This is a genomic window from Sporomusa acidovorans, assembly GCF_900101845.1.
Lineage (GTDB): Bacteria > Bacillota > Negativicutes > Sporomusales > Sporomusaceae > Sporomusa > Sporomusa acidovorans.
Genome location: NZ_FNAM01000028.1, coordinates 1 through 57,671 on the forward strand (window position 1 = coordinate 1; position 57,671 = coordinate 57,671).

Sequence of the window (57,671 nt, forward strand, 5' to 3'; positions counted from 1 at the left end):
GCGAATGCTTTGGGTGAAATCAGTTGCAGCACTCTGGCAAAGGTTAAACGGCTTGGTATACCGTTTTCCAAAGAAAGGATCGTATTAAGCCATTGCTTTCGGCTAACCGCGAAATCATAGATTTCTAGCGCACTGTTAGCATTACAGGTTACTGCAAATAAACAGATGAGTAATATGTCCGATAGCTTATGTTTAATCTTCCATGCCTGTCGTGGATCTGACACTTTTTCTAATATCGCAATGAGATTTTCCATCTTCTTCACCTCATTGCCTTATATTTTCTATTTCTCTCTTTTTTCCTCTTTTTTTATAACTTATTTTTCATGAACATCCCCTGGTTCATTGAAGTGCCTTTGGGCATCCATACCAAGGTGTTAGCCGAGCAAATCGGCGGTACCGGGGAAACGGCCATAAAAGCACTGCAAATTGGCGGTCCGTCCGGCGGAATCCTGCCGTACAGTGATTTTGCGTTAGATTATGAAACGGCGGCTTCAGCAGGGGCAATTATGGGATCAGGGGGACTGGTTGTGTTAGGGCATAACCGTTGTTTGGTAGATCTGGCCCGGCACTTAGTTGGTTTTATGGCTAAAGAATCCTGCGGTAAATGCACTGTCTGCCGTGACGGCCTGGCAGAATTGGAGAATAAGCTGCTGTCGCTTACGCTTGGCAAGGCGCAAGATAATATATTAAAAGAAATTAAAGAACTGAGCCAGGTCATCCAAGAATTGTCACTGTGCGGACTTGGACGGACGGCGGTCAATCCGGTGATAAGCACGTTACATCATTTCTTAAAAGAATACGCGGCCCACGTCAAAGGGCGGTGTCCTGCTGTTAGCTGCAAGCCCCTTATCGATTTTGAGATTATCCTGCCCTGCAGAATGTGCCGGGCTTGTTACACGGTTTGTCCGACGGGGGCAGTGAAAATGCGAGCAGGTAAAGAACGTATCCTGGTGGATCGTAAACTTTGTACGAAGTGCTGGGCTTGCTATGAAGTCTGTCCCTTCCACTATATCAGGATCACTTCGGAGGAATATCAATGGAAAGATTCGTAGAAATCGCAATTGACGGGCAGATAGCGAAGGTAAAAACCACAACTTCTTTACTGCAAGCACTACGGGAGCAAGGAAAGAACCTTCCGGCTTTGTGCTATCACCGGGAGCTTGAAGGGGGCGGTCATTGCGGTCTATGTGTGGTAGAAGTCAGCAAAAAAGGTGAATGTAAGCCACAGCTTGCCTGTTTAATGAAGCCGGAACAAGGGTTGCAGGTTAAAACGAAAACTCTACGGATCGACCAGTTGCGTTCTTGGTGTGCCCGACTATTGCTTCAATATCGACCGTTTGTAAATCCGGAAGTGGAGAAAATGCTTTTACAATTAATTCGGGATGGAGACGGCGACGGGGAATTGAATTACGATTACGAAGGCAGCAGAAAGACGGCAAAAGAAAAAGCATCTGGTTGTATTCTATGTGGCCTTTGTATAAGGATTTGCCGGAAGATTGGCAAAAACCGCCTTACCTTTTTAGGCAGGGGGAAGAGCCTTAGAGTGGGGTTTGTGCCGGCAAAAAATGAGGCAGACAATTGCGGGCGCTGTAAGGCATGTTTTCTGCTTTGCCCTACAGGCTTTATATCGACTGCCGTTCGGCAAGCTTTTATGTCCGGCTTGTATAAATAAGATCAGCTATGGAATTATTTGTGTTTGCTTTAATGGAAAAACAACTCGTTTTCCTAGCCATGAAGGCGTGAAACCGGTTGTTGTGTTTTGTTAAATGTTTGAAAATATTGAATATTGCTAAATATCAAGAATCTGATATTCCCGAATCTTTCTATAGAGCGTAGACTTGCTAATACCTAGCAGTTTGGCAGTTTCACGTATGTTATTTCCGGTTTGGAGAAGAGCGTCGCGGATCGAAACTTTTTCTATCTCTTGAATTGGAAGGATAACTCTATCTTTAACGACGGTTTTCGTGACGCTGTCGTCAGTTATTTCCATGGCTGTTGCTGAAATATCATCTGGCAGGTTCTCTGGCCAGATAATCCCATTTTTTGAGACATACACGGCATAAAGCATGGTATTTTCTAATTGTCTTACATTTCCGGGCCAAGTATAGTTAAGTAATTTAAACTTAGCCGTATCGCTTAAGTAAGGCGCAGGAACTTGATATTTTGTGGCTGCAGAATTGATGAAATGCTGAGCTAAATTTATAATATCATCGCCACGTTCCCGTAATGGTGGAATAGTAATTTTAAATATTGATATTCTGTAATATAAATCCAAGCGAAATTTGTTTTTACTTACTAATTCCCGCAGGTTTTTATTGGTAGCGGCTATTAATCTGAAATCAACGGGTGTATACTTGTTGCTTCCTAGACGCATTACTCTTTTTTCTTCAAGTATTCGTAAAAGTACAGGTTGTACATCCAGGGGCATATCTCCTATTTCATCTAAAAATAGTGTACCTCCGTTTGCAAGTTCAATTTTGCCTCGCTTTCCATTTCGCTCAGCACCGGTAAAGGTTCCACCTTCGTAGCCAAACAGCTCACTTTCAATTAAGTTATGCGGAATTGCAGCACAGTTAATAGCCATAAATGGCCCATTCGGCCGGCTGCTATTGTGAATTGCTTGGGCAAATACTTCTTTTCCTGTACCACTTTCCCCTTGAATAAGAATATTAACATCAGAAGTAGCGAAATGTTTTGCTAATGTAACCGTTTTTTCCATTTCTAAAGAAGAAGCTATTATTTTGTCAAATGAAAAACGTAGTCCAGAGTCGCTACTCTTATCAAAAGTCTTATTTACAATCTTTTTTAGTCTTAATACATAGCCATATTTGTTACCTATATGATCTTTTACGGGATGAACTGAATGCAAGTTTATCCTCAAATCAGTATGTCCAATTTGAATTTCAGTGTCATATATTGGTTTTCCCATTTCCAGTATCGAGTTTATGACTGGTTGGTTTCCAAAAACATTTTCTATAGGCATTCCAATTAGGTTATTATTTTTGTAATCCAGCAATTGATAGGCTTTTAAATTAGCTTGACTAATAATACCGTTATTATTGATCGTAATGAGGGCATCTTCCGATGTTTCAAGTGTGGCACTCAGGACCGCACTTTTCGATAATAACTGAAATTCATTTTGAATAATCCAGGCGATTGATACTACTAGTGCAAATGTATGAGCGGATTGATGAAAATCTTCGTCACTTACTATAGTCAGTGTTCCAGCTAGATTACCGAATACGTCAAAAATAGGTGATGACGACCCCGTAGATTGAAATAAAATCTGACTGTAGTGTTCAGGGCCCCAGGCCTGCATCGGAGTTTTCAGTAATAGACTTAATCCATGTGAACAGGTGCCGATTGTCTCTTCATTCCAAATCGCTCCTACCTCGAGCTGGTAAGATTGGATTGTTTTTTTATCGCGGCAAACAACTTGAAGAATGGTACCTTGAGCATCGGTCAGCATTACATAGCAATCGGTACTCTTAAAAATATTAGCTAATTTGTGTATGTAGGGGGCGGCTGCCTTTGTTAAATACTGATTTTTATTAAGTATCTGTTTAATAGTATGTGTATCTAAAAATGGAGTATTAAATTTAAAGGAATCTACACCATAATTTTTTGAGCGAATCCAAGATTCAGTTATTTCCGGGCGAATGAAGTCAAGCGGGTATGAAGGCTGGTGGTTCTTGATAATATCAATTTTCAGCTTGTTGATTTTATGTATGAAGTGTTCCTTTTGTTCATATACAGTATCCGCAAAACTATTACGGTTGATAATAGCTGGACTCAATACTTGTTCTAAGGGTTTCATGATGGCATTCTTCCTTTCAACCAAAATTGCAGACCCTTACCTTATATTATACAATAGTTTGGATAAATTTGTAATTGTGCAAATGTTTTAAATTTTAGACACGGCTATTGTCAGCCCTTGGCTTCTGCTAGGTATGTCCCAGATGGGCTTCACTTCAAAGGTGAAGGTACTGAATGGAGGATGGGATGGTGAGCGCCAACGTAGGGGAGAGCGAGAGCGTCTGGAACAATCCTAGAAAAATTTTTCTAGGAGTTAGTTTTTAGAATACAATTTCTCAAGTGCCAATGTCGCATAAATCTTATTAAGATGGCATTAAATCCAATACTAACTATTTAAGCAGATACTATCTTCGCACTTGATTTTACGGGATTTAACGAAAAGTTTACCAGATCATGATTTAAGAAATATTTGCGAGTATTATCAGTACACAGTATTATAGTGTGCAGGATTTATCCATATCATAGAGAAATTAGCGAATTATGGCTTATTTTGCTTATTAAGTAATAATGGCAATCAAAAGTTAAACTCATTTTTGTAACATGTATATACTATTTGGAAAAGAATTAGCAGTTCAAATTCTTTGATTCGACTAATTACTTATTACAAGATTCTTTGTCTTGTGAATAACAAATTATACAAAGTGTAAAATCAGATGTTAGAATGCTTCGGCGGTATAGGGAAGGGTGATAGCAGCATGATGGACGAAAATAATTCAACTGCATTATGCGGACTACAATTTGTAAATAAAGAACGATGGGAAGCTATGACACACAACAAAGAACGTTTTTTAAGAAATCAATTAAAAGATCCGCGTCATTTCCCTAATATGAATCAAGCTGTGGCCGAATCCTGGGTTCGATCGCGTAAATTAGGGGTAAATCCGCTTGATCCGCTTTGTTGTAAATACTTAGATAGTAAAGAACTAAAGATTGTTTTAGATAAAAATAAGCTTCTGATAGATATTACCGAAAATCTGTTTAACTCTTTTAAAAAACTGGTGGACTCTACAGGTTACTTATTGTATTTGTTTGATAAAGATGGCGTGTTATTGCTGGTAAGTAGTTTATTGTATCAAAATACAGAGTATGATTGGCTTGTAGGTAACCCCGGAAAAGTCTGCAACGAAAGTACAGTTGGGACTTGTGCTCATGTATTAAGTATGCGGTATAAACGTCCAGTACAAATTATTGGACCGGAACAGTATTGCGTTGCTTTAAAAAATATGATTGGCTCAGCGGCTCCCATACTGGATGAGAATGGAGAAGTAATTGCTACTTTAGTGTTAAATCAGGAGTTGGTCAATCCAATTTTAGACAGCAATTATCAAACTTTATGTATTCACACTTTGGGATTAATTATGGCAATGACTGAAGCCATTCAAGTTCAGATTGAGCTGGAGAAAAATAATCGTTATGTACGTTCTGTCAATAGTGATCTTAGGCTTGCGTATGATACACTTGAAGCCACCCTGGATTGCATTGATGAAGGCATTGTGAATGTTAATCAAACAGGACAGATTATCCGGATGAATCGGCACGGCCTGCGAATTTTTAATTTGGAATCAAATCAAATAGCGAATAGAAATATTAGAGAATTTCTCGATGAAAATTCTTGCCTCATAGATTTCCTTGTTAAAGGGGAAAAAACTAGCGTTGAGGAGATTATCCGCACAAACAGGGATGAGCAATCTTATATTATCGATATTCATCCGGTACTGAACCAAGTTACTTGCCAATTGACCGGGGCGATACTCCGGTTTAATCATGTTAAAAAAATCAATGCTATGGTAAACAGTAGGTCTGGCGCCATGGCGAGGTATAATTTTGCTGATATAATCGGTGAGAGTATGACCATGAAAAAAGCAATTGATTTGGGGCTGCGTTTTGCCGGTTTGCAGGAGACTATTTTGTTGTCGGGGGAAAGTGGCACAGGTAAGGAAATTTTTGCTCAGGCCATTCACAATAAGTGTTGTCCGCAAGGTCCGTTTATAGCGCTTAATTGCTCTGCATTGCCGCGAGACTTGATTGAGAGTGAATTATTTGGCTATGAAGCCGGTAGTTTTACTGGTGCCGATCGCAGCGGTAGGCCAGGGAAAATTGAATTGGCTAACGGAGGTACGCTTTTTTTAGATGAAATTGGTGATATGCCTTTGGAAATCCAACCTGTTTTATTAAGAGTAATCGAAAATAAGCAGGTTATGCGTATTGGTGGCCGGAGTTATAAAAAAGTCGATTTTAATATAATTGCTGCTACCAACAAAGATTTTGAGAGAGTAATGGCAGAGGGATTATTTCGCGAAGATCTTTTTTTTCGCCTGTCGGTTTTAACGATAAAGTTGCCACCTCTACGGGAGCGAGAAAATGATGTTGAAATCCTCAGTAATTATTTTATTGAGAAATATTGCCGAAAGATTGGCCGCCAAGTTCCCCGAGTACAAGCTGCTGCCAAGAAAAAAATACTACGCTATAGTTGGCCGGGAAACGTCCGGCAACTAGAAAACGCTATGATTTATGCGATAAATGTCAGCCAGGATAATATCATCACATTGGAGTGTCTGCCTGATGCCGTATTGAGGGAAAAATCGGGCGAACTTAATGGAAAAATTGCAACCGAAAGGGAACCCTCTCTCATTTCGATGGCTAGCTGGGAAAAAACGGCCATACAGATGGCGCTAATGCGGACGAATAATAATATTCCTTTAGCGGCTGATTTATTGGAAATATCTAAGCCGACATTATATAGAAAAATAAAAACTTACAATATAAAACTTTAAAGTAAGCATTGCTTCCTGTCGTATTTATCCTATGGTAGGTGGTCAGATCACTTCCGGTTTTACAAAAGACTGGAGGTGATTTTTTTATGTAGTTTAAAGAATTATCTTGGTTTCCAAATTGGTTTAGCTGAAATCGCAAATTTCATGTTTGTTACAATTTCTACGAAAACGGATTATGCAACCTTTAAACGCGTGTCTCAAAAGAATGGTTTTTTTAAAAATTAAAATTTGAAAATAAAAGTTAATTTTTTTAACTAATAACAAAACTGTCCTTCTCCTATAAGGCTGTTATATCTGGTGCTGTGGGTGAAAAAGGAGTTGGCATGAAACTTGCGTTTATTATTGTCCGACACGGGACGTGCCAATAGACCGCCTAAAAAAGCAACCCATGCAACAATACAAGCTTACAGAGAGAAAGTCGTCAGAGTCGGTCTATAAGGGCGTTCTCAACTGTATCCATTGTATTGCAATTCCGCTTGCGCTTGTAACAATGTTTAGGAATTTACTGAAAGGGGGAGTAAGTCAATTTATCTATGAAAGTTTTTATTCCTGATTATTCAGCGATAGAGGAGAGAACAGATGAAACAACTTGTACTTAACAGACGACAGTTTCTTAAAGCGACTGCCGTAACCGGGATTGCGGCGGCGTTTAGCGGCTCGTTTAAAACGGGGTTCACGCAAGGTGAAGCTGCGCAAGGCGCAACAGCATCTGAGACAAAGATTGTCAAAACGAACTGTAGGGCATGTGTTGCCAATTGTGGTGTTCTTGCACATGTTAAGAATGGACGTGTGGTCAAGCTTGAAGGCAATCCTGAGTATCCTATGAGCAAAGGGGCGCTGTGTGCCAAAGGGCTTGCTGGCATTCAGGCCCTTTATCATCCTAATCGCAATAAGTATCCGATGATACGGGTTGGTAAGCGCGGTGAAAACAAATGGAAACGTATTTCATGGGATGAAGCCCTTGATACGATTGCCAAAAAACTCATGGAGACTCGGGAAAAATATGGGGCGGAAGCGGTTTTTGCTTCTACCGGCGGCGGTGGAAATCCCCAATTTTGGAGCGTTCCCCGTTTTTGCAATGCCTTTGATACACCTAACTGGTTCGAGCCTGGCTGTGCACAGTGCTATTTGCCGCGGACTTTGGCCTTTGGCATGATGTATGGTGGTGCTGATACCAGCATTGCCGACTCAAACTGTCTGGAGATTTATGATGATGAAACACCAATCAAGACGCTGATTCTATGGGGAACTGATCCTTCCTATTCCTGTCCGGCAGGCGGTGGAGCCGCTGTGGCGGAACTACGTGCAAAAGGAGTAAAGACGGTCGTTATCGATCCGCGTCTAACGCCGGATGCCGCTAAAGCAGATGTTTGGCTGCCCATTAGGCCCGGAACCGACGTGGCGCTTATGTTGGCGTGGACTCGCTACATACTGGATAAGAAAATTTATGATCAAGAATTTGTTATGAAGTGGACAAATCTTCCTTATCTTGTAGACGTTAATACACATATGATGCTGCGCGTCGGCGAACATCATGACGGAACACCGGATACTTTTATGGTGTGGGATACCAAGACCAATTCGGCTCAGCCCGTGTCCTATCCATGGAATGACCGCCTTGCACCCGCACTTGAAGGCTCCTTCACAGTAAATGGCGTGGAGTGCAAGACCGGCTTTCAACTGCTCAAGGAACGGGCGGAAGCGTATACCCTTGAAAAAGCGGCCGAAATTTGCTGGCTGGATGTAAATAAGATCGAAGAGGCCATCAGAGTTTACACACAAAATGCGCCAGGCGGTATCAGTTTAGGAGTTGCCACAGACCAAAACCCAAATTCAATGCAGGCAGCTATGGGGGTGGTTATTCTTAATTCGCTGATGGGAAACGTAGAAAAACCTGGTACGCTGATGCAACGCTTCCCGATGAGCGGTGTTGCACCTCTTTTCGGCTACATTGTTCAACCCGGCATCAAACTGCTTTCAGAAGGACAGCTCAAAAAACGTCTGGGTACTATCGAACACAAGGGGCTTCTCCAGTGGTGGGCCGCTCAGCCATCAGCAGTCCTACAGGCTATTCTTACAGGCAAACCTTACAAACCGCGGGTATGGCTCGAACGTTCCGGCAACAAGTTCGTTACACTTGGAAACAGTTCTTCCTGGATTCCGGCAATCGAACAACTGGATTTCATCGTCCATATGTATATGTATCCTACCTCGTTCTCGGCTTACGCCGATATTCTGCTGCCTGCACAGGAATGGCTGGAGACAGAAATGCCAGTCGAGTCTTGCAATATGCTCTTTGCCCGCCAGGCTGTAACCCATCTATGGGAGACCATGGATGAAGGATTGTTCTGGTCCAAGCTGGCCAAACGCTGCGCAGATATGGGGCATGAGAATTGCAAGAAGGCATTTGATCCTGAATTTATGGGTAAAGACCTTCCATACTGGGACAAATGGGAAGACCTTCTCAATAAATGCACGTCGGCAGTCAATATGAAATGGGAAGAGTACACCCAAAAGATTCCCTTTGAATTCATGCCCAAGAAAAAATGGAAAAATTACTACCTCTATAAGCAAACAGATCTGAAGACCGGGATGCCTGTGGGATTCGGTACGCCCTCCAAAAAGCTCGAAATTTATTTGGAAAGCATAATCGAGCTTGGAAGGACAGGAAAGCCGTTCACCACCTATCCTTTACCTCCTGCTTCAAAGGACTATGACCCGTTGCCTTATTTCGCTGAACCACATGAAAGTCCGCTTGAAGGCAGTCAACTTGCTAAAGAGTTCCCACTAGTCATGACCAACGGCCGAATTCCGTTTTTCCACCATGGAACATTACGAAACGTTCCTTGGCTGAGGGAAATTTATCCTGTGCCCGAAATTTGGATTAACCCTAAGGATTCAGTTAAATATGGCGTATCCCACGGAGAATGGGTATTTGTTGAATCGCAGAGAGGCAAAATTCGGGCAAAAGCCAATATAACGGAAGGTATCAGACCTGGCGTTGTCTATATGGAGCGTTTCTGGACTCCTGAAACATTAGATACCGATACACATGGCTGGCAAGAAATGAATGTTAACATACTTTCTAAAAATGACGCTCCCTTCAATGATGTTATAGGCACTTATACACTGCGGGGCTATCTCGTCAAGATATCGAAAGCAGATGGGCCACCGAAAGGTATTTGGCTTAAACCGGAGGAGTTCAAGAAATGGCTGCCCGAGCCGTCCGATCCCACTCCTTTGGTGGATAAGGAGGTGTAATTATGTCACAAAGAACAATGGTAGTGGACCTAGATCGCTGCATCGGCTGTAAATCCTGCGAGGTAGCGTGCAAGCAGGAGAATGGTGTGGTTCTTGGGTGCACGTGGAATAAAGTGTTGACAGTAGGGCCGACAGGCACGTATCCCCAAGTAGAAATGTATTTTTTGTCGGCGATGTGCCAGGAATGCAAGGACGCACCGTGCGTCAAGGTCTGCCCGACAGGAGCGTCCTATAAAAATGCGGATGGAGTAATCCTCATCGATAAGGAAAAATGTATTGGCTGCCGGTACTGCATGATGGCCTGCCCTTATGGGGTACGTACGTTCAATGAAGAGACGAAAGTAGTGGAAAAATGCACGCTCTGTACCCAATTGCAGGCCATTGGCGAGCAACCAGCTTGTGTTAAGAACTGTCCGACTAAGGCACGATTTGTTGGGGACATCGACGATCCGAATAGTGATGTGGCGAAAGTAATTCAAAAAGCTGGCAGTGACAATGTACATGGATTGCCTGATGTGGGAAATCATCCTTCGGCACGATATATCCTGCACAGCAAGACGGCTACCTGGAAGGAGTGATCACATGAGTATTCAATGGCCTTTAGTTTTCTTTACACTATTTGTTGGACTAGGTTGCGGCACATTCGTCGGTTCGGTTATCCTGACCGAATGGTATGGCAAGGCAAAACAAATTAGAACAATAAGTTCGCTCATTGCCATTGTGGCATTAGGCATAGGCGGTTTGTCAAGCACTATGCACTTAGGCCATCCGGAGCGGATGTTTGGTGCGCTGGGCCATCCAACCTCTGGAATTTTTATGGAGTCGACAATGATTTTCTTGTTGGGTTTAACCATTATCATTTACTTGCTGGCCGTGCGGCGAAATGCTTCTGACGCGACGTGCAAACTGATCGGTACCATCGGCGTGGTACTTGCGGTCGCGTTGGCCTTTGTGAATGGTGATGCGTATGTGATGGCTGCCATACCTGCCTGGAATACCTGGATTCTGCCGCTGCTTTATGTGGCTTCGGCGGCGGTTATGGGATGCTTCAGTATCGGCGTGTTGCTTGCACATACAGCAAACTATGACACAGCAACGATAGCCGAAACGGCAGCGACAACCAGCATGATAAAACGTGCAGCATTGATCACAATTGCCATACAAGCGGTGGTACTTGTTGCGTACTTGGTACACATAGCCATAGCACCTTATCCGGATGTAACCCGATCGGTGTCACGGATTTTAGTCGGAAATTTGGCGCTGTTCTTCTGGGGTGGATTGGTGCTGCTTGGTTTAGTGGTTCCTGCAGTACTGATGATAAAATTTTATACGAAAAATGCTCAGGGAATTTCACCGCATACCTCTATTACACTCGGTCTGGCCTCCGTCCTGGTAGCGGGTATTGTATTTCGCATATTGATGTTCTCCCTCGGAAGTAGTATTAAACAGTTATTTTAAATAGTTTTTTGCGTTATGAAAGTTAGGAGAAGAAATGCAGTATTCTTCTCCGGCTTTCATAACAAAAAAGATGGAGGAGAAAAGTGGAAAAAACAACAGAGTATTCGGCGATTATGGAAAACCGGAAGAATCTTTACCTGTTTTTGGGTCGACTCTATAAAGTCGAAGTCGATCAAATATTACTGGAACAGATAAAAGGCATGCAATTTCCTGAAGAGTGCGGCGAAGACGAACTAACCGATGGATACCGGATGCTGAAGGAGTATCTTTGCGGTTTAGAAAACGATCCGTTGACTGACTTGGCCGTAGATTACGCGCGAGTATTTCTGGGTGCGGGGATAGCCGGTAACGAAGCAGCGTATCCCTATGAGTCGGTTTACACAAGCCCGAAAAGGCTGATAATGCAAGATGCCCGTGATCAAGTGGTGGCACTCTATCGGACAAAAGGACTGATCAAGTCAGGAGCGCTCGATTTTCCGGAAGATCATATCGCCCTTGAACTTGAATTCATGGTGCATCTGTGCCAGGAGACACAACAGGCTTTGGCTACGCGGGAGTGGTCGGCTGTCTCGGCCTGTCTTAAGGAGCAGCTGGATTTTCTTGCCCAACACCTGCAGAACTGGGTTCCTGCCTTCTGTTCCGACGTCGAAAAGTATGCTGAGACCGGGCTTTATCAAGCGGTAGCGAAAATCACGAATGGCTACTTGCGCTTGGAGTGCACCCTTCTGGAAGAACTCATCGCCGAAACTGTCGTGGAGGTAGGAGCATAAATGCCCTCACGGCGCAACTTTCTTAAGATGACCGGCGGAGCGTTTGCCCTGCTGTTTGGGCTGGGGCAAGCTGCCAAGTTTCTGCCGCGCAAGGCACTCCTTCGCCCGCCGGGGGGACAGGACGAGGCCGCTTTTATCGCGCGCTGTCTTCGCTGTGACCGCTGCAGAAGTATTTGTCCCACGTCTGTGATCGGTTTGGCGAATTTATCGGACGGCATCCTGGAAGCGCGGACGCCAGTAATGAAGTTCCATCTCGGATATTGCAGCTTTTGCAATCAATGTGTCGAGGTCTGCCCTACGCACGCGTTGCAACCTTTTGACAGTAAGACTGTAAAGATTGGTCTGGCAACAGTGCAGAAGGATATCTGCATCGCCTGGGATTCCGGCGGCTGTATGGTGTGTATGGACGCGTGCCCTTATCATGCAATCACGCTTGACGGACAGAGTCACCCCGTGGTTGATTCCCGGCAATGTAACGGCTGCGGCATTTGCGAGCAAATCTGTCCCGCGCTGGTAATGAGATCATACATTGGCGGCAGCATTCGCGGAATTGTCGTTACCCCCATTTCCGGAAAAGGGGATGGAAACATATGAACAGTAATAGAACAAGAATGCTAAGAATGGCAGCAATGGCGGTCGTGGCGATTACGATCGTAATAGGTGCGGTCAGGAATGACGGTACGGGATCTCTTTCCGTCTTCGGCGCAGGGAATATCACGGCGATTTGTCCTCTGGGCTACCTGGAAACCCTGCTTGCCGGCCGGGAGTTTATACCGCCTTTGTTCATTTCATTTTTGATAATTGCGGGGCTGACTGTCCTGTTGGGGCGCGTCTTCTGCGGTTGGGTCTGTCCCGTTCCCTTAGTGCGTAAATTACTTGTCAACAAGCTTGATGAAGGCCGGCAGGTTATTGCGGATAAAACCGTCAGCGATGCTTCGGCGCAGCCATTTTTTGAGGACAGGGAAACGGCAAACGCTTCTTGCTCCCCAAAGGGTTTCCGCGCAAAAAAAAATTCCGCCTCCGGGCTGGTGATTCTCGGCATAACCCTGGGGTCTTCCGCCATCTGCGGTTTTCCCGTATTTTGTCTCATCTGTCCGATTGGACTGGTGTTCGCGACTTTGTTTGCCCTAATCCGCCTTCTCCATTTCAATGAGCCGACACTTGACCTGATTGTTTTTCCCATAGTAATTATTATTGAGCTTGTTTTCTTAAAGAGATGGTGTAGCAAATTATGTCCAGTCGGAGCCTTGCTCAGTCTTTTTAGCAGGTTCAACCGCAGTCTTGTGCCTACCGTGGAGCGCTCTTTCTGCCTGGAAGAAAGCCGTAATACCAAATGTCAGCGCTGCCGCAGCGTTTGCAGCTTTGACGTGGATCTTAAGAACGGCAGGGGGACAGGTGACATCAGCGACTGCACTAAGTGTAGAGAATGTGCGGATAACTGTCCTGTTCAGGCGATTCGGTTTCCCTGGAGGTGAATGGCATAGATGTTGTCTAAACTTGAGCAGATTACAGAAGCCTGCGCCAAGCTTGACAAGCGGGGCATTGGCCTACAAGAAAAGCGGTGCCTGCGCAAGCGGCATCTACATAGTTCCTGCCGACGCTGTGCTGCGGTATGTCCCCATGGGGCTATTACCTGCGCGGAAGGCGTTGTCCTGCTGGCTGAAAAATGTACCGGCTGCGGTGCCTGCACTGCGGTGTGCCCCAGCGGTGCACTTGACGTTAAACTTCCTTCTAACAAAGAACTTCGTTCTCTTGTCGCACTCCATGTGCAAAACTCGGGAGCAGTTGCTTTCGCTTGTGAGGCCTATTTTAAAGCACATCCCGCTGAGCGTCGGCGCGCCATTGCCGTGCAGTGTATCGCACGGTGTGACGAATCGATTCTTGTTGATGCGGTTCTTCAAGGAGCAACTCATGTATCCCTACTCAACGTCGCCTGTGCAGACTGCATGCAGAACAAGCTTTGCGGCTTGGTTCAGACGATGGCTGACACGGCAAACCGGTTACTGGCATGCTGGAAGTATGCCAGCGTAATTGCACTTACCGAAAAGATACCGGAGAAAATTAAGCCGCTGCCAGTCTCTGAAGGCGAGGCAACGGGGATGTCACGCCGCGCTTTTCTCACCGTTTTTAAGAGAAAAAGCGCAAGCCTTATTACCCAGGTGCTTCCGGAGGTTATCGCCGGTACTGCCGACAGGAGGACGGAAAGTAGTAAAATACCACAGAATCCTATGGCGGAGACGAAATATGTACCGGATAAGTGGCGCTTGTTGGTTGACTCTCTAAAACAACTTCAGAACATGGCGGGGCCTACGGAATTCCCTAACAGTCTTTGGGGTGCTATCAGCATTGCTGGCAGCTGTAACGGCTGCGGAGCCTGTGCCGATGCCTGTCCGACTGCGGCCTTAGTTATCTGGAAACAGGATAGCCTTTGGAGCATTTCCGTAGATACATCGCGGTGTACACAGTGCGGTTTATGTCAGGATATTTGCTGCTGCGATAGTATTAACATTACACCAACTGTCGCTCTTGACGCAATGCTTAGCCAGACGCCGCAAGTACTCATCGAGAAAAGACAAGAAGAAGTCGATAAGTTGTTTGAGCCCTTAGAACAGCGTATGGCACGCTTATTAGGGTGTGTGGTTAAGAATTGAAAAAAGAAGTACAGTGTATTCGGTAATTTATTAAACCTATTACGAGAGTCTGTTGATCCTAATGTGATAAAAAACTTCACGACCGCGGAAATGATGAATTGACGTCGAGGTTAAAAGATAATAATCTATTCAGAAATTCAAAAAAAGTTAGGGGATAAATATATGAAAAAGTCTATGATTACTGCAGCGTTAATGACAACTTTTATGCTCGGTGTTGCACCTACTGCTTTTGCTGGCCCTTTTGCTGAAGTTCCTGCTAATAACTGGGCATATAGTTCAGTTAGCCAATTGGCTAAAGCCGGTCTTATTGACAATTATACTGATCGCGGTAATAAGACGATAACTCGTTACGAAATGGCTATTCTTGTTGGTAAGGCTTTAGAGCATGCAGATAAAGCAGATGCAGCAAACAAAGCACTGCTTGACAAATTGTCCATGGAATACGCACAAGAACTTAAGACACTTGGCGTTCGTATGCCAATGAAAGAAGCTGAAAAAAATAAAGGTGATAAAATACAAATCAGCGGGAGTGAACGACTTCGGATTCGGTCTGTTCATGATAGTGCCACCCCTAAAAATGGATTTGCCGATAAAGCCACATATGGTGACAATCGGTTTTTACTTAACATTAATATGAATGTCGAAAACAATATTTCAGCCTTTGCCCGATTCGGTGAACTCAGCTTTTTTGGAGCTAAAGCACATACTAACAATAAATTTAGTAATGGTGATGATGGTAACTCAACAGCCAATATTGACCACTTTGGACTTAAAGTGAAAGCTGGTGCCTGGGATCTATCTCTTGGCCGGCAGGCTGTAAAGCTTGGGCAAGGATCAATTATTAATACTGGTTCTGACTTTGGTTTTAATCCATATTTCGAAGGACTGGTGGCTAGTACTACATTTGATAATGTCACCGTCCATGCTATTGGTGGTCATACTAATCCTAATGCCAATACTAATATTCTAACCTCCAATGCCTATGAAGGGGCTAATTGGTTCGGTGCGGACGCTTCCTTTAAGATAGAGAAAAATATTACCTTAGGTATTGCGTTCGCTCATGAAAAATATCTTGATAACTACCTATCGGCAAATGATTGTACTGCACTCAATGCCACTATCAATTTTGGCGGCGGTCCATTTACATTGATTGCTGAAACCGTTAAGTCAAGTGCTTCTAGCCTAAATAAAGCTTGGCAATTGACAGGAGTCTACCATAAGGATAAAGATACCTTCGTCCTGATGCATGTCAATACCCAAAAGAACGCTATTGATCAGTTTACTAATATCCAACAGGGTGGTTATCAAATTGCGTTTGGGGCTAGCTTGCATAATGAATCGGAATGGAACGCCAATATATTTAATTGGATGCATGACATAACATCAGCTGTACAATCAACAGTTATGATAGAAACTAATGCTGTTAAAGGAGTTTCTGGACATAACGTTGAAGGGGTCGCAGGGCTTTTATACAAATTCTAATTGGATTTAAAAAATTTAGTATACACGAAACTCCAATTTCGTATATTAGTATTGTTTTTTCGACCAAAACACATGTTGAGTCAGTAGCGGTGACAGAGAGGAAATAGCCGATTTCAAAGAGAGTTGAAAAAATTATAAATGTGTTTACGTTCGCCTAGACGTGGTCTAGGCGATTTTTTATAAGGGGGCTCGAACCATCAATGTTTTTACATTTAATGGGATACGACCCGCTCCTCTGGAAATACTCATTATAAAATGAAAGTTAAAAAATTTGTGTTAATGTGAAAATTATTATGAAGGAGTTTTTAGCTTGATATTTAACTATTTTAATATAGTTATACGTTAAAAAAGATAGTGGCTTTTATGGCAAAAAGCGGGTAGCAAGCCTCAAGGTATGGTATTTCTGACCGATGACGTAATTCTGCCGCCGGCTAGCGAATAAATAGAAGAAAATTTTTCCGGTTATTGGGTGAAAGAATGCGGGAAAGTATCGATATAGATTTTGAACAGAGGTGAGGATGTGGAAACGTCTTGGACTTCAGAAGAGTTAACTCTGATATTGAAGAATGGGCATTTACGGAAGTTCCCCAAGAACCAGAGTGCTTTTGGGATTATTGCCGGGATTTTCTTTATATCTTATTTCTTTTGCGAAGTACCCAGTAATGTGCTCATGCATAAAGTGGGTGCCCGTGTCTGGATTACCCGGATACTGATCACCTGGGGCATCGTAACGATCGGTACTGCTTTTTCCGATACAGCAACTCATTTAGCGATTTGGCGATTTTTACTCGGTGTGGCGGAAGCAGGTTTTTATCCTTGTATGATTTTGTATTTGACATTATGGTTTCCGGCTAAACATTTGGGACGGACAATATCGCTATTTATGTGCGGCATGGCGATTTCTAACATCCTGACCGGACCACTTTCCACCTGGATCATGGATAATATTGCCTGGTATGGCATGTCAGGCTGGCGCTGGATGTTTATTATTGAGGGTATACCCGCAGTGGTTTTGGGAATAACTACTTTCTTCGTATTAACTGACAGACCTGAGCAAGCTAAATTTTTAACTCAGGAAGAAAAAGATTGGCTGATAGCAGAACTGCAACAGGAGCATCAAGCAAAAAGCAAGAAGCTGCAAGTTTCAAAATGGGCTGTGTTTTCTCAGCCGCGCGTCTGGTACATGTGCGTACCTTATCTTTGCTATATTATGGCATTATACGGTCTAGGAATGTGGATGCCGCAAATTCTCCGCGCTTTATCGCAGACCCTTACCAATTTCCAAATTGGTCCTATTTCGACTTTGCCGTATATCGTTGGCGTAATTGCTATGGTGCTTGTTGCCAGGCATTCGGATAAAACGGAAGAACGGCGCTATCACGTAGGTATTCCTATCCTTTTCAGTTTTTTCAGCTTGATCGCGTTGACGATGACGAAAGATCTATGGCTGTCAATGTTGTTTATTTGCATTAGCACGGCGGGCATATATAGTTTCGTAGGCACGTACTGGACGCTGCCCAGCTCGTTTTTAAGCGAGGGAACGGCGGCAGTAGGTATCGGTATTATTAATTCCGTCGGCAATCTCGGTGGCTTTTTCGGGCCTTATGCTGTAGGGTTTCTGAAAGATATGACCGGATCAACATCGGCCGGAATGTATGTGCTGGCAGGTTTTGCATTATTTGCAACCATATCAGTTTTAGCTATTCCGGCAAAAGAGGTTGCGATTAGAACGCAAAACAGTTAAAGGTTTGATATCTAAAAATGCTGTGAAAATAGCTTAATTTCGTAGGAACTGTGGGTTTGAGAAAAATATTTATGTGTGTGTTATGTTCGCCTAGACGTGGTCTAGGCGATTTTTCGTACGGGGGGTTCGAACCTCCCCTTTACACGAAACTTGTACGGCGAAATTGGTATAAACTCAAATTAATTATGAATTTATGTAATCTGTAAAGTACGACGTTTTTATAAGAAGGCTTCCAAATACCATGCCTTTATATTAAAGTACAAAAATAATGGCGATTTATAGTGGATTTTCTGTATGATGGTACATTGTTCGACTATTTTACATTGTGTTACTATTAAAAATTGTTAAAGGCTTTATTCAAATATTCTGGCAATATAAATATGAAAAGGAGGTTTACAAACGAACTAAACTTCATCTATATTGGCAAGCATTACGTATTACGTGAGGGGGAGAATTTATGAAAAAAAAGTTGTTAATATGTGTAGGGGCTATGTTTTTAGTAAGTATTGTCAATCAAGTTTTTGCCGCCGACAACGAAATCAAAGTTGAAGGTGTTTGGGGCAACAGGTATATTCACACCAAGGACAAGAGCCTTGAGGATGGCGGTACTATGGTAAATTTGACTATTACCAAAAAATTAAGCGATAAATATAAGATTGTTACCGAAAGCGAAGTTCATCGGCCGCTTAAAGATAGTTTACCCTTTGCCACTTCTCGAGACGGCAAGATGCATAGTTGGGCATGGCCTTTTTTGCAAGCTAATATTGAAGGCAATTTTGACGGAACTATAGTAAAACTCGGCCGTTTTACATATACGCCTGCCTATAAATTAGTACATGACAACAAACAGCAGGTTAGCGGTGGTTTGGTGTCTTTCGGAAAAATAGTTAGAACAACAATTGTGGTAGGGAAAAATGATCCTTTTTGGCCGGGGACAAGCAGTAATTCGACAATGCCTGGCGCTGACGGACTTATGCAGAGAAGCGCGTATCAGTCTATTGATGTCGTAATTCCTGCTTCTGAGATTACTAACATTAGAGCAGCATATCAAAAAGGCACTGTTCCTCTGCCTAAAGAGGCTCTGCCAACTGTTAATCCGCGAATTAACTTTAAAGAATTTGGTTTTGATACCAAAGTAGTAAAGAATCTGGGTTTGGAAGCTGCCCTCATAAGATCGAGCGCAGCTGCGGACGGACACGGTTCGTACGCCAAATTAATCTATAAGGGGGCCAATCCAGGGATAGCGCAATCGTTTGATATATATACAACTTATCACAAGTTAGAAGCTAATTCGATTATTGGAAATGATATCCCGATGTTGGCAGATTATAAAGGTGTTCGTGTCGGTACGCACTATGTTATTTGGAAGGGTTCGCTGCTCGAAGTATTTTACGACAAGCAAAAAACTGTGAAGACAAATGCTAAAGCAGATATGTTTATGGCAAAATTAGATTTCTTCTTTTAAAGGCTAACAAGTAAACCACAAACTTTTTAATATAATTATAAAATTCCCCTTTATCAAGGGGAATTTTACTTTGGATTCTTAGCCTAAAAGTGAAATAGTACCTACTTATTTATTTAATTATATGTGATAATTAGCACACGTAATTAAATATGAATTGCCAATTTACTTTTTTGCGAGGTGACAGGTATGCCAGCTAATATCCGCAGGATTGCATGCGAACTTAATAATTTTAGACCGCAATTATTTATTAACAGTAGGAAAAATGAAGATGTAGCGGCCGCCATTTCAGTAAGTAAATTGCCGTCAAAATACAGAAATGATGTATTGTATATTATAAAAGCTTCTATGCTTACAAGCCTGCCGAGCAGTATGCCTATTAATATTTTGTGTATATGTGATGTCGAGGTTTCAGATAAGTTGTTCTCCGATTCTATACACAACTTTATTTTATTTTCACATCCACTTGACGTTAAGATTATTCGCGAAGAGGTTCAAAATATTATTCGTACGTGCAGCGGTGAGGGATATATTCCGCAAAAGCTTTTAGATGCAGTATCCTCTGGTGGTCTTCAAAATATTGCGGATACAGCGTATTTGTTATTGGGAAATCCGATTATAATTTATGATTTAAGTTTCAAAATTTTGGCATTTTCACAAAATGTGTATCCTGAATGCAAACTTTTTAAGAAAGCCGCGAAAGATAAGCAAATGATAGAGCAGACCATGATTGCTTTTTTTCAGGAAAATGCTTTGAAGACAATGAGGGAGCAGGGATCATCGTATTTTTTTGAATGTTGTGACCGGCCTGTATTACCGGAAAAAACAATCATTATCAATTCCCCAGTGTTTATAAAGGGACTGCTTGTTGGCTATGCAGTAGCAATGAAAGGTTATGTCAATTGGGATAAAGGCGATCTTGGGCTGATGGATGAAATATGTAAAACCATATCAATTGAAATGCGAAATGATAGATTTTATAGAAATAGTAAAGGTGTTCTAAAAGAGCATTTTCTCATGGATACGCTTGAGGCTGAAACAGAACAAAAAGAGTTGGTGAAAGCTCGGGTTAATGCCCTTGATATGAAAATGCATAAAAATATGTTTATAGTTGTCATTCGCCTAACAGAACAAATGGAGGATAATTCACAGCTAAGGCTAATACTGAGGGAAATAGAAAATATTTTTGAAGATAGTATTTCAATTATATACAAAGAGAATATCGTTTCATTAATCCATTTTCATCAGGATAAACAAGTATTAATGGAGATCATACAGGAAAAATTCCATATTTGCAATAGTTCTGAGGATTTGGTAACCGGAGTTAGTATGTGTTTCCATGATATTTGTCAGATTAAAAAGCACTATTTTCAGGCGTTGGATGCATTGGATATAGGTTTAACTTTACAAAAACCGGGGAGAATTTATTTCTTCCAGCAACTTTCTATTTATCGATTATTTAAATTAAGCGGTAAGACTACTGAAATTAGGGATTATTTACATCCTGCCGTTTTCTGCTTGATAAATTACGATAATGAAAATCATTCCGAGCTTATGAAAACCCTGTATTATTATATTATCAATCTTAAGGCTTTGTTAAAAACTAAAGATATTCTTCGTATTCATAGAAATACACTGATATATCGGATTAACAAAATACAAGAACTAGCGAATATCGATCTGGAAGACGGTGAAACAGTTTTCCAATTGTATATTACTTTTAAAGGTCTTGAGTATATAGCGTGTCAGGAAAATAGGGAAGTGGATTTTTGGTAAATCATAAATACGACTATTAGCGCTATGTTTTTGGCAAAGGTACCTCCTGCAGTGAAAATGCAGGAGGTACCTTTGCAATTTGCCCTGAATGGGCGATAACTCGGTGATGAAAGTTCACTACAGGCTTTTGGCAGTAGGAACTGTTAGCAAAGGGCAAGGTTGTCTATCGTGAGGGGGTCTGGAGGTAAGCGGGCAGTCCCTACCCATTAGTATTAAAGTACAAAATCAGCAGTCAATTGCTACGAACATTTTGTATTATGGTACATTGTTTCAAAATTTTACAATGTGCTACCATTATTAAATAGATAGTAAGACAATTTTGCAAATGATGGAGATTTTATAAGGAGAGGTGTGTATGAAGGACAATGGAATGAATGAAACCAAAACTAAAAACCAATTGAACAGAAGAAACTTTTTAAAATGCACGGCTGCCGTTGCCGCAGGAGTTATGTCAGCTGGACTTATCACAGGCTGTTCTAAAAAAGCTGATGTCTTAAAGAATCCACCGGAACCAATCAAATTGGACGGATGGCTTGGTCAAGCCCCTGAGATTGCTGATTCGCAAATAAAGCAAACGATGGAAGCAGATGTTGTTATTGTCGGAGCAGGTGTGGCAGGATTACATGCCGCAAGAGCAGCATCTGAAGCGGGAGCTTCGGTAATCGTTGTGGAAAAGGCTAAGATATATCAAGTTCGCAGCGGGCAATATGGCGTTATTGACAGTAAAGTACAAAAATCGTTTGGTATCAAAATCGATAAAAATACCGTTATTCTCGAAAATATGAAACAGATGGGGTATCGTGCCGACCAGCGAATGTGGAAGTACTGGGCGGATCACAGCGGGGAAGCCTTTGACTGGCTGCTGGAACTGGCGCCTGATCTTGCAGTTTTGCCGGAAGATGCGCTTTCTTATGTTGACAACAAATTAAATTTGCTGATGATGCATTTTCCTGCACCGGCAGGCTATAACCAGGCAGAAGAAAATTCGCCAACCTGGCCGACCGTTATGTCATTTGTGCCTAATCAAAATATGATTATGGAACGGGTATATCAGAAATGCTTGGATCAGGGCTGTAAGTTCCTTTTTTCAACCAAGGGCGAAAAACTCATCCGTCCGGATAATCAAGGGCGGGTGCAAGGGGTTATCTGTCAGGATGTAAAGGGTACATATGGAAAAATCCTTGCCCGTAAAGCGGTTATTCTGGCGACAGGGGATTATGGCAATAACAAGGAAATGATGACTTATTTTGTGCCATGGGCAGCAGACTGTATGAATGTTTTCCCAAATAGGGATGCCAAAGGCAAGCCTACTAATACCGGTGACGGTCATAAAATGGGAGCTTGGATCGGAGGCAAAATCGAGGATGGTCCCCATGCACCAATGGTTCACACGCTAGGCGGGCCGCTCGGAGTCGATGCTTTCTTTTTAACGAATATTGAGGGAAAGCGTTTTGTTAATGAGGATCTCGGCGGGCAACAGCTTTCCTGTGCCTTGTACCGTCAGCCCGAAAATTTTGGCTGGCAGATATTTGATGATAAGTGGCCTGAACAGCTTGAACAGATGGGAGTTTCACACGGTGCCGTTAATCACTGTGTCGCAGCTGATAAAAATCCAAAGCTAAAAGATGCGCAGTGGAGTCTGGGAAGGACAGCATATACTTCCCGCGAAGATCTTCTAAAAACAGAAGGACTTGTGATTGCTGACAGCATAACTGAACTTATCGGTAAGCTCGGACTCGACGCTAAAGCCCAGGAAACACTGCTTCAGTCCATAAAACGGTATAATCAACTTTGCTATAAAGGCGTTGATGAAGATTTCGGCAAAACGTCGAAACGTCTCTTCCCGATTGAAACAGCACCATTTTACGCTGGACAGATGAGAGCCGGGGCTTTGCTTGTCAATATGGGTGGACTTACCTGCGATCCTGAAACAGGCAATGTGCTTGATAAAAAATACAAGAGGATTGAAGGCCTATATGCAATAGGAAATGTTAGCGGCGGACGTTTTCTCGGTGATTATCCAGTTGTTACAGCTGGTACAAGTCATGGATTTGCGTTAACTTACGGACGTTTGGTTGGATCATTAGTAGCAAAACTGTAAAGAGAAAAGATTTATTGAGGAGGCGGGAATATGACAGACGAGGAAGGAAAATGCAGAGTTCTAATCAAGAAAATAAAAGAATTAAATAAGCCTCAGTTAATTCTTTTGTTGTGCCTGGTGGCTATAATATTTATGGGAATTGGCTATGCGGGTATGGAAAAAGTCAGTGCTAACCCGGCATTTTGTGCCAGTTGCCATAATATGAGAAGCCACTATGATACCTATACTACAGGCAATTTACTGGCGAAAAAACATGCGGATGCCAAGGTAACCTGCCATGATTGCCATGAACCTTCATTAGAACAGCAAACAGATGAGGGAATCAAGTACATAACCGGCAATTATAAAGATCCCATGCCTAAAAAAGATTATTCCAAGGACTTATGCCTAAAGTGCCATGATTATGAAAAAGTAAAAAGTAAGACAGCATCATATGGTAAAGAAAACCCGCATGATTCGGAACATAACGATGCACAGGAATGTTCTACATGTCATAGTGTGCACCATGAATCAATTAATCAATGCAATACTTGCCACGGCGTTTCCTGGTCGGATAAATTAGATGATAGCTGGCAGAAAAGAAATAAATAAAGCATAACCTTTCAGATAAGATCCCGGACAATATGGGGTCTTATCTGAGCAACTCAAATAATAAAAAATGGGGGACTTGATATAAGGGATACGGAAGGACGTGAATTATTGGAGTTTTTTAACGTGTTCAAATCAATGAAGACCGGATTTATCTTATTGCTGTTGATTAGCTTGTTTGCGTCTTTTATTGACTTGTCTAATCCGTCAGTAGATTATTCTTTTATTGGATTTTATTTTTTGGTAATAATGTTTGTAATAAATTTGGCGATATACGTAGTAAATAAGCTTAAAAAAATAATACAATTATTAAAAATGCGTACTGAATCTAGGAGTTCTTTATATAGCGGGGTAGGTCTGCATCTAAGCCTGTTTGCCGTTCATGCAGGTATTGCCCTGCTTTTCCTTGGAAATATTTTGGATTTAGGCTTAGGATATAGCCAACGTGTTGAGTTGAGGCCGGGGGAATCCTTTACGCTGCCCGGTTCGAGAACTGTGCTAAGGTTAGAGGACTTTCGGATTGATTATTATCAAGATGGAAGCCCATCTCAATATACTTCTAAAGTTCTTGTAACGGAAAATGACCAAGAAGTCACCTATGACATAACAGTAAATCATCCGCTTGAAATATCCGGCAGTAAAATATACCAGGAAAGTTACGGATGGATCGTGAATATCGAAATTGGCGATGGAAATAATCTCAAAAAATATTTCGTAAAGCCGGGAGATGAGGTTGGACTAGAAAACAGGAAAATAGAGATTGTTCGATACTTTATGAACTTTGTTCCGGGGAAAATGCCTGAAAAGGGCGTAACTGGCGCCCCCGCGGTTATGTATTATATGTCGCAGAAAAACCTGACAGGAGTTGCTAAACTGGGGGAAAAGATAAAGATTAGTGATAATCAATTTCTGACTTTTGTTGATAAACAAGCGTTTACTGTGTTAAAAGTGAAAAATAGTCCGGGACTGACGATTGTTGAGGTAGGCGGCATCTTGTTGATGATAGGAATAGTCCTAGTATTTTCATTTATGCATAAAAAATCGATGCAATTTAATGATTTTTGTAAGGATGTGGCACAGTAATGATTAAGATGGCAATGTTAGCAGCTTTTTATTGTACGATAATTCTCTTTTTTTTAAGTTCTATATTTTACTATATACAAGTCCAAAGTTGTGGAAAAATTGCTACCTCATTGGCTTTTGCCGGTCTCATTACAAATACAATTGTGCTAATCTTTAGAGTTGTGCTAACTGGGCAAGGATCATTTTCTAACAGTGTGGAGTTTCTTGTTCTATTATCGTGGTTATGTGTACTGTTTTACCTAATTTTTGAATATAAGTTTAAAACACGATCAGCGGGATTTGTTATGTTGTCTTTGGCTGGGTTCTTGGTACTGTTCATTGCTGTTGTTATGCCGCGAGGCTTGATTATGGTTGAGTTCCAGCCGCCGGTTCTCAAGAGTATCTGGCTTTCTGCACATGTATTTACAGCAGTTTTAGCATATGGCGCTTTTGCTTTAGCAGCCGCTATATCAGCATCTTACTTATTTTACACAAGGCAAAGTTTCAAGGGGCTGGATGTAGAGAAAGCTGTTTACAGTATTATTGTCTTTGGCTTTTTAACGCTAACCATAACGATTATTTTGGGTGCAATTTGGGCGGAGCAGGCTTGGGGAAGCTACTGGTCATGGGATCCTAAAGAAATTTGGTCGTTGATTACTTGGGGGGTCTATGCACTATACTTTCACTTTCGCAACTCTAAGAACTGGAGTGAACCGCTGACGGCAAGATTTGCAATTATTGGATTTATCATCGTATTGTTTACGTTTTTCGGAGTCAATTTTTTAATGCGGGGCTTACATAGTTATGCATAAAGGCTCTCATATAATAATGGTACTTTAATTACTATAGATGCTGCCCCAAAAATTGGCATAGGTTATGTCGGTATATCATTGGATGGCCTCTTCGTAAAGTAAATGATAGCTTTCGCTGGTAAAAAGGAGCTGTTCATGCTGCTATATGGAATTTGAGACATTGTTTTCAAGAGCATAAAGAATGTCGGCACCCCGTACTCATGACACGCAAGATATCTTAGGATTGTTGGGGATACTACCTTTATTCCATCATTTGAAAAGGAGTACTACCATGAATCCGTACGTGCTTTACTTCTCGGAAATTAATAAATCAAGTCTGGCATTGGTCGGCGGAAAAGGGGCAAATCTTGGTGAATTGTGCCGTATTCCTGGAGTTGAGGTGCCTGCGGGCTTCTGTATTACCACCCAGGCTTATGCCGATTTCATTAACACGAGCGAGGAGTTTGCCTCGCTTCTGGAATCCCTGCGGTTCATTGACACTGAATCACTAGCGGAAATCAAAACAATAGGAGAGCGCATACGCGCTCATCTCGAAAGTCTCGACATTCCTGACCCTATTGAGCAGGAAATTGTCCACGCTTGGAAACTAACAGGCAATCAGCATGCCTATGCTGTTCGCTCCAGCGCCACAGCGGAAGACCTGCCGGGAGCATCCTTCGCCGGGCAGCAGGACACCTATTTGAATATCAAGGGGGAGAGTGAGCTTCTCGCCCATGTCCGCAAATGCTGGGCATCACTGTTTACCGACCGGGCCATTACCTACCGGGCAAAAAATGGCTTTGACCATCGTAAGGTGCTGCTGTCGGTAGTCGTACAGCAGATGGTTTTTCCTGAGGTGTCGGGTATTATGTTTACCGCTGATCCGGTGACAGGCAATCGCAAGGTGGTTTCGATCGACGCCGCTTTCGGGCTGGGGGAAGCGCTGGTGTCGGGGCTGGTAAACGCCGACCTTTACAAGGTGCGAGCCGATAGGATCATTAAAAGGCAGATAGCTGTCAAAAAACTGGCCATCTATCCTTTAGCCGATGGCGATACAGTAAAGCGGGAAATCCCTTTGGAGTGGCAAAGCGAGCAGGCGTTGGCCGACGAGGCCATTTTGGCGCTGGCACGGGTGGGAAGACTGATTGAGGAGCATTTCGGCAGGCCGCAAGATATCGAATGGGGCTATGCCGGCGGCAAGATTTATATCGTCCAGAGCCGGCCGATAACCACGCTGTATCCCTTGCCGGAAGTGGCGGACAACAGGCCGCGGGTGTTCGTTTCCTTCGGCCATGTCCAGATGATGACCGACCCGATCAGGCCGCTGGGTATGTCCATTTGGGAGAAAACGATGGCGGTGATCGACAACCAGTATAGTCTGGTGCCGGCCGGGGGACGCCTGTACCTCGACATAACCGACTCACTTGCCTCCTGGCTGGGCCGCAAGACGGCGCCGGTGATGTACAGCAAGTCGGACGCGCTTTTGAGCAGCGCCATCGCCGAGGTCATCCGCCGCCGCGATTTCATTGCTACGCTGAGGCCGCGCAAACAGGCTGCGGGTGCGAAATCATACACGAGAAAAAGCATGGCCACGATTGCCGGGTCGACGTTCGAAATGCTGTTTAGGGAGAAAATCGAAGCCCCTGATGTATCGGCAATCGCCGGCAAGGTCATCGGCGAGCTACGGCGCGACCTGACACGGCTGTCGGGACGGGAACGGCTGGATTTGATCGCCGGTCATTTCAGCAAGGGCTTCGAGGTCTTTATGGAAGGGATCGGGCGGCCCGTGTTCGCGGCCTGGATGGCGTCGATGCTGATCGGCTGGCTGGCGCGCCACTGGCTGGGCGAGCCGTCGCCACTGGACGAACTGACCAAGTCGGCACCGGGCAACGTGTCAACAGAAATGGGGCTGGAGCTGGGCGACCTGGCCGACGTTATTCGCCCTTACCCGTCCGCGCTGGAGTACATGAAGGAGGCGGACGACGCCGCTTTTTTGGACGGCCTGGGGCGGGTTGAGGGCGGCGAGGCGATCCGGCCGGCGTTCACGGCCTTTTTGGCTAAATACGGCATGCGCTGTCCGGGAGAAATTGATATCACCCGGCCTAGATGGCGGGAAAAGCCAACCCAATTGGTACCGGCGATCGTCAGCCACATCCAGAGTGCGGAGCCGGGCGAGCATCGCCTGAGGTTCGCCCAGGGGAAGGTAGAGGCCGAACAGGCAGCACAAACGCTGCTGTTGCGTTTGAAGCGGAAGATGGGCGGGAGTTTCAAATCCCGGTTGATGGGCAAGCTCATCAGGACGTACCGGGAGTTTATCGGCCTCAGGGAATACCCGAAATATCTTATGGTGAGTCTGCTCGACGAGTACAAGCAGGCGATCATGGAGGAGGCCGCAAGGCTGGTGGAGCGGGGGACGGTGGACCGGGCGGAGGACGTTTTTTATCTGACGCTGGAGGAACTAACGGCTGCGGTGACTACGGGTCAGGCCGACCAGGGTAAAATCGCCGCTTTGAAGGAAAAATATGCAGAGTATGAGAAACTGAAGCCGCCGCGGGTGCTGACGAGCGAGGGTGAGACGCTTTTCGGCTCGTATACGCCGCGCGAACTGCCGGCGGGGGCGCTGGCGGGCACGCCCGTTTCCTCGGGAGTAGTCGAAGGACGGGCGCGGGTTATCACTAAGCTGGAAGAAGCCGATTTAGGAAAAGGCGATATTCTGGTAGCACCTTTTACCGATCCAGGTTGGACACCTTTATTCGTTTCGGCCAGCGGCCTGGTAACAGAAGTCGGCGGCCTCATGACCCATGGCGCTGTCGTAGCCCGTGAATACGGCATTCCCGCTGTGGTAGGGGTCGACGACGCAACGCACAAAATTCACGATGGTCAGATAATACGGGTGGACGGTACACAGGGGTTCGTCGAGATTCTGGAATAGTGTATGCTTTAAACCGGTGCAATTAATGCTATATTCGCCTCTTGCACGGATTTCCTCCACCATGAAAAATAATGCCTAAAGCAGCCGGAGCTTTGTCGGTTAAGCTGCTTTAGGCGTTTTTATTATCGAAGATCATGCTACCCTATAGACAGCGCTCCCAAGCCAATGACCATCGCGCTGGCGCCGGCGGCACGAATCTTCATATTTCCTTCCGCTAGCAGTCTGGCTCCCATCACAGTGCCTATTAGAATGCTGATTTCTCTCGCTGGTGCGATATAACTTACAGGACTGAATACCATCGCAGTCAAAACCAAAATATACGCCAATGGACACAAAATAGCCACACTAATAACTTCGATTTTATGACTGGCCCATTGGTTTTTTACGTTTCCCCAATTTTTTAACGCGTATGGGGTTAAAAGAAATACTCGTCCTAAGTTTGCCGACCAATCAAGAAGTAAAGGCGGTATCAGGAAAGTGCTGACAGCCAATTTGTCTGAGAGCGTGTAGCCAGCAATCACAGTGCCGCAGAGAATAGCAAATACCATCGGCCTGCGGGCGGCAGGTTCCGTCAGTTTTAAGGGATTCCCTGTGATTACAACAATCCCTAAGCCAATCAATACCGTTCCGGCAAGCGCTAGTGCGGACGGATGTTCGCCTAAGACGACAATGGCTGCAATCGTCGAGAGCATTGGGCCTGTACCGCGAGCGAGAGGATAAATGACCGAAAGATCACCAATCCGGTAGCCTTTGTCCAACAAGCTAAAATATAGAGTGTGCATTGCGGCGCTGCCCAGCATAAACCCTAATTGCTGCCAACCAATAACCGGCTTTTGTACGACGATGATCCATACAGCTAGCGGGAAATACAGCAAAGCGGAAAGAGCAGCGAATAGCCAAATAAAGGCTGTACCGCCGCATGCTTTCTTGGCTAAGTAATTCCAGGTAGCATGACCGAAGGCGGCAATCAGGACAAGAACAATAGCCAATTCTGTCATATAATCCCTCCCATGAAAATAAGTATTTGACCTTTGGCTTTATTAATGATAATTTTAGATATATAGAATAATATTGTAAAGTTCAAATATTTTGTAATATATATTAACATTTTCTATATATTAAGAGGTGTTTTTATGTACTTTCCCGGAATTGAGGCGTTTTTAGCCATCGTAAAGACCGAGAGTATAAGCAAGGCAGCGGAATTTTTGCATTTATCGCAGGCTACGGTAAGCTATCGGTTAAAGACCTTGGAGCAGGAAATGGGCGGCCTTTTGGTGGAGAGAAGAAAAGGGGCATCCAAAATCAGCCTGACGCCAAAAGGGGAAAACTTTTTTAGCATTGCGGAAAGATGGGATGCTCTCTGGCGGGAAACCAAAATCTTACAGGCCAGTGACGCTCAGTTAAGTCTGGCAATTAGTGCGGCCGAAAGTATAAGCATTTTGTTTTGCCGCCTTTATATCGCATGTTAAATCAGCATAACCCACCGATACGACTGCAAATTCGTACTCAGCATACACAGGAAGCATTTGATAGTATTGAGCGCCGCGAGATGGATGTGGCGTTTGTGGTGCGGGAGATAGCATCACCGAGTGTCACGGTTAAACCGTTTTTTGCTGAAGAAATGATGCTGCTGCGTCCTGCTGCACCGGGACGTCAGGAAGGGGAGACCGTTGAAATAAAACAATTGGCACCGCAACACGAAGTCTTCATAATTTCCCTACCCGGCTTTAAACAAGACTCTCCATATTCTTGACCATTATCTGCAAACTATATTTGGAGTACATGCTTGTCATCTATAATGATGACAGAAACATGGCTAACGCATGAAAAATGAAAATTAGGTGGATTTATCCTCTTACACGGATTGCCTCCATCATGAAAAAAACGCCTAAAGCAGCCAGAACTTTGTCGGCAAAATGCTTTAGGTGTTTTTATTATAGAAGATTACTGATTTAAATGCAATTACCGTCTTGTGGGGGCATTGGAGCAACCCGTCCCCCTGGATACCCTTAAAGAGCCGTGACTTATATGATACCTTCGAAGCGCAGCATAATTTCAGCAATTATGGAAGAAAAGAGGAAGGTACCTGTATAAACTGCTAAGGCGACAACGATTATTTTCCAGGACATTTTCTTAAATGCGTCAATGTCCTTGCCGACAGCCAGCCCCGCATAAGCTAGGACAGGAGTACAAATTGCGAGAAAATCAATTTTGGCTGTATAGGTAGTGATTAGTTTTGCTACAGGCGAAATAGGCATGGTTGCAACAAGCGCCACAATAGATACCCAGAAAACCATTGGCAAATTTACAGGGGACAGGCGGGTGATTAATGCACCTGCCAAAGTAATGATCAGCATAAAACTGTAACCAATTAAAGAATCTATGACAGGAACATGGTAGCCGATGGCATTGCCCGCAGTTGTTAAAATTCCTAATATCGCCAGAGAAATGAACATATTGGAAATATTCATGCTTACGCCTCCTTCTTTGCTTCTTTTGGACCAAGTATTGGTTTTAAAATGCCATATAGTTTTTCTGTTAACGGCAAAGAAATAAAGAGAGAAAAATAAATTCCGACAACGGTTGTTAAAAGATTAGCAGCACCGGCAAACATTAAAATTTCGTTGCCTTGGTCAGGAAATACAGCTTTAATAGCTCCCGAAGCCGCGGCCATCATACTGCCGGAACCGACTCCGGCTCCCATTGCCAGTGCATAAGGATGAAGTATATGTAAAGCTCCTAAATAGCCGGCCAATAGACCAAGCCAAACAGCGCCAAATAATGTACCGCATATGTAGATTGACATAACACCACGGCCTTCTGGCGAAGTCAAACCATATTTTTCACTAATAATAGCAATGTTAGGTTCCCGGTCAATCGAAAAGGTAGCACCAATCGATTCACGGCCAAGGCCTAGGGCAATGGCAATTGGCAGACCCAAAACGACCGTTCCCAAAAAGTGCCCAAGCTCCTGAAAAGATAAAGCAAGTCCTGATTGAAGGATTTTTATAATTTGCGGTCCGATGACAGTTCCTAATTTGGTTACCAGCATTAAGGTAGTAATGCTCAAGACACTGGAGGCAATATCCATATCCTTATCTTTTAATACTCTTAAACGGGGGAGACTAATAATGCCACCAATCACCATGGCATATAGCATGGGCAGGAAAAAAAGAATGCCAGGGCCGAGCGGAACTTTCTTCGCACCAATCCACTCACAGACCGCTACCATGATTAGTGCAATTACATGTATGCGCCAGTTTTTTAAAATGTTCAAGATGTCTAGTCCTCCTATACAAATGTATTTGTATTGAAAATATGGATAGTATTATACCACAAAAAATGTTTTTTTGGTATAATTATAAAATGTCAAACTTTTAATAAGGAGCATTTATATGGATAGTAAATTATTAAAGGAAAGAGTTTTGCAGGCTATTGATGAACAGCGAGAAAGTATTATCAAGCTAACACGTGAAATAGAAAAGCATCCTGAACTTGGCTATAAGGAAGCAAAAACGGCAGCGCTTGTCAAACAGCTGTTTAGCGATATTGGGCTATCCTACTCTGATAATTTAGCTGTTACCGGTGTAAAAGCTAAATTAAAAGAGACAGGTATGGGACCCAATATTGCTATTTTAGGAGAAATGGATGCCGTTATTTGTCCGGATAGTTCTTGTGCTGATCCTTTAACCGGCGCGTCACACGCCTGTGGTCATCACTTGCAACTGGGAGCTATGCTTGGTGCGGCTATGGGGTTAACGCTAGGCAATGTTAGTGAGCATTTGGACGGCAATGTTAGTTTTATGGCTGTCCCGGCGGAAGAATATGTTGAAATAGCCTATCGCTTAAAACTAAGAGAAGAGGGGAAAATCCATTATTTAGGCGGAAAGCAGGAATTGATTTATCGCGGTGTATTTGATGATGTAGATATGGCTATGATGATTCATTCGGCTAAAAACACACCGGAACCTACCGTGTTTATTGGTGAATCCAGTAACGGTTTTATTGCTAAGACCATTCACTATGTTGGCAAGGAAGCTCATGCAGCCGAAGCTCCCGAAGAGGGAATTAATGCTCTGAATGCGGCTATGCTGGGACTTATGGGAATTCATACTTTAAGGGAGACTTTTCCTGACAGCGATATTGTGCGGGTGCATCCAATCATCACTAAAGGGGGAGACTTGGTTAACAGCGTTCCTGCCGATGTGCGGTTAGAGACTTACGTTAGAGCAAAAACTATGGCATCTATCGAAGCTACGCATGTAAAAGTGGATAGGGCGCTGATAGCTGGTGGCCAAGCAATTGGTGCTAAATGCAAAATTCAGAGCCTGCCGGGATATTTGCCGCTGGCTTGCTCTAGCGATTTTAATGAAATGTTTGTAAAAAATTCTCGCCAGTTCTTGTCTGAATCTAGTATAAAAAACAGCGGGCACTTTGGTGCTTCTACCGACATGGGAGACGTATCTTGCTTGATGCCGGTTATACATCCCTATATTGGCGGGGTGACAGGGGCCTTGCACACCCGCGAATTTAAAGTGGTTGATTATGATGCGGCTTGTATTCTTCCCGCAAAATTAATGGCTATGACAGTGATCGATTTATTAGCCGATCAGGCAGTTAACGCTAAGAAAATTTTGCGTCAGCACTGTCCCCTAATGCAAAAAGATGAATACATAAGAAAAATGAATGATTATTTTTCAGGAGTATAACAAGTGGCTGCTCCGGTTACTTTGCTGCAATCTGCTCAAGATAAACAGTTGAAACAAGGTGACGATTCTCCTGTTTCCTGTTGTAAAAAAGATGCAAAAATAGAATTGGGTTGATTTATCCTCTTGCACGGATTTCCTTCATCATGAAAAACGCCTAAAGCAGCCGGAACCTTGTCGGTTAAGCTGCTTTAGGCGTTAACTTACACAATTCTTCCACCTAGCGATAATATTATATCGCTAATGTGATAATTCCTTTTAATCACTGAAAATCCGCTCTAGCTCAATTTCAGCATTTGCGCTGACTACTCTGACATAATCGTATATATCCGATAAATGATCTGAAATCTCCTTTTGGGTAATACCGGGAGGAACATACACAACAAACATTGCTTTTTGTGTATCAGGCATAATTCGAGTACGTAAATCCGGTCCATGAATAACGCTTGAAATAATCCCCTCATTGTCATGAATAAACATATCGTCCGGCTTTAGTTGCTGTTCACGACCGTTAATGAGAATATACTTTTCATCACCTTTTGCCGCAGCAAGAGTTAACGGAGGTTTTAGTGCTTTATAATCATGGCCCGCTGTTAATAAGCAGTTTTTTAGTTCCGCCATAAACATGGCTTCAATAAGACCCGCGACACTCGGAATGCTCTTACCTTTGAAAACAACTGATTCTAATTGTTGCTTGACGTGATAAGTTTTTTTATATCGTTTATAATAATCACTATAAATCTTGATTGGACTATACTCATTTAATTCTATCCGATTTGAGAATCTTGCTGCTAGATTACTGACTAAGGTTTGCTTATGACGATCTAACTCTTCACTTTGTACCGGATTAAGCACATTATTTACAATCATAATGCCAACACTCGCTCCGGGATGCGCTTTTTTCCACGCTTCTGTGATTTTTAACAAAATGAACATCTCCTTGAAATATAGATATGAATACGGTGTCAAGCATGATTGTTATCATCGTATCATAATAAATGAATGGATTATAGGGCCAATTTGAAGCGATTTTTAAAAGGCCAGTTGTGGGGCAAGGGACATGTCCCACAACTGATCTGGTTGATCTTTTCCGGCTCGCCCGGGCTAAGAAGAGACAACTGATCCAGAAGATCTAGAATAGCTAAACCATTCATCTCAGAAATAAAGGTGGAGATTACTAACTAAAAATTTGGAGTGTCACTTGGACTGCAATATTCATATTATGTAATAGCCAGAAGTTTTGTTAAAGCTGGCAATTTAAAAGAAGGAATGAAGTATAGTGCCAAGTGATGGATGGGATAATCCTGAGATTGAAGAATGGGAAGAAGAAGAATCAGACGATTTTCGTCAATGTTTTCCCTTTGGTTGCTATCCACGTCGATTCTGTTTTCCGCGTCAATGTTTTCCTAGATTTTGCTTCCCACGGCAATGCTTCCCTAGATTTTGCTTCCCGCGCCAATGCTTTCCTAGATTTTGTTTTCCACGCCAATGTTTTCCAAGACAATGTTATCCACGTCGATAGGAAGAAAATAGGCCAGTACCTAGTGGACTGGTCTATTTTTTGCATTCACTCATAATAAGAAATATGGTCGTATGACTCTTCAAACTTCGAGGAATACCTACGGTTCTTATTAGTCCCTAATTAATGCTAGATATTATAATTCGAGGATATAAACCTGCAAAAATTGATGCAGACAGTGCGACAATAGACAGACTGCTTGCTGCTAGGCTATAGATAGAATTACTTCTTACAAGATATATTGCATAGTTGCAAGCTTAAAATCGATGTTAGGGCTAGAAAAAAAACGATAGTTTTGTTATTTGGATTCGTAGTGGCGAAGGTAAGAGTAGATAGGAGCACAACGGACCAGAGTGTATATCTGGATAGGGTAAACCCTGCGATTTGTGCGCGGCGCGCCAGGCGAGGTTCCATTTTTCCTGTCAAGTAATATAGAATTATCTTCAAGCTTATCTTTATGCCAATACCATAAGATAACCGCCAGCAAAGTCACAAGATAAAAGGTAATAAAAAGCATGATCCTAAGACTCCAAAATAATAAAGATACAGGCGGTATATAGTCGTCTTGGCCGTACTAGTGAGCGTATGCCCTAGGGGATGCTGCATGAACGAATTGGCGGCTAATATCCAAAAAGCGGAGATGTTAGCTGAAACTGCTGAAAACATAACCAACAAAGCGGGAGAACTCTGCCCAGTTCATGCCAAATTCAAACTCCTGAACAAGCCCGGTAAGAATACCCACGGTATAATTGATTAGGAAAAGTTTACCCCAAAACTTTGCCATCGTTTTAAATTTCTTCCGGCCTGTACAAACATATATAGTTTCCATTAAAGCAATAAAAATTGATAGTCCCAGAGTAAGCGAAACAAACCAGAAATGATATGTAAGGGTTGAGGCAAATTGCAATCGTGCCAGAAATAATTTATCCATTCGAATCCTTTTACTTATGGGCTATGATAGTGGGATTAGTAGTAGAGTAACCCTTTTATGTGAGTGCTACTCATCGGGTGCTACATTAGTAGAAAAAAAGTTTGGGACTTGCGATCTACAAAACAATAAAGGGCACTCGCGGATTTGACAGAAAAAATTGACCAGGAATAGTTTAGGTAGATGGAGAATAAAAATAATGTAGTTATTTTCCATATAACAGAATGACGATAAATTGATGCTCGTGATACTCGAAATACTTTGCAGCTTTACTATTAGTAGGTGTATTATATAATAATATATGACATGTCACAGCGCACTGCGTTTTGTTGGTAATGCCTCAATAATATATGGTTTATTATTAAGGGGGTTGACAGAAATCACGCACAACGATTCCTCGAGCAATTATCTTTCGGTACGTGCGATGATCGAACTGATAGCAGTTCAGGATATTTTAGACGATGTTTTAGAGATGCATTTTTCTCAATACGGTTTATCTAAGGCAAAGTTTAATGCTTTAATTCAATTATATATGACTGGTGGACAAGGACTATCACAATCAGAATTAGGGAAAATGTTGCTTGTTTCCCGAGCTAATATTACTAGGCTTATTGATCGCTTAGAAAAAGAAGATCTAGTGACTCGCGAGCCAGATCCAAAGGATAAAAGAGTTTTTCAGCTTTATCTTACAGAAAGGGCTACTGCTCTCATGAATTTTTTCGTTCCCGTTCATAACCAATATATCCTCAAGCTGGTTTCGATACTTAATAATAGCGAAAAGGAACTCTTAATTTCCTTACTAAGTAAACTTAAAAAGGGATTGGAACTAAACAATTAAAGAATTAATATGATTTAATATAAAAGCAGAGACAATTTAGTCCCTGCTTTTTATTTAGGAGCTGATAGCTCAGTAACGTTTTTGTTTGAAGAGGCGAATCGGAAATGCTTTGGTCACATTGTGAATGTCACTGTCTTTTGCCAATTGTCTGCAATTGTATATCCAACCTAAGGTTTTATGCTACTTCTGACCAGTACCATAGCAAAAGCATGACAAATTGGCAGCCACCGCCTTGACAGTTGCTCTTGGGAAGTTGTTAATATATCGGGGTCCGGTTGATGCATAATTTATTCTGCCTCGTAAGCTATAATAAATAGTTAACAATCAGTAAGGTGCATTGAACCTAGAGTATCTTTCCCCCAAATTTTTATCATTACCTTACCGTTTTTTCTAAATCCATGGGCAAGTTCACAATGTCTTAATACGGCAAAATTTCTTTCATACTGTATCTTAGATAAATTGAACTTACTCATGATTTGCTCAACAGTAACAGGACCCTCGTCCTTAATGTAGTTGTAAATGTTTTTTTGTGTTTCAGTTAACCCGTCAGTTCCGTCTTGTCCGGCCAATTTTCGGGACATTTTAGCACCATGTACTGCTGCTACGTCACAAGTCCGAGGGGGTTCTAAATACTCAAGATAGCAGTCTTCACAAAGTATTTGCCCCCGATGCATACATTGTTCACCCTCTGGGATTTCATTGTTGCATTTGTTGCAGATCAAGTTATCAGTCCTTTCCTACTTATCAATTAAATAATGTTAATATGCTAACAAATATGTTAATGTATTAACATTTTATTGTCAATGATTATTTTTTTATTCCGGGAATTATTGTAACATTTCCAAATATTAACTTCATCGGGAGCTGTAGTAAGCTGTCTTTTATGGGGGTTAAAAAAACACGGTTTTAAATGCCGTGCTTTTTCAATTCTGAGATTAAACTAGGTTTATGATCTATATAGACGTGAACAATCCGCCGGCAGGTGGATTTGACTCTACTAGATGGTACCAACTTTTCTAAAATCCCTTTTGATACCCGGTTCACCCGGTTTCCAACCAGCCGGTACTCCTTCACCAGTTGCCTCACCATACTGAATGCCTTGAAGTGTGCGGATAATCTCCCATACATTTCGGCCCACTTCACGAGGATATAGGGAATAATAACGAATTCGTCCGTTAGGATCGATAATAAAGGATGCACGGTAAGCTACGCCCTTGTCTTTATCCAATACGCCGTAGGCACGTGAGATATTGCCGTTACGGTCAGAAAGGAGCGGGTACATTACTTTCTTAGCGCTAGGCGAGGTTTCAGCAAATACTTTATGAGAATAAACGCTATCAGTGCTGATTGCTATAGCATCTGCATCAAGTTCACGGATGCAAGGATAAGCAGCGGCAACTGCCGCTAACTCAGTTGGTCAAACAAAGGTAAAATCGCTGGAATAAAAGAAAAGAAGCAGCCAGCAACCCCGAAAGTCATTTAGGCATACCTCTATTTCTTTTCCACGGTAATATGCGGGAGAACAGAAATCAGGAGCCATCTCCTCGAGCCGGAAACAGGTTTTATCCATATTATACACCTCCTACTATTGGCTCAATGTATAATATGTGGTAGATTATGTAACGGTGATTCCAATCTTGGTAAAGGTTGAGTTTAATTTTGACCCAAATCTTATAGTAGGTTTTTTTGAACAAATAGCGAATGATGATATATTTAGTGCCGCGGAGACTCGGGTTTACCGATAGAAATAATATAAATTCGTGGGGCAAATTTAGGAGGTATTTTCAGATGAATGAATATATATTTGCAGGTATAGCAATGGTGTTTTGGGGTATAGCGCCGGTCTGGGGTAAATTAGGATTGTGTGAGCTCCAACCTCTAGCGGCGCTTACTATACGCAGTATAATTATTACTATAATATTGGTAGTTGTGGTAACTATCAGGGGGCAGTGGGGGCTAGTTGCGGGAGTATCAGCGAAGAATATCGGATTTATTGGCTTAGAGGGGATTTGCGCCGCACTGTTAGGCCAATTAGCCTACTATTACGCATTGCGATTAGGTGAAGTAAGTCGTGTGTCTCCCATTGTTTCAGCTTTTCCGCTTGTGGCCCTTATGCTGGGTATATTGATTTTGGGTGAAAAGCTGACAATTTATAAAATAGTTGCCGCGTTGTTAATCGTCATTGGAATAGTCCTTATGCGATATTAGCGGATCACGGAAACAAGCTGACGGTTATTGTGAAAGTAAGCTTTCATCAGTTCTGCTGTGTCAATCATTGTCATGGCTGTTCTCCTGTTTCCTATAACCCTTTTCTCTACATCTACGTGGATGTTAAGTTTTAAGTTAAGTATTAATCTTTTTCTTTGTCAATGAACCACCAATTAGAGCCGAGAAATCCTTGTGCCCAGAGACTAGATTTTATATTCCAGGTTTCAATCCGGGATTGGCGTAATGCTTCTAGAATATCCATGACTTTCACCTCTTTTGTAATCTTTAGTAGAGTAACCCTTTTATGTGAATGCTACTCATCGGGTGTTACATTAGTAGAAAAAAGTTTTGTGACTTGCGATCTACAAAAGTCGAGATAGAATATGTAATGAGGCTGTGTGTTTTATGTTCGCGTAGACGTTCAAAACAAGGCGAACACTTCGTTGAGGGTCGACACTCGCGGGGCTGAGTTTATTAGTATAAAAATTAATGTAATAAAGGGGAAGCCGAGGACTGGTATTTTTATAGGTTTTTTAGCTAATTTTATCAAATTTTTATAAATTCTTTAAAGCAAGTTTAGACTTGGTTCTTATAATAAGCTCATAACAACGAGGGAGTTTATTATACATGAACAAGCTAAAAGCAATCTATGATGTGCTGAAGATCATGAAAAGCAAAGAAATGGTGACAGGAAGCCTTACGGCTAAGGTGGAAAAGGACCAGGTGAAGATGTTTGGCTTGGAAAGTGAATTTGAAAAAAATCTGGTCACCGGAAAAATCAAGCCCAAAGTGAATCTGGAAATGGATTATGAGGGAAGACCGGCAGTCGGTGAAGCTGATGAATTTCATTCCGAGCATTGCCAGCCGACGGGGGGAGGACATGATCGTTTTTATCATAAAATTCGCGGTCTGGATGTAGGCGCTGATGATTATTTGACCAAACCCTTCAGCCCGGCGGAACTGGTGGCCAGAATCAAGGCGCATCTCAACCGCTACCAACGCCTGAGAGGTATCACTCCGGCCTGGGATATTCTGCAGGTCAAGGGGTTGGAAATTAATACGGCATCTCGCAAGGTATGTGTCAATGACAGGGAAATTCAGCTCACCACCAAGGAATACGAGTTGCTGTTGTTTTTGGCTTCTAATCCCAACATCGTCTTTAGCAAGGAGCATCTATTTAATACCATCTGGGGGAATGAAAATTTTGGCGAGGTGGCCACCGTGGCTGTTCACATTCAGAAGATTCGTAAGAAGGTGGAAAAGGACCCTGGCAATCCCGAGCTAATCGAAACACTATGGGGGATGGGGTACCGTTTAAATTCATAGCAAGGGTTGAAGACACTATTCTTAGCTTTGGTTGGTACTTCTCATCTGACGATATTTTAGTAAGTCGATAAACGCCTCTAACCTAGTCATAATTCCGGCTTCACCAGAATGTTCATCAAAAGCCATTGACAGCACAGGAATATCTGTATCGCTGCTAACTTGATGCATAATATTTTTGGCGACAACCTCAGGCATACAGGCAAAAGGGTATATGTGTATGATACCATCATAGTTTTCCTGCCCCATATTTACCGTATGGGCAATACTCTTTAAACCATGACCGCCAACATAATGTCCTAAGTATGGTTGTGCCAGTCTGGTAAGACGCCGAAAAAGAGTAAGATACTCGCTTTTTCTAAATAAATGCCCGTTAACGTAGTCACTTAGGTACATCGTTTTATGTACCTCTACGCCAAGCTGTCCTAAACGTCTGTCTAAATCCAGGTTAGCAAACGGTTCAAGCATGACATAAATTTCACCAACAATACCGATACGCACTGGTTTAGCAGCAAGCGTAAGCTTTACGCTGTCTAGTCTATGTTCTATATCGTTCATTGTTGCTTTCAATGCCAGACTTGTTTCAGCCACATCAATTTTATTGATGGCTAGTTTCCAGACAGCATCCGACTCACCGGTAGTAACTTCATATGGGCGCATGGTGTGAATTTTTCGCTGAAGGTTATCAAGGGCATTCATTTTTTCAATAGCCAAGTGAAATGCAGAGTAGATTTCTCGTAACCCAAGTCTAGGTGCGACACGACGAAGATTTTTTAAAATGTCAATAATGTCTGGTTCGATTACAATCATATCGAAAGCATAGCCAAGTTGCTGTAAAATACCTTTTTGTACTTCAGCGTAGTACCCTAGACGACAAGGACCAACTCCGCCACAAGTTACAAGGGTGTCAGCACTCTGATCGAGAGCTTCAATAAAATTACCCAGTGTAATTTTGAAAGGCAGACATACCGTCTCCGGGGAATACTTCACACCAAGCTCTAATGTTCTCTTGGAAGTAGGGGGAGGGAGTAGTACTTCCTGGCCAAGTCCGGTAAATAGTGTCTTAAGTACGATACTCATTTCTCCCATATGAGGAAAAGACACAATCATGTTTTTTTCCTCCGGCTTAACATGTCAGTAAACGCTTCCAGCCTTGTGACAAATCCAGCTTCAGATGTATGTTCATCTACCGTTAACAGCATAAAGGGTATGTGTAGGGCTTGTGCCCGCTGTCTAATCAACTCGCCGATTAAAGCATCAGGACCGCAGGAAAAGGATGTCATGAATATCAGCCCATCTACCGGCTGATGCGAATTCATTATAGCTAGTGCTGCTCCGGCCATATGCTGACTGTTAGACCAAAAAATTTTTTTACCTAATGTTTTGGCAGCAGTGGCAGCCTGCCAGTTAGTCACCATTTCAGAAGTTATCACAGCAATATCAAGCTCTTGAAGTTTACTCACGATGTTCATGCTAATCTGACGGTCATAAATCAGATAAGGATGCCCGATCAGACCAACCCGTTGTCGACCGATTTCACCCTGCACTGTGCATGCTGGCTGTTGCCGGTACATCCAGGCGTGATACCAGGCATACAGACTGAATAAAGCACCTCTACCTAATATACGGCCTACATTAATAATCGCCTGGTACAAGCTCCGCTGGTTTTGTCGAAGATTTATGCTGACGTCAATGACTGGCGGAAGATTGTGGATATTGCTGCGCAGCATATCGGGCATACCGATAATTTTCGGGCAGCTATATTCCCGGGTTGCTACGCTAACCACCCGTGGTGAAAATAAGAAATCGACTTTTTTATAAATTTCATAGACATGGCCGAAATAAACTTTTACAGGTAAGCAAACATCATCTAAGGCACTCCCGTAATCTAAGGTTACTTTAGTAGTCTCAGCAGTAACGACCACGTCTGCCCCAAGCTCATGTAAGAATCTTTCCCAAGCTGAGCCATATTGATAATACAGTAGTCCCTGGGGTAACCCTATTCGAACTGACAAGATCCATCATTCCTTCGATAATTTTCTTTTAGGCAAATGGTTATACTATTAGTCCATTTGCCGTACTGATCTCCCCAGCGTGCTATTGTTTGATCATTCATCATGATTTCAATGACTTCACACTGGTTACCGCAGCCGCTGCACTCAAAGCTACGGGAGGTATAGTCATAATTTAAAGTATACCATACTTTGGATGAATTATACAAAATAACCTTAAAATGGTAAAAACTAACCGCTGGCGGGATGAGCCAGTGGTTTTTATTTGTTGCTTTAAGGACAAGTTTAGCTTTTTTTCTAGTTGATGTTGATGATAACTAACTCCAATTTGCTGATTGTTTATTTTTAATTTTGGTGGAATTATCCTAAATTAACGGTACTGTAAATTTCTAAATTCGGAAAATATCCAAGTATTTTCTTGCAAGCACCTCCAGGCTGTCCACTCTTAACAGCAGATGTTTTTGTAATTTCCATAACAAATTATATGCAAATGATTGAGCTAAGTGCGGGTGTGAACGCGGTTATAAAACTCGGTGGCAAAAAGCTAGGATTAAAAACAGAGAAATAGGAAATTCAATAATAATAAAAATGGGAAGCCAAATTTGGCTTCCATTTTTTGCAGAGAGTAAGTATAAGAGTTGCGGGCGGTGTGAATCATAGGGGTAAATAATTGAAAGTAATGTAGTAATACTAAGTAATCTTTTAAGAGGAGTGGCATTAATGGACGAGAAAAATCTTAGGCTAACTTCAACCGAGGTTGGATGTTTATGGTTGGGCTATATGAATGACAGCATGGCAGTATGTACGCTTCAATATTTCTTGGAGAAGGCAAAAGATAAGGATATTCGACCCATCATTGAATTTGCCCTAAGTTTATCGGAAAAGCATATGCAAGCTATCGCGAAAATATTCAAAAATGAGGAAATGGCCATTCCCGTTGGTTACACAGAGACTGATGTCGATGTTAAAGCGCCACCGTTGTTTTCCGATGTTTTTTATCTTCGCTATTTAAAACATCTGTCTGGAGCGGGAATGAAGGCATATATTCTGGGATTAAGCCAAGCCGTCCGTTCTGATGTGCGTAAGTATTTTGGGGATTGCATCGACTCCTCCCAAGAACTGAACGAGCAAGTAACTCAGGCTTTGTTAACCAAGGGGCTTTATATTAGAGCGCCCTACATCCCGATTCCTAAACAGGTTCAGTTTGTAGAGTCTCCAACATTTATGGGGACTATATTCGGCAAAAACCGTCCTTTACATGCAATGGAATTGATTCACCTAACCGCCAATATCTCGACCAATGCTATGGGGCGAGTGGTACTCATTGGATTCGCACAGGTTGCCCGCACTCATGATGTGCGGGAGTATTTTGTGAGAGGGCAAGAGATAGCACGAAAGCATATTGAAGTATTTAGCTCTTTTATGAAAAACGATGACCTGTCGGCCCCGGCAACATGGGATTCGGAAGCGATGGATTCAACGATAGCTCCTTTCTCGGATAAACTAATGATGCAACAAATAACTTCTCTAATCGCGATAAGTATGGCGAATTATGGAGCGGCCCTAGGCGCAAGCACACGAGTAGATGTTGCCGGTGAGTATATTCGTCTTATGACCGAGATTGCAGCGTTTGGAGAAGACGGAGCGCAACTTATGATTAAGCATGGCTGGCTTGAGCAACCGCCACAAGCGGCGGACCGTAAAGAATTAGCCTTGAGTAGATAATAGAATCAACTACATTTAGTTGAAACATTCCACTTGGAGAAGATTATGGGATTGCCTGAATTACTTTTTATTGCTTTCGTTGTATTAGCATTTATACCCGGCTGAATTTTGCTGTATGATACTTATTGTGGTTAGAAATACTAATCGGGTATGAGGGGCGCTGATATCTTGTTTTAACAAAATATTACTAATGGAAGTAGACTAATCATGCAATCAACGGTCAATAAAAGCGCTAACCGAAAAATAACAGCTTGGGGACTTTTGGCAATATGTTGTTTATGTTTCTTGTTTTTTTTGCACTTTAACGGGGATAAGCAATTGACTCCTCAGAGGAGACCGAACGACAGCTACATGGATATAGCCTTATTATTTGCGCATGCCGTTTATGTGCGAGAATGGGATGGCGTTCCAGAGGCATTTGAGTTCGCCTCCCGCCATGCGGACGGGTCATACATTCTAAAGCGGCCAGGCTGGGATTCCTCAAAGGCATTTAATAAGCTTGCGCGTAGTGGCTGGAAACTGTACTTTAACCATATCGGTGTTGACGCCATCAGGCTGCAGGATACTCAGATTCTGACTGGCAGTAAGGTAAACCTCAATAGTAAACTGACTGTTGTTGTGGCTTTTAGAGGCAGTGATAACATTTTTGATTATTTGTTCACAAATTGTAAAAATAATCCTGTCAGTTTAACACAGCTACAAATGACTGGTAATAGCGAGCTGGAGGATTTTAACCTGATATGGGATCAATACACTGTACCGAGTATTACCGTAATGACTTGCAATGTTATGACCACCTGGCTATCAAACCGTGTTTCAAAAGCGCCTATATTGGTGCATAAGGGGTATATGGAACAGGTGGCGTGCGGCTTGAATGCTAAAGTCGTAGACCCGGTTAACGGCGATTTATTAAGCGTGAAGGACATGGTGAACAAGTATCCTGATGCCGAATTTGTAATAGCAGGACACAGTTCAGGCGGCGGTGCAGCGCAAATTTTGTCCACCTTGCTTTATGAGAAGGGAATTGGCCGGCAAAACATCCACCTTCGGACATTTGCGACAGCTGGCGCCTTCAACTATCGCGGACAAGCTAAATACAGGGATATTGACTCGATTAACTACTTCATCGTCGGTGATCCTATACAGATTGTAAATGACCTTACCGGCTTTGGGCCACTCGGTGTAAGTATTATGGTATCACCAACGCACCGGTTTTCCCAAAACAGCAGAACAGTACATGAGATGACAGCATACGAGGAACAATTGAGTAACAATTAATGAAACAAAGCTGAAAATTATATTTTCAGCTTTGTTTACCATTACAGGTGCACTAAGATCTATTGCTGTTTATACTGGGGTTCCTGCTGTTCAACGTATTTTTGCCGTTGCTTTAATGTTTCAACAGCATTGTCAAGGGTTGATGCTAATTGCTCAAATGTTTGTTTTGCCTGCTGATCCTGAGTCTCCAATGAAAATGTCTTCATCGTGGCTGCTGCATTTTGAACAGTTGCAATGGCTTGAGTCATTTGGGTACCTACTGTCATAATTTTCACCTCCTTCGGCCAGCCGTTTCATTTATCCTTTGGGTTTAAATAGTAAAGCTGATAAAAATCCGAAGATAATTGCCGCGGAAATTCCTGCACTGGTTATTTTAAATATACCTGTTAATACACCAACAAGACCCGTTTTCTGGGCCTCCTGAAGAGCGCCCTTTACTAGTTGATTGCCAAAACTGCTTATAGGAACTGAAGCTCCGGCACCTGCAAATTTGACTAAATCGTCATATAGGCCCATTCCTCCTAAAACAGCGCCGGATACTACCAATGCAACCATTGTGTGGGCAGGAGTTAGTTTCAGAACGTCCATAAGTAGTTGCCCGATAACACATATGGCTCCGCCAACGACAAAAGCCAAAATAAACTTCTCCAAAAGATAAGCCTCCTATATTACTTTTCTATTGATACTGCGTAGGCAATACAGGGTATAGTTTCTTTTTGCTGGTAAGACATGGGGGAGAGTAACGCGCCGGTAGCAATAACCAGAATCCGGTTCAATTCTCCTTTGCGCATACGATTTAGAAGATGCCCAAACGTAGTTGTAGCAACACAGGCACAACCACTACCTCCTGCGAGAACGGGCTGAGTTTCCTTATATATTAGAATACCGCAGTCCGTCAGTTTTTCTACAGGGATGTCAAGTCCGTGTTTTGTAAGTAAATCTCCGGCAATTCGGTGTCCTACCCTTCCTAAGTCCCCGGTCGTAATGAGATCATAGTAGGATGGGGAGATATTCAAATCCCGAAAGTGGGCTTCAATCGTGTCAACTGCAGCCGGAGCCATAGCGGCCCCCATGTTAAAAGGGTCGGAAAGCCCCATATCGATTACTCGACCAATGGTAGCAGCTGCAACATGTGGGCCTTCTCCCTGCTGCGCAACAAGAGCAGCGCCTGCTCCAGTAACCGTCCACTGGGCAGTAGGCGGTTTTTGGGCACCATACTCGGTAGGATACCTGTACTGCTTCTCAGACGCTGCGTTATGGCTGGATGTACCAACGAGTGCATTCTGCGCGAACCTACTATCGATCATCAGTGCGGCTAAAGCAAGACCTTCCATCGAACTGGAACAAGCTCCATAGATGCCAAAAAAGGGAACGGCAAGGGTGCGGGCCGCAAAGCTGCTGGGAATAATCTGGTTCATCAAATCCCCGCTTAAGAAAAATTGAACATCTTCTTTTTTTAATCCGGCCTTTTTTATCGCAGTTTCACACGCTTGTTCTAACAGCTTTTTTTCAGCTTGTTCGTAACTGTCTTGTCCTAACCATATATCGCCGTGAAGCAGGTCGAAATCGTCTGCCAAATTCCCCTGAGCCTCAAACGGCCCGCCAATAGCCGCAGAACCAATGATTACCGGTTTAGATTCAAAAACCCATGTTTGATGACCGTGCAGCATTTACATTCCACCTAATGACGTAATGATTACCTTTACAATAGCAACTATAAAAGCGGAAAAGACTCCGAAAACAATTACTGGTCCGGCGATTTTAAACATATTTCCGCCGACACCCAATACAAACCCCTCACTTTTGTGGTCTAGGGACGCGGATGCGATAGTATTGGCAAACCCTGTAACCGGAACGGCACTTCCCGCACCACCCCATTGAGCAATATGATCATATAATCCAAGGCTTGTAAGTATTACTGAAAACAAAATCAGAATCGCCGCAGTTGGATCACCGGCTGTCTTTTCATCAAAGTTAAAATAAGTCATGAAAAACAACTGTATTCCCTGACCGATTGTACAGATGATGCCTCCTGTAATAAAAGCCCGTAAACAGTTTGTTACTAGGGGACGCTGTGGTTCCCTGGCATGGGCAAAGTCCTGATATTGCTGCTGTACAGGGGTCAGCTTCTTTCTTTTAATACTTGACAAGATAATCCACCTCTATCGTAATAGATATGGTTTAAGCTTTTTCATAAGCTGATCTAGTGTTTCAGCATGTTTTGAATACATTTTCTTAGCCGCTTCATTCTTGGTTTCCAGTGCAAAAGTCATAAGATCAGACTGAATTTTTTCAAAATTGGCATATAGCAATTCTTTAACCTTTGGCTGGGGGAGTTGTACAGAGTCATCAAACAAATCCAGGTATAAATCACCGGACGAATCGACTTGTCCGATAAACACATTATCTGGTGATACGCCTGTAGTTTCTAACTGGATATTTAGCCATTCCCTGTTAACCCCCAAAGATGACAAGGGTTCATCTAAAATGTTACCATCCAGGATGACTGTCTGCGGTTCGGCCTGTGGGGCCGTTTTTATCCCCAAATCATGGGGGGATACTGGCTTTTTATCAGACTTCAAAAATAGATTTATGTCGCCGGTATCTTCCATTACTGCAAATTCCACATCAGCTAGATTAAAAGTATTTTTATAGCGAAGCTCCCGCAGAAGTTCTTCTCCCGTCAGTCTTGCCTGCAGAAGATTATCTTCCATAATTTTTCCATGCTTAACTAATATGGTTTCTTTGCCGTTAATAAGTTCGTGAGTCCACTTGCTCTTAATGGCTATATAATCGAGTCCTATAGGAAATATTACCCAAACCCCAAGGGCAATAAGGCCGAAGGCAGGATTTGGAATTAGATTTAATGACATTATGGCAGCAATTACTGCTGCGGTAACGTAGCTTACAAACCTAAACGGCGTCGTGCGGGCGATATTTCTTTTTCCCATTAATCTGGTTAAGAGGAGAAGCACAAAGAATAATGATACTGAGCTAATTAATGTTTGTAGCCATGCCTGCATTTTTTTGATTCTCCTGTCTAGTTCCCCTTATATTGTGGTTCTTGAAGTTCTAAAGTCTGCAGTCTTCCCTCCAGATCATTGATAATTATTCCTGCAGTTTCCAGGGTTTCACGGTAAACTAACTTGGTTTCTTCATCCCGCGTCTGGAGTGAATATAATCTTAATGTACTCTGATTGCCTTTGAGGGTAGCTAAAGTTTGTTTGAGTTTAGAAGCAACTGTCATATATATTACCTCCGTTTACCATACTATTATTAGATCTAATATTGATTTTAATTCAGTACAACTATTTCTAAATAATGGTAAATTACCCCGAAAAGATTATTACTAACGGCCTAAAATGTAGAAAAGGAGTTGCCCAACATTATTGGGGCAACTCCTTTTCTAACATTTTAATTTTTTACAAACAATGGCAGCTTTTCCAGGTAGATAATGTCATTGCGGTCGGCCGCATCTCCCTCTGCTAATATGGCAGCGCGTGCGGACACGATGCCGCCGGCCTGGCGTATGAGTTGTTCAACGGCATTAATTGATTGGCCTGTGCTGATAACATCATCAATAATAGCAACCCGTTTTCCTTTGATGGCAAGAACATCTTTATTGTCCAGACAAAGGATTTGCTCTTTTTGGGTTGTAATGGAATATACCGAAACAACCAGGGGATTTTGCATATACGGTTTTACGCTTTTTCTGGCGATTATAAAATTCATCGTCAGTAGCCGCGAGATTTCGAAGGCCAGCGGGATTCCTTTAGCTTCCGCTGTAACAATAACGTCAATCTCCGGCAATCGCTTAACTAATTCGGGTGCAACCCGGCAAATCAATTCTGTATCGCCTAATACGACAAAACTGGCTATACTCAATTGCGGCGATACCTGAATTATGGGAAGTGTTCGTTCCAGACCGCAGAGTTTCAGGGTATATGTTTCAGACATGGTATGCTACCTCCTAAGCGAACAATGAAAGCATTAATTTAATGATTAATCCGGATATCATTCCTAAAAAGGGGTCGGTTATTGCAGTTACAGCCAGTGTTACACCGCCGACAATGGTATCCGGCGTGCCGGTACCGCTTTGTAAGGCAAGACTGGCATTTATCGGCACGGTAACAATTGCGCCCAAAACAAGCAAGAACCCGGCTATTGATTCATTGGGAACATATTTGCCGATTTTTGGCAGAAGTTTGGATAGCAGGATAACAGCCATAAGTCCCATCATGAGGATTCCGGCAAGCATAGGATGCGGTGCTGCACCTGTGGCGGAGATGATAGCCTGGACAGGACCGCCGCCAAATAGTGAGGAGGCCATATCGGCGATACTGCTAATAATGGTCAGATGATCCAAATTGACATCTGTTTTGGCGATTGTCTGTGCCGTAATATTACCAAAGGCGATGTTTGCCCCGATGTTAAGCGTGACAATACCCAATGTGCCACGAACGACATTGGTATTGATAATTGGTTTTTGAAAAATAAATTTTTCCCGAGATTCGTCATAACATAGTTCATTTTGGCGCTTTAACAGCATACAGGCAATGGTTGCTATAAGTACCGATATTACGATTGTAAATACGAGTTTGTTGGCTGGGTTTGGCGTTATGTAGTAGGTTAGCAGGGCGCTAACAATAGAAATTCCGCCAATGACCGGATTGCGCCGGGTCATATCAACGGCAACCTTTGCCAAAATAATGCCAACGCCGGCCATCATGGCATTGGTAATTACCGGACCGATAAAATCCACAATTTTAGTAAAAATGCCTAATAAACCAATAACTAATAAAATACTGCCTTCCCAGAAGACCATGGACAGGCGCTCCTGAATATTGCGCCCCATGGTTCCTACTAGAGTTATAGTTTCCGCCTGAAAGGAAATAGGGGCGACGATTCCCAGCACACCGCAGCCGATAGCACCGGCAATAAACCCGGCTGCTGTGGGAACAGAGGCAAAGCCAAAGGTAAGGGCAAGTAGGCCCTGAGGCAATCCGTTAACAATGACTCCTAAGGCTGCTAAGAGATCTTCAAACGACATATGTTTTCTTCCTCCTAAAAAAAATAGACCCTGACAGAAGTAACACTCTAGCCATGAGTGAAACTACTGCCGGGTTTTTTCGCAGCATAATGCCGGGGTCATATGGGCATTATTAATCATTAATGCAAATTCAGATTAATCAAAACTAAACTTGCATTAATGATTTTAGTTCACTCATAGTCCAGTAATTTACGGTTACTAGGTAGAGACTCTCAGGCCATATTCCCAAGATTATATGAGGTACTTATGTCACAATACTAATTAAAATTATCAACAATACAACTATTTGTCAAGAGAAAATGTGAAAATAATGTCAAATAAAAGTACAGCCTTTGCCAGGTTTCTTATGTGGCGTTACTGCAGGAGAAAGAAGAGCAGCGGGTAGATCACCAGCAGAAACAAGGCGGTAGTCAGAATAAAGGAAGCATTGGTGATATGCACATTAAGCCCGTGGAGTTTGGCAATGATCACCGCGCTGATAGCGGTCGGCATACTCGCCAGTATCACAACGGCATGAATGATCTTTTGGTCGCTAAAGACCTGTTGGGCAATAACATAGGCAATCAGCGGCGTAAAGACAAACTTCACCGGAACCAGATCCAGCGTGCTGACATAATATTTTTGAATGGCCGAAAAATCCAGGGAATAACCTACCGGTATCAATGCCGTCCAGGCGGCAATGTGCACAAGCGGATCGAAAATCTCTCCCAGTATCGCCGGCCGCGGCACATGAAAGTAATAGAGCAGAAACCCGATCACCAGCCCCAGGACCGGCAACTGGTTGCGGCTGAAAAACAATTTTGCCAGAGGCACTCTGCCCATATCGGCACCCTGGCCGCTCCGGCGATAGTAATCGGCCAGCGGATAGCAGACCAGGAAAATGACTGCCGCCTGGAGCACGGCCACCAACTGAGTATAGGCAAAGCCGGTTTCGCCGTATAAAATAAAGGTACACAGCCCGCCCAAGGTACCAATATTGGACAATATGGCCGCTATGATATAGCTGCCGTTATCAAGCGGGTTGTTATATTTGTTGCGGGAAATCAGGTAGGCAATCAAGCCGGGGATGAAGCACAGGATTACTCCAAAGGCCGGCAGCCAGGCTAATTCCCAGCGGAATGGCAATACCCAAAAGCTCAGTATGGATAAAAACGGGTACAGCAGCAGCATATTGCAGTTGGCCATATTATCAAAAAAATTTCCATCCGGCCAGGGTTTATTGCGGAACAGGTAGCCGACAATCAGCGGCACTAATAAATCGACGGCAAAATAGATCAGTTTCACTTGGATATTCATAGAGAACCTTTCTGCATTTCCTAATTTCATTAATCTAATTTACATTCCAGATGTTTATATATACTACAATGGAACATCGATCCCCTGCTACCCCGGGCAAGAGGAGGCAAGTAGGGCGTTTTTTTTGTTTCCTATTAGATTAGTACGTTTGATGTAAAACAAAACTTAAAGTGATAAAGTTTTTCTAGCCTGCGGGCAGGATTTTGCCATTCGATCAAAAAAAATGTAAGTATCCGGAGAATTGGTTCATCGGTTTGGATTCAAGTGTAGCGTCCACGCAAGGTGATGCCTCATAGTAAAAAAAGGGGGTGGAGCAATGCCACTGGAAATAATACGTAGTGATATAACCAAAGTTCATACGGATGCTATTGTTAATGCGGCAAATACATCCTTGCTTGGTGGCGGAGGAGTTGACGGAGCAATACATCGATCCGCGGGACCGGAATTGCTTGCGGAGTGCCGTACTCTGGGTGGGTGCAAAGTTGGGCAAGCTAAGATAACAAAAGGATATAAGCTGCCAGCAAAGTATGTAATACATACTGTTGGGCCGGTCTGGCACATGACGGTTTATATGGTACTGTTCCTATATGGATCATTCCGTGAATCGGCTGGTTTCGGTAACGGCTGACGCATCTTTTTCCCAGTGATTATGCGGCGGGTAGTTTCTCGAGAGCAGGAATTATATTAGTTAAACAGTCGATAGGCAGTATAGTATTAACCGTAATAGCAGTACTTTTATCTTTGTCGCGTATTTACGGAGGGGTACATAACCCCAGTGACATATTGCGGAATGGCAGTAATATTGGCCCCCGCTTTTATTGACGATATCTTCTTTGTTGCACCATAATACCAATAATTCAGGAATGGGGACGGGGCATAGACACAAAAACGCGACTTATCGCATAAAATATAATAGAGCTTGAAAACAAATGAGAATGATATTTATGAGCGGTATTAGCGATTGGTGGTGAACCTATGCTGTCACCTAGTCTTGAAGATTACTTAGAAGAAATCTTCAGGTTTTCAGTTAGTCACGATATAGTACGAGTTACGGATATCAGTCAAAAATTAAATGTCAAATTGCCTTCGGTAACAAAAGCTGTGGGAAAACTTCGCGCCGGTGGCTATATTACTTATCAGAAGTATGGCCTGATTGGACTGACCGAAAAGGGGAGACAGACTGGGGGCTACCTTGTAGAAAGAAATACGCTTTTGCAGGAATTTCTCAGGACAATCTGTGCCGATTGCGATGTCGCTGCGGAAGCTGAAGCAATGGAGCATTACTTATCGAAATCAACTATTGTTTCGATACAACTTTTAACGGTCTTCATGAAAGAGAATCCTGCAACCTACCAGCAATATGTTGATTACGTACAGAAAAGCAAAAGAAAAAACAAAGAGAGATAAACAGGGGCGGGTAGCCCCTGTTAGCTTTTAAGCCAGACCGAGATCTCTGGCAAATTGCGCTACGACAAAACAGACAGCGAAAGCGTTAAGGGACGGAATGAGGAAAGACAGGAAAGTCCACTTAACACTCCCTGATTCCTTATATGCAGAAGGGCAATTAGAGCGTTTCCCGGAGTTGAGCTAATCCTTCTCCTTTACGTGCAGCCGTGGCCACGACGGAACTCCGAGTTCCTTTTCCAAGGCTGGAACATCAATGGCGATCTGCTTCTTTCTGGCCTCGTCCATAAGATTAAACACAAACCACAACATGGGAAGTAATCTCCATCAATGTCATTCGCCTCCGCTATTCCATAGGGTATATTTTAATCAAGCTGGCGTCATCGCTGCGCAAGGCAATGGTCGTATTCCGCACACGAAACGCAATGGGGTCACCAACCGGACTTTTGCGGATGCACTCAACCTGCGTTCCCGGAACCATGCCTAAGTCCAGCACTCGTCTTCTAAGTAAACCATCAAGTTCTACCGATAATATTCTACCGGCGGTGCCTGCCATAAGGTCTGCCAAAGAAGATAATTTATCAGGGGTATGCATACAAAATAACCTCCTTGTTGTTTGCTACTATACCGGATAGGTTAGTTTCGACTAACATGAGTGGATAAAGAAAGGTTAGCAGCAGCTAACATCCAGTGCGAAAAAAACGGTTAGCGCCAGCTAACACCTTATTTTTAACCCTCTGCTATATAGTATGGGGAACAAGGAAAAATGTTACTGTCTATAAAAATTAGGACGCTGTCAGTCGGAGTATATTTGACCATAATAAGCTAAGAAATGATTTCCAGAGTTTTCGGTTGTATTGAAATACTGCATATCAATTAAAAAAGGCAGGTTGATGATATTCAATCTGCCTTCTGAAGAGTACTTTTTACACACTATCATTATTATCTTGTTATCCACTTACCCAAAAATCATATGAGTGCAGGTTAGCACTAGCTTAATTGCCAAACTACTTTTGCTAAAGCAAATTCATTCTGGGCTATTTCTACTGCAATCTTAATGTTATAAATTTTACCGATTTCATTTAGCAAGGAACACCCTACCTTCAGTACACCTTGTTCTATGACAGACAACGGTTGCGAATGTTGATTCAAGTTAAATTCGACAAAAGGAAGTTCCTTTTTATCTGTATTATCAATAATATTGCAAGAGACTAACGACTGACTTCCGGGCATAATTAATCGAATAAGTATTTTTAAGGTCATTGTTAAAAAATCGTGATATCCAGCAAATTTTTTGATATCTTGACACTCTTCATTAAAAGTAATTCGGCCATTATATTCCTTGGTGAGATTGGTAATCATTTCTATCGTTGTTTTGCTATCACAGACTATGGGCAAAATATCAATATACATAGACTGAATTTCTTCTATTATATTTATATACTGGTCAATAACTTCGATATTTTCATCGCTTTTTTCTATCATCATTCCATTATGACGTTTCCAAAAAGCAAATATCCATTGGTTGATTCGCTTTAAATTATGTAAATCTTTTTTTCGTTCGCTTTTATTTGTTCCATCTTGGAGAATTACACAGAAGAGTTTCAGCAAATAATGGTAGAGTGCTAACTTTATTAATTGACTTTCGACACAATGTTCTTTTTCCCTGTTGAAACAGTCAATTATTATATTAATATTTTAAATATTCAGCCAAATAAGTAGGATTGAATGATTATGTTTGACTAAATGCCATTGAGGTTTTTACAAAGGAACGGAATTTGTTAGATACTTATCTATTTTATACGAAATACTTGCATAGAAAAGACAGTAGAATTACCTTTATGGTCATGAGAAAATATTTCTATTATACAACCTTGCTTTTCAGAGACTTAACAGAAAAAGAGGCCTTCGTTGAAAAAGTTGATCCGATCATAAAAATACTTCTTTTTAATGGTAGAATTTTTGATTGTAAAAGAATATGTACAACCATTCAATTCAATTATAGCCATGGAAAATAACGGACTAAAAATAATGTAAAAAAATGATAAAATAAAAGGAGTTTTGTCAATATATATCGAATAATTGAATAATAGATCTAGTTAACTCAATAAGAGTCAAGGAGTATTCAATTTTATAAAGGGCAAACTTATTGAAAAATAGGTCGCAAAGCCATGGGTCTAAAGATATTTTTATCAATGACTGCCAGGTTGCATCATTATATGATTTTTTTGGTGATGTGCGGGCAGTTTTTTATTAGTTCATGGGAAGGAGGAAATATGCAATAGCAATGCAAGAACCTTACTGAATTTTTGGTAGTATTTAACAAAAAATAAGGATTAATGTTAAGGAGCGCAAAATTATGGTCTTTTTTAACAATATGAAAGTAAAATACAAATTGGGAGTTTTAATTTTTATTGCTTTTTTGGCGCTTGGAGTTATCGGTTTTACGGGGTATTATTACTTGCAGCAATCAAATATTACATTGAATACTATGTATAAGGACAGGCTAATCCCTGTCCGGAATTTAAACGAAAATCGCATGCTTATTGTCAGAGCTAATGCGGCGATCATGGAATTGATGCTTACTACGGATGTTAATAAAAATAATCAACTTAAAGCAATCATAGAAGATACCGGTAAACGAGCTGCTAATAATCTGACAGAGCTTGAAAAAATTCATCTTGATGCTAAATCTAAGGACTTGTTGAACAAAGTGAACACGGCTAGAGAAAAGTACCGTGATGCAAGAGAGCAGGTTATTAGTTTAGCTATGCAAAACAAAAATGCCGAAGCATATGCCCTATATGCTGCTAACTTGGATAAGCAGTCTACAGAGTATATTGATCTAATGCGCGAGTTTAGTGATTATTATACCGAATTGTCCCAAAAAATGAACGAGGATAACCAAGCTGCTTTTGAAAGAGCTAATCAAATCACGATGGGAATTTTGCTGATGGCATTTCTTGTATTGGGGCTGAGCAGCTGGTACATATCAAAAATCATAACCCAACCGTTAACTGAGTTGACACTGGTTTGCGATGAACTTGCCACCGGTGATTTTCGTGATAAACCGCGCCGAATTATCAGGAAGGATGAAATCGGAAAAGTGGCAGATTCTTTGGTAGCTATGCGCAGCAATGTTCATACACTGATGAGGAAAATTGACGTGTCCGTTGAGCAGGTGGCTGCAGCTTCTGAGGAGTTGACGGCTAGCGCTGACCAATCGGCTCAAGCGGCCACTCAGGTGGCCGGCTCTATTGTCGCTGTGGCACAAGGCATGGGAGAACAGTTAAGTATAACTGGAGAGGCTGCGGCAGTTATCCGGCAGATGTCTGCAGGCATCCAGAAAATTGCTGGTAATGCTAACGACGTGTCCGGACAATCAGCTTTAGCCGCACAAAAGGCCAATGAAGGTAATATAGCAGCAGATAAGGCGGTACGGCAAATGGCACACATTGAACAGACAGTAACGAATTCTGCCGGAATAGTGGCTAAACTAGGTGAGCGGTCGAAAGAAATAGGTCAGATTGTAGATACTATTGCCGGGATTGCTGGTCAAACCAATCTTCTGGCCTTAAATGCCGCTATTGAAGCAGCACGCGCCGGAGAGCAGGGACGTGGGTTTGCCGTTGTAGCAGAAGAAGTACGAAAGTTAGCTGAGCAATCCCAGGAAGCTGCCAAGCAAATTGCTACCCTTATTCGAGAAATTCAAGGTGATACCGACAAGGCGGTTATCGCCATGGGGGAAGGCTCCCAGGAAGTTAAAATGGGAGCAGAAATAGTCAATGCTTCAGGTCTAGCTTTTAATGAAATTACTAAGTTAGTATCGCAAGTATCTGATCAGATCAAAGACATATCTATGGCCGTAGACCAAATGGCAAGTGGTAGTCAGCAGATTGTTAGTTCCGTGCAACAAATTGATGAACTAAGTAAAAAAGCTTCCAGCGAAGCACAAAGCGTTTCAGCCGCTACCGAAGAGCAATCCGCATCAATGGAAGAAATAGCTGCTTCCAGCCAGGCATTAGCTAATCTTGCTATGGATTTAAGGGACGCAGTCAATAAATTCCAAGTTTAAAGTGATTAGTGCCTAAATAAAGAACTTATAGCGTGATTGAATTTTGATTTTGTATTAGTATGAATAAGGAAAGCCCATGCGTTATACTGATATTTAAAAGCAGCCTAGCATGGGCTTTTTTATTATCCAAGGCTGGTACGATGGATTTAAGTTATTGAGTTTTCCATAAACAACCTGTCTCGAAATATCAGGTTCTAAGTTGGTTTTGGGATTGTACGAATATGGCGCCGCTGGCGGTGGCACCGGATTATCAGAGGAAAGGTATTGGTGGTCGGCTCAGCGAAGCCGGCCACCGAGTGGCTCGGAAACTGGAATTCAAGTCAGTGCTACTGGTGGGCTACCCGGGTTATTATCCGCACGGTTTGGGTATCGGCCGGCAGAAACGTTTGGTATCGTGGCTATTCAAGATAGTCAAACCATTAGGTTGATGAGGACGAAGGCTGGGTTATTTGTCAATTTAATATAAAATGAAAATAGGGAAATACTACTATTGGAGGTGTCGATAATGCCTGGGTATAAAAAAGAAATTCATGAAATTTGCGTTGATAAAACTAGTTGCCAACATGAAATTAATTCAAAAAGATCCGAAGACAATGGTTCCTACTGGTCTATACCGACAGAGAAACTAACAAAAGACGCAA

Annotated in this window: 54 protein-coding genes, 1 pseudogene and 2 riboswitches (1 of these 57 running past the window's edge); of the genes and pseudogenes, 33 read left to right on the forward strand and 22 right to left on the reverse strand. The window is 42.5% G+C overall.

The annotated features are described in order from the left end of the window. The coding region (locus tag BLR65_RS17790) for a transposase family protein (protein WP_143122607.1) at positions 1–254 on the reverse strand (254 nt) is incomplete at its 3' end. A gap of 69 nt (positions 255–323) precedes the next feature. On the opposite strand from BLR65_RS17790, the gene BLR65_RS17795 reads away from it, so the two are divergent. Beyond that, entirely contained in the window at positions 324–1,052 is a 729-nt protein-coding gene (locus BLR65_RS17795) for an NADH-ubiquinone oxidoreductase-F iron-sulfur binding region domain-containing protein (protein WP_093795534.1), read from the forward strand. Then, positions 1,037–1,672 carry a 2Fe-2S iron-sulfur cluster-binding protein gene (locus BLR65_RS17800; protein WP_093795535.1) on the forward strand — a complete coding sequence of 212 codons (636 nt, stop codon included), beginning with the start codon at positions 1,037–1,039 and terminating at the stop codon, positions 1,670–1,672. The genes BLR65_RS17795 and BLR65_RS17800 overlap by 16 nt, the downstream gene beginning before the upstream one ends. 117 nt (positions 1,673–1,789) lie before the next feature. On the opposite strand, the gene BLR65_RS17805 is transcribed toward BLR65_RS17800, so the two are convergent. Beyond that, positions 1,790–3,817 (reverse strand): sigma-54-dependent Fis family transcriptional regulator, encoded by a 2,028-nt coding sequence (locus tag BLR65_RS17805; protein ID WP_211285070.1) that lies wholly within the window; start codon positions 3,815–3,817, stop codon positions 1,790–1,792. A gap of 694 nt (positions 3,818–4,511) precedes the next feature. Here BLR65_RS17805 and BLR65_RS17810 point away from each other — a divergent pair. The 17 genes from BLR65_RS17810 to rph all read left to right on the forward strand — a co-directional run bounded on the left by BLR65_RS17810 (position 4,512) and on the right by rph (position 28,668). After that, on the forward strand, positions 4,512–6,590 hold the full coding sequence (locus tag BLR65_RS17810; RefSeq protein ID WP_169716738.1) for a sigma-54 interaction domain-containing protein: 2,079 nt from the start codon (positions 4,512–4,514) through the stop codon (positions 6,588–6,590). 579 nt (positions 6,591–7,169) lie between these two features. Beyond that, positions 7,170–9,851, forward strand: a complete 2,682-nt coding sequence (locus tag BLR65_RS17815) for a molybdopterin-containing oxidoreductase family protein (protein WP_093795537.1) — start codon at positions 7,170–7,172, stop codon at positions 9,849–9,851. A 2-nt stretch (positions 9,852–9,853) separates the two neighbouring features. Beyond that, a complete protein-coding gene (locus BLR65_RS17820) occupies positions 9,854–10,429 on the forward strand; it encodes a 4Fe-4S dicluster domain-containing protein (protein ID WP_093795538.1) in 576 nt (191 codons plus the stop codon). A gap of 4 nt (positions 10,430–10,433) precedes the next feature. Next, entirely contained in the window at positions 10,434–11,309 is an 876-nt protein-coding gene (locus tag BLR65_RS17825; protein ID WP_169716739.1) for a dimethyl sulfoxide reductase anchor subunit family protein, read from the forward strand. 143 nt (positions 11,310–11,452) lie between these two features. Continuing rightward, positions 11,453–12,079: a TorD/DmsD family molecular chaperone gene (locus tag BLR65_RS17830; protein ID WP_211285071.1), complete on the forward strand. Its 627-nt coding sequence runs from the start codon at positions 11,453–11,455 to the stop codon at positions 12,077–12,079. After that, entirely contained in the window at positions 12,080–12,673 is a 594-nt protein-coding gene (locus BLR65_RS17835) for a 4Fe-4S dicluster domain-containing protein (RefSeq protein ID WP_093795540.1), read from the forward strand. Beyond that, positions 12,670–13,554, forward strand: a complete 885-nt coding sequence (locus BLR65_RS17840) for a 4Fe-4S binding protein (RefSeq protein WP_093795541.1) — start codon at positions 12,670–12,672, stop codon at positions 13,552–13,554. Before BLR65_RS17835 ends, BLR65_RS17840 begins: the two co-directional genes overlap by 4 nt. Positions 13,555–13,563: 9 nt before the next feature. Beyond that, complete coding sequence (locus BLR65_RS17845; RefSeq protein ID WP_093795542.1) at positions 13,564–14,730, forward strand: 4Fe-4S binding protein; 1,167 nt, start codon at positions 13,564–13,566, stop codon at positions 14,728–14,730. Between the two features lie 162 nt (positions 14,731–14,892). Continuing rightward, positions 14,893–16,212, forward strand: coding sequence for a porin (locus BLR65_RS17850; protein ID WP_093795543.1), 1,320 nt, complete (start codon positions 14,893–14,895; stop codon positions 16,210–16,212). 502 nt (positions 16,213–16,714) lie between these two features. Continuing rightward, positions 16,715–17,956, forward strand: coding sequence for an MFS transporter (locus tag BLR65_RS17855; protein WP_245692879.1), 1,242 nt, complete (start codon positions 16,715–16,717; stop codon positions 17,954–17,956). A 457-nt stretch (positions 17,957–18,413) separates the two neighbouring features. Continuing rightward, the gene (locus BLR65_RS17860) at positions 18,414–19,421 is read left to right on the forward strand and encodes a hypothetical protein (RefSeq protein ID WP_093795545.1); all 1,008 of its coding nucleotides are present in this window, start codon (positions 18,414–18,416) and stop codon (positions 19,419–19,421) included. Between the two features lie 186 nt (positions 19,422–19,607). After that, complete coding sequence (locus BLR65_RS17865) at positions 19,608–21,194, forward strand: PucR family transcriptional regulator (RefSeq protein WP_093795546.1); 1,587 nt, start codon at positions 19,608–19,610, stop codon at positions 21,192–21,194. Between the two features lie 355 nt (positions 21,195–21,549). Next, positions 21,550–23,295, forward strand: coding sequence for an FAD-dependent oxidoreductase (locus BLR65_RS17870; protein ID WP_245692880.1), 1,746 nt, complete (start codon positions 21,550–21,552; stop codon positions 23,293–23,295). Positions 23,296–23,325: 30 nt separating this feature from the next. Continuing rightward, positions 23,326–23,886 carry a NapC/NirT family cytochrome c gene (locus BLR65_RS17875; protein WP_176772762.1) on the forward strand — a complete coding sequence of 187 codons (561 nt, stop codon included), beginning with the start codon at positions 23,326–23,328 and terminating at the stop codon, positions 23,884–23,886. A 108-nt stretch (positions 23,887–23,994) separates the two neighbouring features. Beyond that, entirely contained in the window at positions 23,995–24,966 is a 972-nt protein-coding gene (locus BLR65_RS17880; protein ID WP_143122608.1) for a cytochrome c biogenesis ResB family protein, read from the forward strand. Beyond that, a complete protein-coding gene (ccsA, locus tag BLR65_RS17885) occupies positions 24,966–25,757 on the forward strand; it encodes a cytochrome c biogenesis protein CcsA (RefSeq protein ID WP_093795548.1) in 792 nt (263 codons plus the stop codon). Before BLR65_RS17880 ends, ccsA begins: the two co-directional genes overlap by 1 nt. Positions 25,758–26,028: 271 nt before the next feature. Then, positions 26,029–28,668 (forward strand): rifamycin-inactivating phosphotransferase, encoded by a 2,640-nt coding sequence (gene rph, locus BLR65_RS17890; RefSeq protein ID WP_093795549.1) that lies wholly within the window; start codon positions 26,029–26,031, stop codon positions 28,666–28,668. Positions 28,669–28,805: 137 nt separating this feature from the next. Here the strand turns inward: rph and BLR65_RS17895 are convergent, their stop codons facing one another. Then, the gene (locus tag BLR65_RS17895) at positions 28,806–29,666 is read right to left on the reverse strand and encodes a DMT family transporter (protein WP_093795550.1); all 861 of its coding nucleotides are present in this window, start codon (positions 29,664–29,666) and stop codon (positions 28,806–28,808) included. Positions 29,667–29,801: 135 nt separating this feature from the next. Here BLR65_RS17895 and BLR65_RS30975 point away from each other — a divergent pair, with 135 nt between their 5' ends. Both BLR65_RS30975 and BLR65_RS30980 read left to right on the forward strand, forming a co-directional pair. Then, positions 29,802–30,137, forward strand: a complete 336-nt coding sequence (locus tag BLR65_RS30975) for a helix-turn-helix domain-containing protein (protein WP_245692881.1) — start codon at positions 29,802–29,804, stop codon at positions 30,135–30,137. Further along, on the forward strand, positions 30,131–30,421 hold the full coding sequence (locus BLR65_RS30980; protein ID WP_245692882.1) for a LysR family transcriptional regulator substrate-binding protein: 291 nt from the start codon (positions 30,131–30,133) through the stop codon (positions 30,419–30,421). The genes BLR65_RS30975 and BLR65_RS30980 overlap by 7 nt, the downstream gene beginning before the upstream one ends. A 271-nt stretch (positions 30,422–30,692) precedes the next feature. Here the strand turns inward: BLR65_RS30980 and BLR65_RS17905 are convergent, their stop codons facing one another. Continuing rightward, the gene (locus BLR65_RS17905; protein WP_093795551.1) at positions 30,693–31,139 is read right to left on the reverse strand and encodes a hypothetical protein; all 447 of its coding nucleotides are present in this window, start codon (positions 31,137–31,139) and stop codon (positions 30,693–30,695) included. A 2-nt stretch (positions 31,140–31,141) separates the two neighbouring features. Continuing rightward, on the reverse strand, positions 31,142–31,945 hold the full coding sequence (locus tag BLR65_RS17910; protein WP_176772763.1) for a DUF3100 domain-containing protein: 804 nt from the start codon (positions 31,943–31,945) through the stop codon (positions 31,142–31,144). A gap of 118 nt (positions 31,946–32,063) precedes the next feature. On the opposite strand from BLR65_RS17910, the gene BLR65_RS17915 reads away from it, so the two are divergent. After that, entirely contained in the window at positions 32,064–33,377 is a 1,314-nt protein-coding gene (locus BLR65_RS17915) for an amidohydrolase (RefSeq protein ID WP_093795552.1), read from the forward strand. 255 nt (positions 33,378–33,632) lie between these two features. Here BLR65_RS17915 and BLR65_RS17920 read toward each other — a convergent pair whose 3' ends face one another. Further along, positions 33,633–34,301 (reverse strand): phenylalanine--tRNA ligase beta subunit-related protein, encoded by a 669-nt coding sequence (locus BLR65_RS17920; protein WP_093795553.1) that lies wholly within the window; start codon positions 34,299–34,301, stop codon positions 33,633–33,635. Between the two features lie 359 nt (positions 34,302–34,660). Here BLR65_RS17920 and BLR65_RS17925 point away from each other — a divergent pair, with 359 nt between their 5' ends. Continuing rightward, the gene (locus BLR65_RS17925; protein ID WP_176772764.1) at positions 34,661–34,951 is read left to right on the forward strand and encodes a hypothetical protein; all 291 of its coding nucleotides are present in this window, start codon (positions 34,661–34,663) and stop codon (positions 34,949–34,951) included. A 521-nt stretch (positions 34,952–35,472) separates the two neighbouring features. Here the strand turns inward: BLR65_RS17925 and BLR65_RS17930 are convergent. Then, positions 35,473–35,824, reverse strand: a pseudogene (locus BLR65_RS17930) (cytochrome ubiquinol oxidase subunit I); the annotation flags it as partial. A gap of 421 nt (positions 35,825–36,245) precedes the next feature. On the opposite strand from BLR65_RS17930, the gene BLR65_RS17935 reads away from it, so the two are divergent. Beyond that, positions 36,246–36,659: a MarR family winged helix-turn-helix transcriptional regulator gene (locus BLR65_RS17935; RefSeq protein WP_218130645.1), complete on the forward strand. Its 414-nt coding sequence runs from the start codon at positions 36,246–36,248 to the stop codon at positions 36,657–36,659. Between the two features lie 317 nt (positions 36,660–36,976). Here the strand turns inward: BLR65_RS17935 and BLR65_RS17940 are convergent, their stop codons facing one another. After that, positions 36,977–37,333: a hypothetical protein gene (locus tag BLR65_RS17940; protein ID WP_211285073.1), complete on the reverse strand. Its 357-nt coding sequence runs from the start codon at positions 37,331–37,333 to the stop codon at positions 36,977–36,979. 323 nt (positions 37,334–37,656) lie between these two features. Then, positions 37,657–38,229 (reverse strand): peroxiredoxin, encoded by a 573-nt coding sequence (locus tag BLR65_RS30985; protein ID WP_093795556.1) that lies wholly within the window; start codon positions 38,227–38,229, stop codon positions 37,657–37,659. A gap of 218 nt (positions 38,230–38,447) precedes the next feature. Here BLR65_RS30985 and BLR65_RS17950 point away from each other — a divergent pair, with 218 nt between their 5' ends. Beyond that, the gene (locus tag BLR65_RS17950; RefSeq protein ID WP_093795557.1) at positions 38,448–38,867 is read left to right on the forward strand and encodes an EamA family transporter; all 420 of its coding nucleotides are present in this window, start codon (positions 38,448–38,450) and stop codon (positions 38,865–38,867) included. 627 nt (positions 38,868–39,494) lie between these two features. Further along, entirely contained in the window at positions 39,495–40,193 is a 699-nt protein-coding gene (locus tag BLR65_RS30990) for a response regulator transcription factor (protein ID WP_245692884.1), read from the forward strand. A 21-nt stretch (positions 40,194–40,214) separates the two neighbouring features. Here the strand turns inward: BLR65_RS30990 and BLR65_RS17960 are convergent, their stop codons facing one another. Together BLR65_RS17960 and BLR65_RS17965 are read right to left on the reverse strand one after the other, a co-directional pair. Further along, positions 40,215–41,300: an acyl-CoA dehydratase activase-related protein gene (locus BLR65_RS17960; RefSeq protein WP_093795558.1), complete on the reverse strand. Its 1,086-nt coding sequence runs from the start codon at positions 41,298–41,300 to the stop codon at positions 40,215–40,217. Next, positions 41,297–42,205, reverse strand: a complete 909-nt coding sequence (locus BLR65_RS17965; protein WP_093795559.1) for an acyl-CoA dehydratase activase-related protein — start codon at positions 42,203–42,205, stop codon at positions 41,297–41,299. Before BLR65_RS17965 ends, BLR65_RS17960 begins: the two co-directional genes overlap by 4 nt. Before the next feature lie 717 nt (positions 42,206–42,922). Here BLR65_RS17965 and BLR65_RS17970 point away from each other — a divergent pair. Both BLR65_RS17970 and BLR65_RS17975 read left to right on the forward strand, forming a co-directional pair. Further along, on the forward strand, positions 42,923–43,927 hold the full coding sequence (locus BLR65_RS17970) for a DUF3231 family protein (RefSeq protein ID WP_093795560.1): 1,005 nt from the start codon (positions 42,923–42,925) through the stop codon (positions 43,925–43,927). A 351-nt stretch (positions 43,928–44,278) separates the two neighbouring features. Continuing rightward, complete coding sequence (locus BLR65_RS17975) at positions 44,279–45,205, forward strand: lipase family protein (protein WP_169716741.1); 927 nt, start codon at positions 44,279–44,281, stop codon at positions 45,203–45,205. Between the two features lie 59 nt (positions 45,206–45,264). On the opposite strand, the gene BLR65_RS17980 is transcribed toward BLR65_RS17975, so the two are convergent. The 9 genes from BLR65_RS17980 to BLR65_RS18020 all read right to left on the reverse strand — a co-directional run bounded on the left by BLR65_RS17980 (position 45,265) and on the right by BLR65_RS18020 (position 51,551). After that, positions 45,265–45,471, reverse strand: coding sequence for a DUF1657 domain-containing protein (locus BLR65_RS17980; protein ID WP_093795562.1), 207 nt, complete (start codon positions 45,469–45,471; stop codon positions 45,265–45,267). Positions 45,472–45,502: 31 nt separating this feature from the next. Continuing rightward, on the reverse strand, positions 45,503–45,856 hold the full coding sequence (spoVAE, locus tag BLR65_RS17985) for a stage V sporulation protein AE (RefSeq protein ID WP_093795563.1): 354 nt from the start codon (positions 45,854–45,856) through the stop codon (positions 45,503–45,505). Between the two features lie 17 nt (positions 45,857–45,873). Continuing rightward, a complete protein-coding gene (gene spoVAD / locus BLR65_RS17990; RefSeq protein WP_093795564.1) occupies positions 45,874–46,875 on the reverse strand; it encodes a stage V sporulation protein AD in 1,002 nt (333 codons plus the stop codon). Then, positions 46,876–47,355, reverse strand: coding sequence for a stage V sporulation protein AC (gene spoVAC / locus BLR65_RS17995; RefSeq protein ID WP_093795565.1), 480 nt, complete (start codon positions 47,353–47,355; stop codon positions 46,876–46,878). A 12-nt stretch (positions 47,356–47,367) separates the two neighbouring features. Beyond that, entirely contained in the window at positions 47,368–48,156 is a 789-nt protein-coding gene (locus BLR65_RS18000; RefSeq protein ID WP_245692886.1) for a DUF421 domain-containing protein, read from the reverse strand. Between the two features lie 89 nt (positions 48,157–48,245). Then, on the reverse strand, positions 48,246–48,452 hold the full coding sequence (locus BLR65_RS18005; protein WP_093795567.1) for a DUF1657 domain-containing protein: 207 nt from the start codon (positions 48,450–48,452) through the stop codon (positions 48,246–48,248). Between the two features lie 167 nt (positions 48,453–48,619). After that, a complete protein-coding gene (locus tag BLR65_RS18010; protein WP_093795568.1) occupies positions 48,620–49,162 on the reverse strand; it encodes a phosphoribosyltransferase family protein in 543 nt (180 codons plus the stop codon). A 13-nt stretch (positions 49,163–49,175) separates the two neighbouring features. Next, entirely contained in the window at positions 49,176–50,255 is a 1,080-nt protein-coding gene (locus BLR65_RS18015) for a guanine permease (RefSeq protein ID WP_093795569.1), read from the reverse strand. A gap of 157 nt (positions 50,256–50,412) precedes the next feature. Then, positions 50,413–50,514: riboswitch (purine riboswitch) on the reverse strand. Between the two features lie 95 nt (positions 50,515–50,609). Then, positions 50,610–51,551 (reverse strand): AEC family transporter, encoded by a 942-nt coding sequence (locus BLR65_RS18020; RefSeq protein WP_093795570.1) that lies wholly within the window; start codon positions 51,549–51,551, stop codon positions 50,610–50,612. Positions 51,552–51,867: 316 nt separating this feature from the next. On the opposite strand from BLR65_RS18020, the gene BLR65_RS18025 reads away from it, so the two are divergent. After that, a complete protein-coding gene (locus BLR65_RS18025) occupies positions 51,868–52,179 on the forward strand; it encodes a macro domain-containing protein (RefSeq protein WP_245692888.1) in 312 nt (103 codons plus the stop codon). 347 nt (positions 52,180–52,526) lie between these two features. Continuing rightward, positions 52,527–52,958 (forward strand): metal-dependent transcriptional regulator, encoded by a 432-nt coding sequence (locus tag BLR65_RS18030; protein ID WP_093795571.1) that lies wholly within the window; start codon positions 52,527–52,529, stop codon positions 52,956–52,958. A 343-nt stretch (positions 52,959–53,301) separates the two neighbouring features. Here the strand turns inward: BLR65_RS18030 and BLR65_RS18035 are convergent, their stop codons facing one another. Together BLR65_RS18035 and BLR65_RS18040 are read right to left on the reverse strand one after the other, a co-directional pair. Continuing rightward, entirely contained in the window at positions 53,302–53,550 is a 249-nt protein-coding gene (locus BLR65_RS18035) for a FeoA family protein (RefSeq protein WP_093795572.1), read from the reverse strand. Between the two features lie 395 nt (positions 53,551–53,945). Beyond that, a complete protein-coding gene (locus tag BLR65_RS18040) occupies positions 53,946–54,566 on the reverse strand; it encodes a hypothetical protein (protein ID WP_143122609.1) in 621 nt (206 codons plus the stop codon). 518 nt (positions 54,567–55,084) lie between these two features. Then, positions 55,085–55,170, forward strand: a riboswitch (cyclic di-GMP riboswitch). Positions 55,171–55,314: 144 nt separating this feature from the next. Here BLR65_RS18040 and BLR65_RS18045 point away from each other — a divergent pair. The 3 genes from BLR65_RS18045 to BLR65_RS29885 all read left to right on the forward strand — a co-directional run. Then, the gene (locus tag BLR65_RS18045) at positions 55,315–57,030 is read left to right on the forward strand and encodes a methyl-accepting chemotaxis protein (RefSeq protein WP_093795574.1); all 1,716 of its coding nucleotides are present in this window, start codon (positions 55,315–55,317) and stop codon (positions 57,028–57,030) included. Between the two features lie 221 nt (positions 57,031–57,251). Further along, positions 57,252–57,458 carry a GNAT family N-acetyltransferase gene (locus BLR65_RS18050; protein WP_093795575.1) on the forward strand — a complete coding sequence of 69 codons (207 nt, stop codon included), beginning with the start codon at positions 57,252–57,254 and terminating at the stop codon, positions 57,456–57,458. 77 nt (positions 57,459–57,535) lie between these two features. Beyond that, positions 57,536–57,671, forward strand: the 5' portion of a protein-coding gene (locus tag BLR65_RS29885; RefSeq protein WP_169716742.1) for a hypothetical protein. Its footprint extends 38 nt past the window's final position; only the first 136 of its 174 coding nucleotides appear in the window; the start codon lies at positions 57,536–57,538; its stop codon lies off the right edge, out of view.

Bases quoted from the DNA above. Each gene is read 5' to 3' on its own strand.
- BLR65_RS18025 (WP_245692888.1), top strand. From the start codon at position 51,868: ATGCCACTGGAAATAATACGTAGTGATATAACCAAAGTTCATACGGAT.
- BLR65_RS17860 (WP_093795545.1), top strand. From the start codon at position 18,414: ATGAAAAAAAAGTTGTTAATATGTGTAGGGGCTATGTTTTTAGTAAGT.
- BLR65_RS17835 (WP_093795540.1), top strand. From the start codon at position 12,080: ATGCCCTCACGGCGCAACTTTCTTAAGATGACCGGCGGAGCGTTTGCC.
- BLR65_RS18030 (WP_093795571.1), top strand. From the start codon at position 52,527: ATGCTGTCACCTAGTCTTGAAGATTACTTAGAAGAAATCTTCAGGTTT.
- ccsA (WP_093795548.1), top strand. From the start codon at position 24,966: ATGATTAAGATGGCAATGTTAGCAGCTTTTTATTGTACGATAATTCTC.
- BLR65_RS17845 (WP_093795542.1), top strand. From the start codon at position 13,564: ATGTTGTCTAAACTTGAGCAGATTACAGAAGCCTGCGCCAAGCTTGAC.
- BLR65_RS17960 (WP_093795558.1), bottom strand. From the start codon at position 41,300: ATGATTGTGTCTTTTCCTCATATGGGAGAAATGAGTATCGTACTTAAG.
- BLR65_RS17825 (WP_169716739.1), top strand. From the start codon at position 10,434: ATGAGTATTCAATGGCCTTTAGTTTTCTTTACACTATTTGTTGGACTA.
- BLR65_RS30975 (WP_245692881.1), top strand. From the start codon at position 29,802: ATGTACTTTCCCGGAATTGAGGCGTTTTTAGCCATCGTAAAGACCGAG.
- BLR65_RS17940 (WP_211285073.1), bottom strand. From the start codon at position 37,333: ATGCATCGGGGGCAAATACTTTGTGAAGACTGCTATCTTGAGTATTTA.
- BLR65_RS18010 (WP_093795568.1), bottom strand. From the start codon at position 49,162: ATGTCTGAAACATATACCCTGAAACTCTGCGGTCTGGAACGAACACTT.
- BLR65_RS17970 (WP_093795560.1), top strand. From the start codon at position 42,923: ATGGACGAGAAAAATCTTAGGCTAACTTCAACCGAGGTTGGATGTTTA.
- BLR65_RS17805 (WP_211285070.1), bottom strand. From the start codon at position 3,817: ATGAAACCCTTAGAACAAGTATTGAGTCCAGCTATTATCAACCGTAAT.
- BLR65_RS17905 (WP_093795551.1), bottom strand. From the start codon at position 31,139: ATGAATATTTCCAATATGTTCATTTCTCTGGCGATATTAGGAATTTTA.
- BLR65_RS18020 (WP_093795570.1), bottom strand. From the start codon at position 51,551: ATGAATATCCAAGTGAAACTGATCTATTTTGCCGTCGATTTATTAGTG.
- BLR65_RS17950 (WP_093795557.1), top strand. From the start codon at position 38,448: ATGAATGAATATATATTTGCAGGTATAGCAATGGTGTTTTGGGGTATA.
- BLR65_RS18050 (WP_093795575.1), top strand. From the start codon at position 57,252: ATGGCGCCGCTGGCGGTGGCACCGGATTATCAGAGGAAAGGTATTGGT.
- BLR65_RS18005 (WP_093795567.1), bottom strand. From the start codon at position 48,452: ATGACAGTTGCTTCTAAACTCAAACAAACTTTAGCTACCCTCAAAGGC.
- BLR65_RS17810 (WP_169716738.1), top strand. From the start codon at position 4,512: ATGATGGACGAAAATAATTCAACTGCATTATGCGGACTACAATTTGTA.
- BLR65_RS17915 (WP_093795552.1), top strand. From the start codon at position 32,064: ATGGATAGTAAATTATTAAAGGAAAGAGTTTTGCAGGCTATTGATGAA.
- rph (WP_093795549.1), top strand. From the start codon at position 26,029: ATGAATCCGTACGTGCTTTACTTCTCGGAAATTAATAAATCAAGTCTG.
- BLR65_RS17865 (WP_093795546.1), top strand. From the start codon at position 19,608: ATGCCAGCTAATATCCGCAGGATTGCATGCGAACTTAATAATTTTAGA.
- BLR65_RS17815 (WP_093795537.1), top strand. From the start codon at position 7,170: ATGAAACAACTTGTACTTAACAGACGACAGTTTCTTAAAGCGACTGCC.
- BLR65_RS17850 (WP_093795543.1), top strand. From the start codon at position 14,893: ATGAAAAAGTCTATGATTACTGCAGCGTTAATGACAACTTTTATGCTC.
- BLR65_RS17870 (WP_245692880.1), top strand. From the start codon at position 21,550: ATGAAGGACAATGGAATGAATGAAACCAAAACTAAAAACCAATTGAAC.
- BLR65_RS17795 (WP_093795534.1), top strand. From the start codon at position 324: ATGAACATCCCCTGGTTCATTGAAGTGCCTTTGGGCATCCATACCAAG.
- BLR65_RS17935 (WP_218130645.1), top strand. From the start codon at position 36,246: ATGATCGAACTGATAGCAGTTCAGGATATTTTAGACGATGTTTTAGAG.
- BLR65_RS17895 (WP_093795550.1), bottom strand. From the start codon at position 29,666: ATGACAGAATTGGCTATTGTTCTTGTCCTGATTGCCGCCTTCGGTCAT.
- BLR65_RS17840 (WP_093795541.1), top strand. From the start codon at position 12,670: ATGAACAGTAATAGAACAAGAATGCTAAGAATGGCAGCAATGGCGGTC.
- BLR65_RS17875 (WP_176772762.1), top strand. From the start codon at position 23,326: ATGACAGACGAGGAAGGAAAATGCAGAGTTCTAATCAAGAAAATAAAA.
- BLR65_RS18000 (WP_245692886.1), bottom strand. From the start codon at position 48,156: ATGGGAAAAAGAAATATCGCCCGCACGACGCCGTTTAGGTTTGTAAGC.
- BLR65_RS17800 (WP_093795535.1), top strand. From the start codon at position 1,037: ATGGAAAGATTCGTAGAAATCGCAATTGACGGGCAGATAGCGAAGGTA.
- BLR65_RS30990 (WP_245692884.1), top strand. From the start codon at position 39,495: ATGAACAAGCTAAAAGCAATCTATGATGTGCTGAAGATCATGAAAAGC.
- spoVAD (WP_093795564.1), bottom strand. From the start codon at position 46,875: ATGCTGCACGGTCATCAAACATGGGTTTTTGAATCTAAACCGGTAATC.
- BLR65_RS30980 (WP_245692882.1), top strand. From the start codon at position 30,131: ATGTTAAATCAGCATAACCCACCGATACGACTGCAAATTCGTACTCAG.
- BLR65_RS17975 (WP_169716741.1), top strand. From the start codon at position 44,279: ATGGATATAGCCTTATTATTTGCGCATGCCGTTTATGTGCGAGAATGG.
- BLR65_RS18035 (WP_093795572.1), bottom strand. From the start codon at position 53,550: ATGCATACCCCTGATAAATTATCTTCTTTGGCAGACCTTATGGCAGGC.
- BLR65_RS17820 (WP_093795538.1), top strand. From the start codon at position 9,854: ATGTCACAAAGAACAATGGTAGTGGACCTAGATCGCTGCATCGGCTGT.
- BLR65_RS18015 (WP_093795569.1), bottom strand. From the start codon at position 50,255: ATGTCGTTTGAAGATCTCTTAGCAGCCTTAGGAGTCATTGTTAACGGA.
- BLR65_RS18045 (WP_093795574.1), top strand. From the start codon at position 55,315: ATGGTCTTTTTTAACAATATGAAAGTAAAATACAAATTGGGAGTTTTA.
- BLR65_RS17980 (WP_093795562.1), bottom strand. From the start codon at position 45,471: ATGACAGTAGGTACCCAAATGACTCAAGCCATTGCAACTGTTCAAAAT.